General features: G+C 41.5%; 52 protein-coding genes, 1 tRNA gene and 1 riboswitch (2 of these 54 cut by a window edge). Of the genes, 22 read left to right on the top strand and 31 right to left on the bottom strand.

Features of this window, described 5'->3' with window-relative positions; all coding sequences use genetic code 11:
* Together ACJZU6_RS14555 and ACJZU6_RS14550 are read left to right on the top strand one after the other, a co-directional pair.
* Nucleotides 1–100: the final stretch of an autotransporter assembly complex family protein gene (locus ACJZU6_RS14555; RefSeq protein ID WP_080158619.1), read on the top strand. Its footprint begins 1,625 nt before the window's first position; only the last 100 of its 1,725 coding nucleotides appear in the window; the start codon falls outside the window, past its left edge; it ends in the stop codon at nucleotides 98–100.
* Nucleotides 97–3,855, top strand: a complete 3,759-nt coding sequence (locus ACJZU6_RS14550; protein ID WP_408900489.1) for a translocation/assembly module TamB domain-containing protein — start codon at nucleotides 97–99, stop codon at nucleotides 3,853–3,855. Before ACJZU6_RS14555 ends, ACJZU6_RS14550 begins: the two co-directional genes overlap by 4 nt.
* 81 nt (nucleotides 3,856–3,936) lie before the next feature.
* Here ACJZU6_RS14550 and ACJZU6_RS14545 read toward each other — a convergent pair whose 3' ends face one another.
* A complete protein-coding gene (locus tag ACJZU6_RS14545) occupies nucleotides 3,937–4,311 on the bottom strand; it encodes a rhodanese-like domain-containing protein (protein ID WP_408900488.1) in 375 nt (124 codons plus the stop codon).
* An 11-nt stretch (nucleotides 4,312–4,322) separates the two neighbouring features.
* Nucleotides 4,323–4,850 (bottom strand): inorganic diphosphatase, encoded by a 528-nt coding sequence (gene ppa, locus ACJZU6_RS14540; protein ID WP_080158616.1) that lies wholly within the window; start codon nucleotides 4,848–4,850, stop codon nucleotides 4,323–4,325.
* A gap of 48 nt (nucleotides 4,851–4,898) precedes the next feature.
* Here ppa and ACJZU6_RS14535 point away from each other — a divergent pair, with 48 nt between their 5' ends.
* Complete coding sequence (locus tag ACJZU6_RS14535; RefSeq protein WP_255418384.1) at nucleotides 4,899–5,033, top strand: hypothetical protein; 135 nt, start codon at nucleotides 4,899–4,901, stop codon at nucleotides 5,031–5,033.
* Here ACJZU6_RS14535 and fbp read toward each other — a convergent pair.
* Nucleotides 5,012–6,025 carry a class 1 fructose-bisphosphatase gene (gene fbp / locus ACJZU6_RS14530; protein ID WP_080158615.1) on the bottom strand — a complete coding sequence of 338 codons (1,014 nt, stop codon included), beginning with the start codon at nucleotides 6,023–6,025 and terminating at the stop codon, nucleotides 5,012–5,014. The two genes, ACJZU6_RS14535 and fbp, sit on opposite strands and share 22 nt — an antisense overlap.
* A gap of 196 nt (nucleotides 6,026–6,221) precedes the next feature.
* Here fbp and mpl point away from each other — a divergent pair, with 196 nt between their 5' ends.
* Both mpl and ACJZU6_RS14520 read left to right on the top strand, forming a co-directional pair.
* Nucleotides 6,222–7,577: a UDP-N-acetylmuramate:L-alanyl-gamma-D-glutamyl-meso-diaminopimelate ligase gene (gene mpl / locus ACJZU6_RS14525; RefSeq protein ID WP_408900487.1), complete on the top strand. Its 1,356-nt coding sequence runs from the start codon at nucleotides 6,222–6,224 to the stop codon at nucleotides 7,575–7,577.
* Nucleotides 7,578–7,588: 11 nt separating this feature from the next.
* On the top strand, nucleotides 7,589–8,203 hold the full coding sequence (locus tag ACJZU6_RS14520; protein ID WP_107276406.1) for a flavin prenyltransferase UbiX: 615 nt from the start codon (nucleotides 7,589–7,591) through the stop codon (nucleotides 8,201–8,203).
* Between the two features lie 115 nt (nucleotides 8,204–8,318).
* Here the strand turns inward: ACJZU6_RS14520 and argR are convergent, their stop codons facing one another.
* Complete coding sequence (argR, locus tag ACJZU6_RS14515) at nucleotides 8,319–8,789, bottom strand: transcriptional regulator ArgR (protein ID WP_080158612.1); 471 nt, start codon at nucleotides 8,787–8,789, stop codon at nucleotides 8,319–8,321.
* A gap of 394 nt (nucleotides 8,790–9,183) precedes the next feature.
* On the opposite strand from argR, the gene mdh reads away from it, so the two are divergent.
* Nucleotides 9,184–10,122: a malate dehydrogenase gene (gene mdh / locus ACJZU6_RS14510; RefSeq protein ID WP_408900486.1), complete on the top strand. Its 939-nt coding sequence runs from the start codon at nucleotides 9,184–9,186 to the stop codon at nucleotides 10,120–10,122.
* Between the two features lie 89 nt (nucleotides 10,123–10,211).
* Here the strand turns inward: mdh and ACJZU6_RS14505 are convergent, their stop codons facing one another.
* Together ACJZU6_RS14505 and ispB are read right to left on the bottom strand one after the other, a co-directional pair.
* Nucleotides 10,212–10,403, bottom strand: coding sequence for a hypothetical protein (locus ACJZU6_RS14505; RefSeq protein ID WP_045038638.1), 192 nt, complete (start codon nucleotides 10,401–10,403; stop codon nucleotides 10,212–10,214).
* A gap of 142 nt (nucleotides 10,404–10,545) precedes the next feature.
* Nucleotides 10,546–11,517: an octaprenyl diphosphate synthase gene (ispB, locus tag ACJZU6_RS14500; RefSeq protein ID WP_080158610.1), complete on the bottom strand. Its 972-nt coding sequence runs from the start codon at nucleotides 11,515–11,517 to the stop codon at nucleotides 10,546–10,548.
* Nucleotides 11,518–11,795: 278 nt separating this feature from the next.
* On the opposite strand from ispB, the gene rplU reads away from it, so the two are divergent.
* The 7 genes from rplU (at nucleotide 11,796) to folA (ending at nucleotide 16,575) form a co-directional block, all read left to right on the top strand.
* The gene (gene rplU, locus ACJZU6_RS14495; RefSeq protein WP_005369904.1) at nucleotides 11,796–12,107 is read left to right on the top strand and encodes a 50S ribosomal protein L21; all 312 of its coding nucleotides are present in this window, start codon (nucleotides 11,796–11,798) and stop codon (nucleotides 12,105–12,107) included.
* Between the two features lie 18 nt (nucleotides 12,108–12,125).
* Entirely contained in the window at nucleotides 12,126–12,383 is a 258-nt protein-coding gene (rpmA, locus tag ACJZU6_RS14490; protein ID WP_036796188.1) for a 50S ribosomal protein L27, read from the top strand.
* 67 nt (nucleotides 12,384–12,450) lie between these two features.
* Nucleotides 12,451–13,377 carry a DMT family transporter gene (locus ACJZU6_RS14485; RefSeq protein WP_080158609.1) on the top strand — a complete coding sequence of 309 codons (927 nt, stop codon included), beginning with the start codon at nucleotides 12,451–12,453 and terminating at the stop codon, nucleotides 13,375–13,377.
* A gap of 87 nt (nucleotides 13,378–13,464) precedes the next feature.
* The gene (gene cgtA, locus ACJZU6_RS14480; RefSeq protein WP_080158608.1) at nucleotides 13,465–14,637 is read left to right on the top strand and encodes an Obg family GTPase CgtA; all 1,173 of its coding nucleotides are present in this window, start codon (nucleotides 13,465–13,467) and stop codon (nucleotides 14,635–14,637) included.
* A 148-nt stretch (nucleotides 14,638–14,785) separates the two neighbouring features.
* On the top strand, nucleotides 14,786–15,577 hold the full coding sequence (locus ACJZU6_RS14475; RefSeq protein ID WP_080158628.1) for a threonine/serine exporter ThrE family protein: 792 nt from the start codon (nucleotides 14,786–14,788) through the stop codon (nucleotides 15,575–15,577).
* Nucleotides 15,574–16,038: a threonine/serine exporter family protein gene (locus tag ACJZU6_RS14470; protein ID WP_107276407.1), complete on the top strand. Its 465-nt coding sequence runs from the start codon at nucleotides 15,574–15,576 to the stop codon at nucleotides 16,036–16,038. Before ACJZU6_RS14475 ends, ACJZU6_RS14470 begins: the two co-directional genes overlap by 4 nt.
* A 51-nt stretch (nucleotides 16,039–16,089) precedes the next feature.
* Nucleotides 16,090–16,575 (top strand): type 3 dihydrofolate reductase, encoded by a 486-nt coding sequence (gene folA / locus ACJZU6_RS14465; RefSeq protein ID WP_408900485.1) that lies wholly within the window; start codon nucleotides 16,090–16,092, stop codon nucleotides 16,573–16,575.
* Nucleotides 16,576–16,640: 65 nt separating this feature from the next.
* Here folA and ACJZU6_RS14460 read toward each other — a convergent pair whose 3' ends face one another.
* From ACJZU6_RS14460 to lptD, 6 genes are all read right to left on the bottom strand, one after another.
* Entirely contained in the window at nucleotides 16,641–17,459 is an 819-nt protein-coding gene (locus tag ACJZU6_RS14460) for a symmetrical bis(5'-nucleosyl)-tetraphosphatase (RefSeq protein WP_080158605.1), read from the bottom strand.
* Between the two features lie 50 nt (nucleotides 17,460–17,509).
* Nucleotides 17,510–17,926 carry a Co2+/Mg2+ efflux protein ApaG gene (gene apaG / locus ACJZU6_RS14455; protein ID WP_369925598.1) on the bottom strand — a complete coding sequence of 139 codons (417 nt, stop codon included), beginning with the start codon at nucleotides 17,924–17,926 and terminating at the stop codon, nucleotides 17,510–17,512.
* A 101-nt stretch (nucleotides 17,927–18,027) separates the two neighbouring features.
* Nucleotides 18,028–18,849: a 16S rRNA (adenine(1518)-N(6)/adenine(1519)-N(6))-dimethyltransferase RsmA gene (gene rsmA / locus ACJZU6_RS14450; RefSeq protein WP_080158603.1), complete on the bottom strand. Its 822-nt coding sequence runs from the start codon at nucleotides 18,847–18,849 to the stop codon at nucleotides 18,028–18,030.
* Nucleotides 18,846–19,838: a 4-hydroxythreonine-4-phosphate dehydrogenase PdxA gene (gene pdxA, locus ACJZU6_RS14445; RefSeq protein WP_080158627.1), complete on the bottom strand. Its 993-nt coding sequence runs from the start codon at nucleotides 19,836–19,838 to the stop codon at nucleotides 18,846–18,848. The genes rsmA and pdxA overlap by 4 nt, the downstream gene beginning before the upstream one ends.
* Nucleotides 19,839–19,848: 10 nt before the next feature.
* Complete coding sequence (gene surA / locus ACJZU6_RS14440) at nucleotides 19,849–21,156, bottom strand: peptidylprolyl isomerase SurA (protein WP_080158626.1); 1,308 nt, start codon at nucleotides 21,154–21,156, stop codon at nucleotides 19,849–19,851.
* A 47-nt stretch (nucleotides 21,157–21,203) separates the two neighbouring features.
* Entirely contained in the window at nucleotides 21,204–23,603 is a 2,400-nt protein-coding gene (lptD, locus tag ACJZU6_RS14435) for an LPS assembly protein LptD (RefSeq protein WP_408900484.1), read from the bottom strand.
* Nucleotides 23,604–23,773: 170 nt separating this feature from the next.
* On the opposite strand from lptD, the gene djlA reads away from it, so the two are divergent.
* Nucleotides 23,774–24,628 (top strand): co-chaperone DjlA, encoded by an 855-nt coding sequence (gene djlA / locus ACJZU6_RS14430; protein ID WP_080158601.1) that lies wholly within the window; start codon nucleotides 23,774–23,776, stop codon nucleotides 24,626–24,628.
* 87 nt (nucleotides 24,629–24,715) lie between these two features.
* On the opposite strand, the gene ACJZU6_RS14425 is transcribed toward djlA, so the two are convergent.
* The 3 genes from ACJZU6_RS14425 to rapA form a co-directional block, all read right to left on the bottom strand.
* A complete protein-coding gene (locus ACJZU6_RS14425; protein WP_107276411.1) occupies nucleotides 24,716–25,669 on the bottom strand; it encodes a D-2-hydroxyacid dehydrogenase in 954 nt (317 codons plus the stop codon).
* 66 nt (nucleotides 25,670–25,735) lie between these two features.
* Nucleotides 25,736–26,434, bottom strand: coding sequence for a bifunctional tRNA pseudouridine(32) synthase/23S rRNA pseudouridine(746) synthase RluA (rluA, locus tag ACJZU6_RS14420; protein WP_080158625.1), 699 nt, complete (start codon nucleotides 26,432–26,434; stop codon nucleotides 25,736–25,738).
* 158 nt (nucleotides 26,435–26,592) lie between these two features.
* Nucleotides 26,593–29,514 (bottom strand): RNA polymerase-associated protein RapA, encoded by a 2,922-nt coding sequence (gene rapA, locus ACJZU6_RS14415; protein ID WP_408900483.1) that lies wholly within the window; start codon nucleotides 29,512–29,514, stop codon nucleotides 26,593–26,595.
* A gap of 342 nt (nucleotides 29,515–29,856) precedes the next feature.
* Between rapA and ACJZU6_RS14410 the strand changes: the two genes are divergently transcribed.
* A complete protein-coding gene (locus ACJZU6_RS14410) occupies nucleotides 29,857–31,233 on the top strand; it encodes a PhoH family protein (RefSeq protein WP_080158598.1) in 1,377 nt (458 codons plus the stop codon).
* Nucleotides 31,234–31,311: 78 nt separating this feature from the next.
* On the opposite strand, the gene thiQ is transcribed toward ACJZU6_RS14410, so the two are convergent.
* From thiQ to leuA, 8 genes are all read right to left on the bottom strand, one after another.
* Entirely contained in the window at nucleotides 31,312–32,034 is a 723-nt protein-coding gene (gene thiQ, locus ACJZU6_RS14405; protein WP_327767720.1) for a thiamine ABC transporter ATP-binding protein, read from the bottom strand.
* On the bottom strand, nucleotides 32,027–33,634 hold the full coding sequence (gene thiP, locus ACJZU6_RS14400) for a thiamine/thiamine pyrophosphate ABC transporter permease ThiP (protein WP_080158596.1): 1,608 nt from the start codon (nucleotides 33,632–33,634) through the stop codon (nucleotides 32,027–32,029). Before thiP ends, thiQ begins: the two co-directional genes overlap by 8 nt.
* A 12-nt stretch (nucleotides 33,635–33,646) precedes the next feature.
* Nucleotides 33,647–34,645, bottom strand: coding sequence for a thiamine ABC transporter substrate binding subunit (gene thiB, locus ACJZU6_RS14395; RefSeq protein WP_107276414.1), 999 nt, complete (start codon nucleotides 34,643–34,645; stop codon nucleotides 33,647–33,649).
* Nucleotides 34,646–34,753: 108 nt separating this feature from the next.
* Nucleotides 34,754–34,870: riboswitch (TPP riboswitch) on the bottom strand.
* A 28-nt stretch (nucleotides 34,871–34,898) separates the two neighbouring features.
* A complete protein-coding gene (locus ACJZU6_RS14390; RefSeq protein WP_408900482.1) occupies nucleotides 34,899–35,681 on the bottom strand; it encodes a DUF547 domain-containing protein in 783 nt (260 codons plus the stop codon).
* A 121-nt stretch (nucleotides 35,682–35,802) separates the two neighbouring features.
* Nucleotides 35,803–36,405, bottom strand: coding sequence for a 3-isopropylmalate dehydratase small subunit (gene leuD, locus ACJZU6_RS14385; protein WP_408900481.1), 603 nt, complete (start codon nucleotides 36,403–36,405; stop codon nucleotides 35,803–35,805).
* Nucleotides 36,406–36,418: 13 nt separating this feature from the next.
* A complete protein-coding gene (gene leuC, locus ACJZU6_RS14380) occupies nucleotides 36,419–37,846 on the bottom strand; it encodes a 3-isopropylmalate dehydratase large subunit (RefSeq protein ID WP_408900954.1) in 1,428 nt (475 codons plus the stop codon).
* Nucleotides 37,847–37,872: 26 nt separating this feature from the next.
* Nucleotides 37,873–38,961 (bottom strand): 3-isopropylmalate dehydrogenase, encoded by a 1,089-nt coding sequence (leuB, locus tag ACJZU6_RS14375; RefSeq protein WP_408900480.1) that lies wholly within the window; start codon nucleotides 38,959–38,961, stop codon nucleotides 37,873–37,875.
* 58 nt (nucleotides 38,962–39,019) lie between these two features.
* Entirely contained in the window at nucleotides 39,020–40,561 is a 1,542-nt protein-coding gene (leuA, locus tag ACJZU6_RS14370) for a 2-isopropylmalate synthase (RefSeq protein ID WP_408900479.1), read from the bottom strand.
* 865 nt (nucleotides 40,562–41,426) lie between these two features.
* Here leuA and leuO point away from each other — a divergent pair.
* The 4 genes from leuO (at nucleotide 41,427) to ilvN (ending at nucleotide 47,125) form a co-directional block, all read left to right on the top strand.
* Nucleotides 41,427–42,386 carry a transcriptional regulator LeuO gene (leuO, locus tag ACJZU6_RS14365; protein WP_080158590.1) on the top strand — a complete coding sequence of 320 codons (960 nt, stop codon included), beginning with the start codon at nucleotides 41,427–41,429 and terminating at the stop codon, nucleotides 42,384–42,386.
* A 369-nt stretch (nucleotides 42,387–42,755) separates the two neighbouring features.
* Complete coding sequence (locus ACJZU6_RS14360; protein ID WP_408900478.1) at nucleotides 42,756–44,579, top strand: AMP-dependent synthetase/ligase; 1,824 nt, start codon at nucleotides 42,756–42,758, stop codon at nucleotides 44,577–44,579.
* 330 nt (nucleotides 44,580–44,909) lie between these two features.
* Nucleotides 44,910–46,628 (top strand): acetolactate synthase 3 large subunit, encoded by a 1,719-nt coding sequence (locus ACJZU6_RS14355; protein ID WP_080158588.1) that lies wholly within the window; start codon nucleotides 44,910–44,912, stop codon nucleotides 46,626–46,628.
* Entirely contained in the window at nucleotides 46,628–47,125 is a 498-nt protein-coding gene (gene ilvN, locus ACJZU6_RS14350) for an acetolactate synthase small subunit (RefSeq protein WP_080158587.1), read from the top strand. The genes ACJZU6_RS14355 and ilvN overlap by 1 nt, the downstream gene beginning before the upstream one ends.
* Before the next feature lie 74 nt (nucleotides 47,126–47,199).
* On the opposite strand, the gene ACJZU6_RS14345 is transcribed toward ilvN, so the two are convergent.
* The 7 genes from ACJZU6_RS14345 to rpsU all read right to left on the bottom strand — a co-directional run bounded on the left by ACJZU6_RS14345 (nucleotide 47,200) and on the right by rpsU (nucleotide 54,911).
* The gene (locus tag ACJZU6_RS14345; RefSeq protein ID WP_080158586.1) at nucleotides 47,200–47,823 is read right to left on the bottom strand and encodes an FCD domain-containing protein; all 624 of its coding nucleotides are present in this window, start codon (nucleotides 47,821–47,823) and stop codon (nucleotides 47,200–47,202) included.
* Nucleotides 47,824–48,201: 378 nt separating this feature from the next.
* Nucleotides 48,202–49,614, bottom strand: coding sequence for a pyruvate kinase PykF (pykF, locus tag ACJZU6_RS14340; protein ID WP_080158585.1), 1,413 nt, complete (start codon nucleotides 49,612–49,614; stop codon nucleotides 48,202–48,204).
* 510 nt (nucleotides 49,615–50,124) lie between these two features.
* Nucleotides 50,125–50,200, bottom strand: a tRNA-Ile gene (locus tag ACJZU6_RS14335).
* A gap of 181 nt (nucleotides 50,201–50,381) precedes the next feature.
* Nucleotides 50,382–52,241, bottom strand: a complete 1,860-nt coding sequence (rpoD, locus tag ACJZU6_RS14330) for an RNA polymerase sigma factor RpoD (protein ID WP_080158584.1) — start codon at nucleotides 52,239–52,241, stop codon at nucleotides 50,382–50,384.
* 92 nt (nucleotides 52,242–52,333) lie between these two features.
* Nucleotides 52,334–54,091 (bottom strand): DNA primase, encoded by a 1,758-nt coding sequence (gene dnaG / locus ACJZU6_RS14325; RefSeq protein ID WP_408900477.1) that lies wholly within the window; start codon nucleotides 54,089–54,091, stop codon nucleotides 52,334–52,336.
* Between the two features lie 129 nt (nucleotides 54,092–54,220).
* The gene (locus ACJZU6_RS14320) at nucleotides 54,221–54,664 is read right to left on the bottom strand and encodes a GatB/YqeY domain-containing protein (protein ID WP_080158582.1); all 444 of its coding nucleotides are present in this window, start codon (nucleotides 54,662–54,664) and stop codon (nucleotides 54,221–54,223) included.
* A 31-nt stretch (nucleotides 54,665–54,695) separates the two neighbouring features.
* Nucleotides 54,696–54,911, bottom strand: coding sequence for a 30S ribosomal protein S21 (gene rpsU, locus ACJZU6_RS14315; protein WP_005301411.1), 216 nt, complete (start codon nucleotides 54,909–54,911; stop codon nucleotides 54,696–54,698).
* Between the two features lie 249 nt (nucleotides 54,912–55,160).
* On the opposite strand from rpsU, the gene tsaD reads away from it, so the two are divergent.
* Complete coding sequence (gene tsaD, locus ACJZU6_RS14310; protein WP_408900476.1) at nucleotides 55,161–56,177, top strand: tRNA (adenosine(37)-N6)-threonylcarbamoyltransferase complex transferase subunit TsaD; 1,017 nt, start codon at nucleotides 55,161–55,163, stop codon at nucleotides 56,175–56,177.
* 74 nt (nucleotides 56,178–56,251) lie between these two features.
* Here the strand turns inward: tsaD and plsY are convergent, their stop codons facing one another.
* Nucleotides 56,252–56,866 carry a glycerol-3-phosphate 1-O-acyltransferase PlsY gene (gene plsY / locus ACJZU6_RS14305; protein ID WP_080158580.1) on the bottom strand — a complete coding sequence of 205 codons (615 nt, stop codon included), beginning with the start codon at nucleotides 56,864–56,866 and terminating at the stop codon, nucleotides 56,252–56,254.
* A 251-nt stretch (nucleotides 56,867–57,117) separates the two neighbouring features.
* Between plsY and folB the strand changes: the two genes are divergently transcribed.
* Complete coding sequence (gene folB, locus ACJZU6_RS14300; protein ID WP_080158579.1) at nucleotides 57,118–57,471, top strand: dihydroneopterin aldolase; 354 nt, start codon at nucleotides 57,118–57,120, stop codon at nucleotides 57,469–57,471.
* On the top strand, nucleotides 57,471–57,671 hold the beginning of the coding sequence (gene folK / locus ACJZU6_RS14295) for a 2-amino-4-hydroxy-6-hydroxymethyldihydropteridine diphosphokinase (RefSeq protein WP_408900475.1). Its footprint extends 273 nt past the window's final position; the window shows 201 of its 474 coding nt (coding positions 1–201); the start codon lies at nucleotides 57,471–57,473; its stop codon lies off the right edge, out of view. Before folB ends, folK begins: the two co-directional genes overlap by 1 nt.

Here is a 57,671-nt window from a genome sequence, read left to right as displayed (position 1 = left end):
ATCTCCAGTGGGGCCGGTTCGTATTGACTTTGCTTGGGGGCTTGATAAACCCGACAAGGACAAGTTTCAACTTCACTTTTCTTTAGGGCCTGAATTATGATCTGGGTGAAGCGCATATCCCTGACTCTTTTAGCAATTTTATTGTTTTTAGTGATCGCCATTGCGGTGATCTTATATACCCCTGCAGGGTTAAAATTTGCTAGCTGGGGAGCGCAAAAAGCGTTACCTACATTATCTATAGGTGAAACTTCAGGCTCTCTATTACGCGGCTTTCAAGTTGATAATGTACGTTATCAAGATAGCAATATGAACTTAGCTGTTAATCGGTTGAATCTAACCTTGGATGATCGCTGTTTATTGACGCCTGAAATTTGTATTTCAAATGTAGGGGTTAATGGCGTTAAGTTTTCAATGCCAACATTACCGCCAACAACTGAGCCTGAACAACCATCAAAACCGGTAACTGAAATCAGTCTGCCTATTCCTATTAAAGTTGATCACGTTACTTTAGATAATATTGATCTTGATATCTTATCGAATAAGGTGAATTGGCAACATTTTTCTACTGCCGCGACGGTTATTGGCAGCCATGTCATATTAAAGCCAACCGACTGGGATAATATTAAGTTAGCACTTGCTCCTGCGAAAAAGCCTGTAAAATCGAAAGCAAAGCCAAAAGTAAAGGTTAAGGCTAAATCTGATGCTACTGTTATCACGTTGCCTGATGTCGTATTACCAATGTCGTTTGATATTGAACGTTTTACTATTAAAAATTTCGAATTAGAAGGTAAAACACCACAAAAAGTATCTTTACTTGAGGTGATAGCATCAGGAAAAGGGAGTGAAATTAACCTTAAAAAGTTACAGCTTGATGCACCACAAGCGAATTTAAAAGCACAGGCACAAGTAACATTAGCCGGTGATTATCCTTTAACGTTAAATGCTGATGCTAATATCGCAATGAAGCCGGTTAGTGGTCAAACACTGACGTTAAAAGCGAGTGGTTCATTACAAAAGCTCGTTGTTGATGCGCAACTTAAAGGCAAATTAGACGCTATTGTTAAAGGCAAGTTATCACCATTAAAGGCGGATTTTCCATTTGATGTGGCAATCTCTAGTCAACATTTACAATGGCCAATCGATAAGTCGGCTGAGTTTACTGTTGATAAGACTAATATTGATGCGAAAGGTAGTTTAAACGGGTTTACATTTAATGCGAAAAGTAACATTGATGGTAAACCAATGCCGGCAGTGAAGTTTGCTCTTAATGGTAAAGGTGACCTAAATAAGGTCGACCTTTCATCATTAAAAATTAATACCTTAGGTGGTGTTATCACGGGCAATGCAAAAGCAAGCTGGAAAGATTTAGTCAATTGGAGTGGGCAACTACAATTTGCTGATATTCAACCGGGTTTACAGTGGCCTGCGGCACAAGGCAATGTTAGTGGTAAGCTCGCCACTTCTGGTGGTTTAACCAAACAAGGTGGTTGGTTTGTTAAATTGCCACAGTTGGCTGTTAACGGCACCATCATGAAACAAGCTTTAACATTGGTTGGTAAGTTAGATGCTTCTGATATTAATGGCAAAGGGGATCTATTACAGGTTAATACTCCTGGGTTAACTTTAAAACATGGTCCTAATGGGATGATGGTAAAAGGTCAACTTGATAAGACTTGGAACATGGTAGCTAATATTGATGCGCCAAATTTATCTAAATCATTAAAAGGCCTTCATGGTGCTGTTAATGGTGATGTTATGTTATCTGGCAGTATGGCAACTCCTGATATTAAGCTTGATTTGCAAGGGAATGATTTAGGTTGGCAACAGTTAGCAAGCTTAGCTTCGTTTAACCTTAAAGGTAATGTGACGCCTTTACCTAATATGAAAGCGAATGTCAGTTTGACTGCTGCAAAAGGTAAATATGGCACAACATCCCTTGATGATCTTAATATTCTATTTAAAGGCACTGAGCAACAGCATAGTCTAAGTGTTAATGCGAAAGGTGATCCTGTTGGTGCTAATTTATTGATCAATGGTGACTTTAATAAAAAAACTGGCTGGAAAGGTACGTTAGTTAAAGGTGATATTAGTACACCTGTTGGTAACTGGGTACTTAATCATTCGACCTTGATTAGCTATGATCTTAAAACCGCAATGGCAAATGTTGGTGCGCATTGTTGGCAACAAGGGCAAGCGGGGATTTGTTTAACTAACGATCTTAGCGCTGGAGCATCAGGCCAAGCACAGTTAGCTATTCGTAAATTTAACTTTGATTTGTTAAAACCGTTCCTACCGCCAGAATTAAAACTGACGGGTGAGCTTGGTGCAAATGTTGATGCCAAATGGGCACCCAAAGCTCCCCCTTATCTAAAAGCGAATATCATTATGCCTGCTGGCGGCATTCGTCAACAGATGAGTAGTGACGAGCAGCCGCTAACGTTGGGCTGGGATAAAGTAACCGTTAATGCGGATATGCAAGATAACGTATTAAATGCAAATTGGTTAGTTGCGATTAAGAATAATGGTGATCTAAGTGGTCGCGCAAGGATCACCAATCTGCAAGGTGATAAACAGATTAATGCCAATGTTAAGCTTGATCGTTTTACCTTAGGGTTCCTTGAGCCGATGATCAAAGATTATCATAAGTTTGATGGTCAAGTTGATACGAACTTAACAGTGACCGGACCTATCTTGCATCCTGCGGTTAATGGCTTATTACAAGTGTCTAAACTAGAGGCAACAGGACGTAAAGTACCATTAGATATTAAAAATGCAGATATCAAACTGGCCTTTAATGGTTATAACGCCACTCTAATGGGTAATATTTATACGCCAGATGGACAGTTATTGCTACGAGGTACTGGTGATTGGCAGGATATGAAAGCTTGGAAAACAAAGCTGAATATTAATGGTAAAGAGTTAAAGGTAAGTGTACCGCCAATGGTTGCATTGAAGGTATCACCAGATTTAACCATTGAAGCTTCGCCAACAATGGCTGAAATTACCGGAAAAATTGGTATTCCGTGGGGACGTATCACGGTTAATCAGTTACCTAAATCAGCGGTGAGAGTCTCAAAAGATCAAGTGATCTTAAAAGATGACATGCAGCCATTAAAAGAAAAATCAGAAGTACCATTTGATATTAAGACCAATATTTTTGTACATATTGGTGATGATGTTAAATTGTCTGCTTTTGGTTTAAAAGCCGGCCTGTTAGGTGATTTAAACGTTCGCCAAGCAGGTAAAGGGCCGATGATTTATGGTGAAGTTAATATTGCCAAGGGATCGTATTACCGTGCATTAGGACAAGAGCTATCGATTCGTAAAGGGCAAATTTTGTTTAATGGCCCAGCAGAACAGCCTTATCTTTCTATCGAGGCGATTCGAGATCCTGATAATGTTGAAGATGATGTGATTGCTGGTGTACGTGTTACTGGCCCTGCTGATAAACCTGAAGTAAATATCTTCTCTGATCCAGCAATGCCACAACAAAATGCCTTGTCATATATTCTAACCGGTAAGAATCTTGATTCTGAAAACTCGGGCGATAATAGTGCAATGACAACGGCATTGATTGGTATGGGCTTGGCACAAAGTGGCCAATTAGTCGGTGATGTTGGCGAGGCCGTGGGCGTTAAAGATCTTAGCTTATCAACATCTGGTGCGGGTGATGATTCGCAAGTGACGATCAGTGGTTATATTGCTCCAGGGTTACAAGTGAAGTACGGGGTGGGTATTTTTAACCAAGTGGATGAATTTACTTTGCGCTACCGATTATTGCGGAATTTATATGTTGAAGCAGTTTCTGGTCTTGATCAGACTGTGGATTTACTTTACCAATTTGAATTTAATTAATCACAACCTGATGCTTTAGCGTCAGTATCCTGATAATGAAAGGCCCGATTAGTAATAATCGGGCTTTTTTTTATCATGTTATTATGGGATTGGTTGTGTTGCTTTGAGATCTTGATAATTACGCCCATTATATACTGCGGTGTATCCTAGCTCTTGTAAGCTTGTTGCTGCTATTTCTGCTCGTCGACCTGATTTACAATAAAGTAAGATTGGTTGCTCTTTATCTTTATAGGTCGTCACTATGGCTGCAATATCTTGGTAAGGGACATTAATTGCTGAAGTTAGATGGCCTTGTGAAAATTCATTTGGTGTTCTAACGTCGATAATGACATGCGGTTGTTGTTGCTGTAGTTGCCAAAATTGTTGGACAGAAACATTCTGGGCATAAGTTATTGGAACGATAGCGGTAAGACTAAATATGGTTATCAACAATTTATATTGTAGAGTGTGTTTCATGGCGTTGATCGCTATTTTTGTGCACGTTCAAATGAGGTGATGATTTCTTCTTTTGCTGCCGTTACATTTTCCCAACCATCAATTTTGACCCACTTATTGGCTTCTAATTCTTTGTAATGTTCAAAAAAGTGAACTATTTGTGCTTTCAATAAGCTTGGTAGATCATCGATATTCTGAATATGATCATATTCAGAGCTGAGTTTACTATGAGGAACTGCGACAATTTTGGCATCTTCACCTGATTCATCAGTCATTTTTAATACCCCAATTGGACGACAACGAATCACTGATCCTGTCAGTAATGGATATGGTGTTGGTACTAAGACATCGACAGGATCGCCATCAAGAGAAAGAGTATGGTTAATATAGCCATAGTTACATGGATAAAACATTGGTGTTGATGTAAATCTATCAACAAAAATAGCCCCACTGGCTTTATCGACTTCGTACTTAATTGGATCGGCATTGGCGGGAATTTCAATAATCACATTGATATCGTGAGGAATATCTTGACCTGCTGTTACTTTATTTAAACTCATGACTGATCTCTTTGTTGTTAATTAAATGTTAATGGTGTTGAGGTTATCATGATTGATATTAAAAACAACCGTCGTCATGGCGCAGCTGTTGAGGTACAAACGACAGCTGAATATATTGCTGACACTATCAAGGTGGTTAAGACCACCTTGAACATTAGTGATTATGATTCATCGACTTCATGAAGGAAAGCTTCTACTTTGTTGACCATGTTGGTTGAGCCAACAAAAAAAGGTACCCGTTGATGCAATTCTGTTGGCACGAGATCTAAAATACGTTGTTGGCCATTAGTAGCCCGTCCTCCTGCTTGTTCAATTAATAATGCCATCGGATTACATTCATACAGTAACCGTAACTTTCCATTTGGGTAACTGGCAGTACTTGGGTAAAGGTAGATGCCACCTTTTAATAGATTACGATGGAAATCAGCGACTAACGACCCAATGTAACGTGATGTATAAGGACGGTTATCTTGTGGTGCATATTCTTGGCAGAATTTGATGTATTTTTTAACACCTAATGGAAAGCGAATATAGTTACCTTCATTGATGGAATAGATATTGCCATCAACAGGAATTTGCATATTTTCATGAGAGAGGCAAAATACACCGAGTGAGGGATCATAAGTAAAACCATGTACACCATTACCTGTGGTGTAAACTAGCATGGTGGATGAACCGTAGATAACATAACCGGCAGCTACTTGGCGATGCCCTGGTTGCAGAAAATCAACCTCTGTTGCGGGGGAGCCAACGGGGGATATACGGCGATAAATAGAGAAAATTGTACCGACAGAGACATTAACATCGATGTTAGATGAACCATCAAGAGGATCCATTAGTACCACATATTTAGCATCTCGGTTTAACTGTCGATTAAAGCTAACTGCTTGATCTTCTTCTTCACTGGCAATACCGCACACTTGATCGCGTGCTTCTAATGCGGCTTTAAATTTGTCATTAGCATAAAGATCAAGTTTTTGTTGTTCTTCACCTTGTATGTTTTCTGTGCCTACGGCTCCTGTTATATCAGCTAATCCGGCTTTATTGATTTCGCGATTTACGATTTTAGCCGCCAGTTTTATCGAGCCGAGCAGTGAGGATAGTTCGCCACTGGCATGAGGAAAATCACTCTGTTTCTCGACAATAAATTCACCAAGCGTTCTAATATCGGTCATAAACAATCCTTGCATTATGTTGTCATAAGAAGATGTAGGTTCAGTTGTATACTTGTTGGATCTCAACTTGTAATGAGAGCGAATGCCTCACAGTATTTTTTGTTATATAAAGAATTGTATATAAAGATCTTTTTTATGGTAACGAAGTAACGTCAAAGCGTGACATTAATAAAATTTAAGGATGGAAACAGCAGTTATGCATATTCATATTTTAGGTATTTGTGGAACATTTATGGGAGGCGCTGCCACATTAGCAACTAAGCTGGGCCATAAAGTGACTGGTTCTGATGTCAATGTATATCCGCCGATGAGTACGATGCTTGAGTCTCAAGGTATTGAAATAATTCAAGGATATGATCCAGAACAATTAAAGCCTGCGCCTGATTTAGTGGTCATTGGTAACGCCATGAGCCGTGGTAATCCATGTGTTGAATATGTGCTTAATAATAATTTACGTTATACCTCGGGCCCACAATGGCTACAGGATTATTTATTGCATGATCGCTGGGTTATGGCAGTGGCTGGCACCCATGGTAAAACCACAACCGCGAGTATGTTAGCGTGGATCTTAGATGATTGTGGTTATCAACCCGGTTTTCTTGTTGGGGGAGTGCTTGGAAACTTTGGTGTTTCTGCTCGTCTTGGCGAAAGTATGTTCTTCGTTGTTGAAGCTGATGAATATGACAGTGCTTTTTTTGATAAACGTTCGAAGTTTGTTCATTATCATCCTCGCACATTGATCATGAATAACCTTGAGTTTGATCACGCTGATATTTTTGATGACTTAAAAGCCATTCAACGCCAATTCCATCATTTAGTACGTACAGTGCCTGGTAATGGACGTATTTTAGCGCCGCATGGCGTGAAAAATATTGATGAGACATTAGCAATGGGCTGCTGGAGTGAGCTGGAATATATCGGTGATGATGGTCATTGGCGTGCAGATAAAAAGTTAGCTGATGGCAGTGTGTTTGATGTTTATCTTGATGATCAATTAGTCGGCACTGTCGATTGGGCATTAGTCGGCGACCATAATGTCAATAATGCCTTAATGGCCATTGCAGCGGCTCGACACGTTGGAGTTACCGCGAATTTAGCGTGTGATGCATTAGCTAAATTTATCAATACTAAGCGTCGATTAGAGTATAAAGGTGAGGTAAATGGTATTACGGTTTATGATGATTTTGCTCATCATCCAACGGCGATTGAATTAACATTAGGTGGATTAAGAGCTAAATTACCTCAGTCTCGTATTCTTGCTGTACTTGAACCGCGTTCAAATACCATGAAATTAGGGGTGCATAAGCATGATTTAGCGCCAGCCTTAGCTGCCGCAAATGAAGTGTTTTTATTTCAGCCTGATAACATTCCATGGTCAGTGCAGGAAATTGCCGATCAATGTCCTCAACCTGCATTTTGTAGTGATAACATTGATACGCTGGTGGCGAATATTGTTGAATCGGCACAAGTTGGTGATACGATTTTAGTGATGAGTAATGGTGGTTTTAGTGGTATTCATGACAAACTATTAGCGGCATTAACTGCAAAATAAAGTGAGAGATAATGACAAATAAACAGATAACATTAGCATGGACGGGCGCGTCTGGTGCACCTTATGGTTTGCGTTTACTTGAATGCTTGTTAGCTGCAGATTATCAGGTTTATCTGTTGATTTCATCTGCTGCTCGAGTGGTATTAGCGACCGAACATGGACTTAAATTATCGGCGGCACCAGCAACGGCACAGCAACAGTTAGTGGCACATTTACAGTGTCCTGCTGAACAGCTGGTGGTGTGTGGTAAAGAAGATTGGTTTTCACCGGTAGCATCGGGATCGGCGGCGCCAAAACAAATGGTAATTTGTCCGTGTTCAGCATCAACATTGGCATCCGTGGCTTATGGAATGTCTAATAACTTGCTTGAGCGGGCTGCGGATGTGGTTATTAAGGAGCGTGGTCAGTTACTGCTGGTGATTCGAGAAACGCCATTTTCAAGTATTCATTTAGAAAATATGCTTAAGTTATCGCAACTGGGGGTGACGATTATGCCTGCGGCTCCGGGGTTTTATCATCAACCGCAAACCATTGATGATTTGGTTGATTTTATGGTGGCTCGAATATTAGATCATTTAAATATTGAGCAGGGTTTGGTGCCGCGTTGGGGATATGATCAACGTTAACCGTGAGCATGTCGCGATTAACATGAGTTAAGCACGATAAAAACGAAGGGTCTATATTTCTTGAGCAATTATGCTGATGCCATATAAAGTTAGATAGACCCTAATCGTCGGTCAATCAGTTGCTGTAATCAAACAGCTCACACACTGATTCATAAAGCTCATCAGTGGTGATGTTATTGGTCGGTGTGATAAAGATAGTATCATCACCCGCAACAACACCAAGGATCCCTTCTGCTCTACCTAAAGAATCTAATAGACGCGCAATGACTTGTGCAGCACCAGGACCGGTGTGGATCACAACTAATGCGCTGTTAAAGCCAACTTCCATTACTAGTTCTTTTAATGGGCTTGTAATTGTTGGTACGCCAAGTTCAATCGGTAAACAATACACCATTTCCATTTTGGCATTGCGAGTACGTACTGCACCAAATTTTGTTAGCATGCGAGAGACTTTTGATTGGTTAATATTATCAAAACCCTGTGCTTTTAATGCATCAACAATCTCACCTTGAGAACTGAACTTTTCTTCTTTTAAAATTAATTTAAACGCTTTAACTAAACGTTCTTGCTTATCTGAATTTCGCATAAGTAAATATTATCTACAGGGACGAGGTGAGCCATTTTTGCATAACCTGTGACTCACTGGCAAACAAAGTGCATCAAAATAAATATGTGAAATCGCATTTTTAGCGTATATAAAATTTTTTATTGTGACTCTTGTCATTGTTTTATCATGACTAATTAGATGAAACCCACGAAAGGCGAGTCACGATTAAATTTATAATTTATTTGTCTGATAAAAGCGTTTGAGTGCATTTTTATGGGATTCTGCGTTACTTCGCAAAGCGAGTCGGAGATGATTGTATTTTTTTTTTGCTTAATATAACGTCCATAGATTGTTATTCAGTTACTACGATTATTAACTGGATCAGATTGTACCCACGTCAATAAATATACTTCTATCGTAAAGGAGAACGAATATGAAAGTTGCTGTAATTGGTGCGGCTGGTGGTATTGGTCAAGCATTAGCGTTGCTATTGAAAAACCGTTTACCTGCAGGCTCAGATCTTGCTTTATATGATATAGCTCCAGTAACACCCGGTGTTGCGGCTGATTTAAGTCATATCCCAACACCTGTAGCAATTAAAGGGTATTGTGGGGACGATCCAACACCAGCATTGGAAGGGGCTGATGTTGTGCTTATTTCTGCGGGTGTGGCACGTAAACCTGGAATGGATCGTGCCGATTTGTTCAATGTTAATGCTGGTATTGTTAAATCATTGGCTGAAAAAATTGCGGTAGTATGTCCAACAGCTTGTGTTGGTATTATTACAAATCCGGTCAATACCACAGTTGCAATTGCTGCTGATGTACTCAAAAAAGCGGGTGTATACGATAAGCGTAAGTTATTTGGTATCACAACATTAGATGTGATTCGTTCTGAAACATTTGTAGCAGAGCTTAAAGGTATTTCTCCGTGTGATATTCGTGTTCCTGTTATTGGCGGCCACTCGGGTGTGACAATTTTACCATTGCTATCACAAGTTGAAGGTATAAGCTTTACTGAAGACGAAGTTAAAGCATTAACCCCACGTATTCAAAACGCAGGTACGGAAGTTGTGGAAGCTAAAGCGGGTGGTGGCTCTGCAACGTTATCTATGGGTCAAGCGGCATGTCGCTTTGGCTTAGCCATGGTACGTGCGCTACAAGGCGAGCAAGGTGTGGTTGAATGCGCTTACGTTGAAGGCGATGGTCAGCATACACGTTTCTTCGCTCAACCTGTGTTATTGGGTAAAGAAGGTATTGAGGAAGTAATGGATTACGGCAACTTAAGTGCGTTTGAACAAAATGCCTTAGAAAGCATGCTTGAAACATTACGTGCAGATATCGCGCTTGGTGAAGAGTTTGCGGCTAAATAAGTCACAGTTCTACTAAGCTTAAAAAAGTAAACATAAAAAAAGCGGCTTAATTAAAAAGCCGCTTTTTTGTGTTCTAAAGAGTGTGAATGTTAATAATAGCGTTCACAGCCATTATGTAATTGAGGCTGTTCGATAAGATCGGCGACGTCAATCGACTGTAATTGATGATCCTGACCGTGTTCAATGATCGCTGAATGATATTGATGATCGATGCCGATCACTTTTCCTACCCCGTGATGAGATTCTACCCACATACCCGTTGTTAAATGATTAATATCCATGATCGCCTTCTTGGTCTACAGCTCATAAAATGATGTGATAGCTATAGTATAGATCATGATTGATCGTGACCTTGGTATTGAACGCGAGGTATAAAAAAACCTGCCTTTAAAAAGACAGGTTTGATAATATAGGGGGAATAGATTATTTTTTACGTTGCACAGCCATATGAGCAAGCGTAATCAGTGCTTGTTTATAATCTGACTCAGCAATAGGGGCTAGTGCGGCAATGGCTTTCTGGGCTTCTTGTTCTGCACGTTGTTGGGTATACTCCAACGAGCCGTGTTGACGCATACAAGCCAGAATTGCATCAAGCTTATCCATACCATTAGCATGCACAATAGCGTCTCTAATCATTGCTGATTGCGCTTGATCGCCATGATGCATAGCATGCAATAATGGCAATGTGGGTTTACCTTCTGCAAGATCATCGCCAACGTTCTTACCCATTTCTTTGCCATCGGCAACATAGTCAAGAACATCATCAATTAATTGGAAAGCCGTCCCTAAATAACGACCATACTCTTGCAATGCGATTTCAACTTCCGCAGATGCATCAGCGATGATCGCTGCAATTTGAGTTGATGCTTCAAATAAACGTGCTGTTTTTGAGTAGATCACCTGCATGTAGCTTGTTTCTGTGGTGTCGGGATCATTACAGTTCATTAACTGTAGCACTTCACCTTCGGCGATCACATTAGTTGCTTCACTCATGATGTCAAGGATCCTTAATGATCTTAGGCTTGTCATCATTTGAAAAGAGCGCGTATAGATGTAATCACCAACTAACACACTGGCCGCATTTCCGAAAGCTGCGTTGGCGGTTTCTTTACCACGACGCATATCTGATTCATCAACCACATCATCATGAAGCAATGTGGCAGTGTGAATAAATTCAACAAAAGCAGCGGCTGTGGTGTGTTTATCACCGTCATAGCCAAGTGCGCGGGCTGTTAATACAGCCAGCATAGGGCGAATACGTTTTCCACCACTGTTTACAATGTAGAATCCGAGTTGATTAATCAGGGCTACATCTGAGTTCAGTTGCGCCTGTATCTTCGCGTCGACTTCCGCCATATCGTTGGCGGTGAGCGCTTGGATAGCTTTAAAATCCATTATACGTCCAGCAAGATTGTTAGCCGCGTAGGGCGGAAAATATTTCGAATTGATACGTGAATCTTACACTAAAATAACCATATCGTCATAACCTCAAATACAGCTATTTCAAACAGTTTTTGTGCTGGGTAGCTTTTCACCAATTTTCTTTCGAGAATGGCTTGCCACAAAGTCTCTTTTCGCGTAACATTCGCGCCCTATTGATGACAAGATTAAGCGCATACCCATTGCCCATTTTAGACGTGGCAAATGGCCTATGCGGAGAAGCGGAGTAAGACATGTACGCTGTTTTCCAAAGTGGTGGTAAACAACACCGTGTAAGCGAAGGCCAAACCTTACGCTTAGAAAAACTAGACGCTGAAACTGGCGCTAGCATTGAATTTGACTCAGTACTTTTAGTAGCTAATGGCGAAGAAGTATCTGTAGGCGCACCTTTTGTAGCTGGCGGTAAAGTAACTGCTGAAGTTGTTACTCACGGTCGTGGCGATAAAGTAAAAATCGTTAAGTTCCGTCGTCGTAAGCACTCTCGTAAGCAAATGGGCCACCGTCAGTGGTTCACTGAAGTCAAAATTACTGGCATCAGCGCTTAATAACAGGAGAATTTAAAGATGGCACATAAAAAAGCTGGCGGTTCTACTAATAACGGCCGTGATTCAGAAAGCAAACGCCTAGGTGTTAAGCGTTTTGGTGGCGAGTCTGTATTAGCAGGCAACATCATCGTTCGTCAACGTGGTACTAAGTTCCACGCTGGCACAAACGTTGGCCTAGGTAAAGACCACACTCTATTCGCTCTATCTGACGGTAAAGTGAAGTTTGAAGTTAAAGGTCCTAAAAACCGTAAATTCGTATCTATCGACGCTGAATAATTTTCAGAATCGACACGAATATTAAAGCCCTGCCTTTTTGGCGGGGCTTTTTATATCTGGAGGGTTTATGATTAATAGCAACCCCATGATTGGTTTTTTTCTCGCAATGACAACCGCCGTTTTTTGGGGCGCATTACCCATTGCAATGAAACAAGCCGTAGAAGTGATGGATCCTTTTACGATCGTTTGGTATCGCTTTCTTGTTGCAGCATTTGGCCTTGGCCTTTTTTTAATGTGGCGCAAGCAACTACCGATTATATCAAATCTTGGGAGAATGAGTTGTGTGGTGCTTGCCATCGGCAGCTTGGGTCTTGCAGGGAACTTTGTGCTGTATAACAGCTCATTGAAATATTTAAACCCTCACGTTGTACAAGTTATTATCCAATTAGCGCCGGTGATGCTATTAGTATCAAGTGCTTGGGTGTTTAAAGAGAAATTAGGTCGGCATCAAGTTGTGGGAGTCATTGCTCTCATTGGTGGTTTGATCCTATTCTTTAATGAACGGCTTATTGAGCTGTTTACCAGTTTTTCTGGCTATACTGTAGGTGTTAGCCTTGCTGTTACCGCAGCGTTAGTATGGGTTGTTTATGGCCTAGCTCAGAAGTGGCTATTACGGCAATTTTCATCAGCACAAATATTACTGATGATTTATATCATATGTGCTGTAATACTGACCCCAATGGCACAACCACAACAAATTTTCGCAATGGATAACCGCCAATTAGGGATGTTGTTATTCTGTTGTATTAATACGCTTGTTGGCTATGGTGCATTTGCAGAAGCAATGTCACGTTGGCAAGCATCACAAGTGAGTGCGGTGATTACACTGACTCCCTTGTTTACGATATTATTTGTCGATCTTGCGAGTTTGGCTTGGCCACAATATGTTGCGACGGTCTCTTTAAATATATGGGGCTATCTCGGTGCTATAGTTGTGGTAGGTGGCGCTGTTTGTTGTGCTATAGGCCATAAGTTTATTAGCCCAAGCAAATAGCCAAGGTCCATGAAATAATTACTACGCGGTGATATGTGCTAAATGCCTTCATCGCAGTATGTTAAACGCCACAGTGCGGAGAAAAAAATGAAGTTTATAGATGAAGCGGTTATTCGCGCCGATGCCGGTGATGGCGGTAATGGTGTAGTAAGTTTTCGTACTGAAAAGTACATTCCTCGTGGCGGCCCTGACGGCGGTGACGGCGGCGATGGTGGTGATGTTTACCTATACGCTGATGAAAACTTCAATACACTGATTGATTACCGTTTTGAACGTTTCCATGCCGCTGAGCGTGGTGAAAACGGCCGTGGCGGTAACTGTACTGGTAAACGCGGTGCGGATGAAGTATTAACAGTACCTGTAGGTACACGTGCTATCGATGAAGATACGGGCGAAGTGATTGCCGATCTTACTGAGCATGGTATGAAAGTGATGGTTGCTAAAGGCGGTTTCCACGGCCTAGGTAACACCCGCTTTAAATCATCTGTAAACCGTGCACCACGTCAAAAGAGTATGGGCAGTAAAGGTGAAATTCGTCACTTACGCCTAGAACTGCTACTTTTAGCTGATGTGGGTATGCTAGGTTTGCCTAATGCGGGTAAATCTACCTTTATTCGCGCTGTATCATCTGCTAAGCCAAAAGTAGCTGATTACCCGTTCACTACCCTTGTTCCAAGCTTGGGTGTGGTACGTGTCGATGCAGAGCGTAGTTTTGTTGTTGCCGATATTCCTGGTCTAATCGAAGGTGCTGCTGACGGTGCTGGCTTGGGTATTCGCTTCTTGAAGCACCTTGAGCGTTGTCGTGTGTTATTACACATGGTTGATCTGCTTCCTGCCGACGGTTCTGATCCAGTAGAGAATGCCTTTACTATCATCAATGAACTTGAGCAATACAGCGATAAACTTGGTAATAAGCCTCGTTGGATCGTATTTAACAAAGCAGATCTTCTTGATGAAGAACAAGCACAAGAAAAGATCACTGAAGTGCTTGAAGCATTAGCATGGGAAGGCAAACACTATAGTATCTCAGCGTTAAACCGCATTGGTACTAAAGAGCTGACTTATGATCTGATGGCTGCTATCGAGGCTCTACCTCGTGTTAAGTATGAAATTGAAGAGCAGAAAGAAGATAAAGTCGACTTTAAGTGGGATGATTACCACGCTGAACAAATTAAGAAAGTTCAGGATGAAGACGACGATGATGATTGGGATGACTGGAATGAAGATGATTACGATGTAGAAATCATCTATAAGCCATAAGCCATAAGCCATTATCGGCGACATGCATAAGAAGCCATACCGTTGAGGTGTGGCTTTTTTTTGTGCTTAATCAACACGCGTGGTAGTGGGTTAGGTATGCTAGTTATTCTGAAATGATTTTTATAATGGATTGTAAATGGATATCAACATGGAGAGGGTCTTGCTACCGTTGAGCGAAACCCAGCAACGGAAAGTGACTCGGTTGGCAATAGAGGCGGGACAGCGGTTATTACAGCATGGCGCTGAGAGTACCGTAATTATGGATGTTACCCGTCGATTGGGATTAGCGCTTGGTGTCGAGCATGTTGAGGTGTCATTATCGGCCAGTTCGATGGTGATCAGTACTCGCCATTTAGGTTGTTGTATTACCACTACTCGACGTTGCCAAGACGGCGGGATTAACATGCAAATAGTGACCGATATTCAACGAATTTGTATTCTTGTTGAGCGGGGTTTATTGGATGACAATGACGTTCAACATCGTTTAGAAAACCTCAAAACTCAACGTTACAATCGCTGGTTAGTGGTGGTTATGATAGGTCTATCTTGCGCCGCATTTAGCCGTTTAGCAGGTGGTGATTGGCCAGTATTTTTACTGACTTTTTGTGCCTCTTCTGTCGGAATGTATGTTCGCCAACAAATCGCCAGTTACCATTTTAATCCACTGCTTAATTTTGGGGTGACAGCGTTTGTAACCACGCTCATTTCAGGCCTTGGTGAAGTGTATAATATTGGTGCTCAACCGTTTTTAGCTATGGCTTCATCGGTATTGATGTTAGTGCCTGGTTTTCCATTAATTAATGCTGTGGCTGATATGGTAAAAGGCTTTCCAAGTATGGGGTTAGCCCGTTGGACCATGGCAAGTTTATTAACCTTATCGACCTGCATGGGCATCATCGCTGCGATGAATGTCTTGGGAGTATGGGGGTGGTTACTATGACATTAATGGTGGCATTACTGAATGATATGTTACTGGCGATGATTCCTGCTTTGGGATTTGCATTGGTGTTTAATGTACCTCAAAAAGCGTTAAAATATTGCGCTATTGGTGGCGCAATTGGCCATGGAACACGGTTTCTATTAATGCATTGGGGGCTTTCGATTGAATGGTCGACGCTTGCGGCGGCAACCTTAGTTGGCATGATTGGTGTGCATTGGTCGCACCGCTTTTTAGCCCACCCTAAAGTGTTTACGGTGGCGGCATTGATCCCTATGGTGCCTGGAGTGTTTGCCTTTAAAGCGATGATTGCTATCGTTGAAATTAACCATCGGGGTTTTTCGTTAGCCTTATGGGGATTGATGATCGATAACGTGCTAAAAGCGGTATTTATTGTTGCTGCACTAGCGATTGGGTTAGCTATGCCAGGGTTATTATTTTATCGTCGCCGTCCTGTGGTATAACTACGACAGAATGACAAGATGAATACTGGCAACGTAAATGGAGATGCAAAAATGAAGATCAGTATGATCGCTGCAATGGCTCACCAACGGATCATTGGTAAAGAGAATAGCATACCATGGCATTTACCCGCTGATTTTGCATGGTTTAAGCATTGCACGCTAGGTAAACCGATAGTGATGGGACGTAAAACCTTTGAATCAATTGGACGACCATTACCGGGACGATTAAACATTGTTATTAGCCGTAATCCTGATTTTTATGCAGAAGGGATCACTGTCGTTAGTGATATGGCGGCTGCAAAATTAGCCGCAGGTGATGCACCTGAGCTAATGATCATTGGTGGCGGCAGTATTTATCAAGCGTGTTTACCGATAGCGGATAGATTATATTTAACCTTTATTGATGCTGATATTGATGGCGGTGATACCCAATTTCCTGAGTGGGGTGATCATTGGCATCGCGTTGAAAGTCAGCATTATGATGCCGATGATAAAAATGCTTATGCGATGGAGTTTGTGATCTTAGAGCGATCATAACCAAAGTTGCAGACGTTAATATCAAGAATGCCGACAATAACTGTCGGCATTTTTATGTGTCTCGATCATGCGTAAAGCGGGCACTCTGTAACGAATCGCTGCCCATCTTCCCAACGCAGCATAGTTAAGCTATTGCCCCATACACAGCCAGTATCTAATCCAATACAGTGTTCATCTTGATGACCCATTAAGGCAGCCCAATGACCAAAGATAATCGTCTTTGCTAATGGTTGTGTGCGCTTAACATCAAACCAAGGGATCAAGTTACCAGCACTTGGATCATTGGGTTGTACTTTACAGTGCATATCCAATCGTCCTTGAGGATCGCAAAATCGCATTCGCGTAAAACTGTTGATCGTAAATCGTAACCGTTCTATTTGAGAAAGATCGTCTTGCCACCAATCAGGGCCATCACCATACATGTTTTTTAATAACCACAAGTAATCATCAGACTGAAGCAGAGCCTCGACTTCTCGTGCATGTTGACGCGCCTGTTCAAGCGTCCATTGTGGCGTAATACCCGCATGTACCATAACCAATGGGTAATGAGGATGTTCCGCTAATAATGGTTGGTGGCGTAACCAATTAAGGAGTTCTGGGCCATCTTCAGCGGTAAAAATTTGATGGATATTATCGCTTTTTTTAGCGCGCGCCAGTTGATGAGATACCGCTAATAAATGCAGATCATGATTGCCTAAAATGACCGTAGCATGATCGCCCAATGCTTTTACAAAGCGTAATGTTTCTAACGATTCTGGGCCGCGAGCAACCAGATCGCCAGCAAGCCATAAATGATCATGATGAGGATCGAAATTTGCTTGGGCCAGTAATTTTTTTAAGTCGGGTAAACAGCCTTGAATATCACCGACAAGATAAGTCGCCATGGTGCTCCCATTATCAATGCGTTAATTAACATGAAATTAATCGCATTAGGTTAATGAAGAATGTTCGGCATTGCTAGTCGAAATGGTGTCACTTCAACTTTAAAGCGATTACCTGCTTCATCTTCCATGGTGTATTGACCTTGCATAACACCGACAGGGGTTTCAATGATAGTGCCGCTGGTATAAGTGAATTCATCAGCAGCGTTGATATGCGGTTGTTGTCCGACGACGCCTTCACCTTCAATAACCAATTTTTTGCCATTAGCATCAGTAATTAACCAATAGCGTGTTAGTAAGTGAGCGCTACCGCGGCCTAGATTTTTAATGGTGATAGTGTATGAAAATACATAACGTTGCTGATCAGGTTGCGATTGTTCTGCTAGATAATGACTGACAACATGGCATTTGATCGTTGGAGGAGATGAGATACTCACAGGCAATATCCTTTGCTGATGATTTATTCTCATTTTAGTATTGTTGGCTGATAAATAAAGAAAACCCTGCATAACACGTGATACGTTACACAGGGTTATTATGTTATAGGCGCAGTTGTTAATGCGCTATACCATTATTGCTCTTCTTTTTGGAAATTAACGTCAAGCCAATTAGCCATAGCAACAAATTGTTCTACCGTAATGTTTTCTGGGCGGTGACCTGGGTTAATACCAAGCGCTTCTAGTTGTTCTGGTGTCAACAAGCCTTTGTAACAGTTACGGATTGTTTTACGACGTTGGTTGAAGCCTTCACGACACACACGATCTAGCCATTTAAGGTTAGTACATGGGAATGGTAGCACTTCATACGGCGTTAAACGTACTACTGCTGAATCTACTTTTGGTGCAGGTACAAAAGATTCTGGCGGTACTTCTAGTACTGGCATCACTTTACAGTAGTATTGCGCCATTACCGTTAGACGGCCATACGCTTTACTACCAGGGCCTGCAGCAAGACGATTAACCACTTCTTTTTGAAGCATAAAGTGCATATCTAGTACGTCTTTATGAAATTCAAAAATGTGGAACATCAACGGGGTTGAGATGTTGTAAGGCAAGTTGCCGAAGATACGTAACTTATTATTTTCTTTAATAAGTTGCGTAAAGTCGAAACGCATTGCATCGCCTTCGTGGATGGTAAGTTTTGACGCTAGATCAGGGTGATTACGTAAACGCTCAGCCAAATCTCGGTCAAGTTCGATAACTGTAAATTTATCAACTAACTTACCAACATATTCAGTGATCGCACCAAGGCCGGGGCCAATTTCTACCAGATTTTGGCCTGGTAAAGGGTTAATCGCTGACACAATGCCATCAATAATATATGGGTCTTTTAAAAAGTTTTGGCCAAAGCGCTTACGCGCGCGGTGACCTAAGTGGACTTGATCGCTGCTCATGCTTGTTTTTCTACCAATTCGAGGGCGTGGGATAGCGCTGTCCGAAGGCTACCTATGTCTGCTTGCCCAGTACCTGCGAGTTCCAGTGCGGTACCATGATCTACTGAAGTTCTGATAAAGGGAAGTCCCAACGTAATGTTGACTGACTTACCGAAGCCTTTGTATTTCAGCACCGGTAACCCTTGATCGTGATACATGGCTAACACCGTATCGGCATCAGCTAAATATTTTTCTTGAAAGATGGTATCAGCCGGTAACGGTCCGATAAGATCCATGCCTTCTTGTTGACGTAGTTGTTCTAATGTTGGAGCAATGGTATCAATTTCTTCCATGCCCAAACAGCCATCTTCACCGGCATGAGGATTGAGCCCACAAACATAAATTTTGGGAGACGCAATACCAAATTTAGTCACTAGATCAGCATGCAAGATACGAATAACTTGCTTTAGCCGAGGTTCTGTAATGGCTTTTGCGACACAGTTTAACGGAATATGGGTTGTCACTAAAGCAACCCGTAATCCTTCTGTTGCAAGCATCATAACAACTTGCGCGGTATCTGACTGCTGTGCAAAAAACTCAGTGTGGCCACTAAAAGAAACCCCAGCGCGGTTAATAACCCCTTTATGAACAGGGCCGGTTATAACCGCAGCAAATTCACCACTCATACAGCCTGCAGCTGCACGCTCTAGTGTTGCTAATACATAGAGACCATTTTGCTCGTTAAGCTGTCCGCAGACAACCTCAGTGGTACTATTAATCTGTATAACAGTCATGGTTCCCGCTTGATGCGGTTGTGCTGCTAACTCAGGTTGATAAGGCAAAATGGTTAAAGGTAAACCTAATTGAGCCGCACGTTCTACCATAACCTGCGCATCAGCACAAATGACAAGTTGGTGCGGCCAAGGTTGTTGGCACAAGGCTATGACTAAATCAGGGCCAATCCCGGCCGGTTCACCTGGGGTGATAACAATCCGTTGTGTGTTAGTCATATGCTTGTTATTAGCCATTATTTACCTTATTCATTTGTTCGATATATGCGCCAGCACGAAGGTCTTGTAACCATGTTTGTGCTTCTTCATTAAACTTACGGTTAAATAGGATTTGAGCTGCACGATTTTTTAATGCAGCTTCGGTGCGATCGACATTACGACGGCCTTCAACTTCAACAATGTGCCAGCCAAATTGAGATTTAAACGGTTGGCTAATTTGATCGACAGGTAATGTTTCTACTTCTTTTTCAAAAGCAGGCGCATAGATTGATGGTACCTGCCAACCTAGCTGACCACCGTTAGCCGCAGAACCGGGATCTGCACTGTATTGTTTTGCAGCGGCAGCAAAGGTTTCTTTACCACTGATGATCTTTTGGCGAATTTGTTGTAATTCTTTTTTAGCGGCGGCATCACTTAAAATAACAGATGTTTTAATTAAAATATGACGAGCTTTCACTTCAACCACTGAAACGGTTGGCATGCCTTTAACATCATTAATTTTTAAAATATGGTAACCAACGCCACTACGGAAAGGACCGATGACACTGTCTTTGCTGCTGGTTTTGATTTGGTCAGCAAAAATTGTCGGCATTTCTTCTTTGCTCATCCAACCCCATTCGCCACCTTTTAGAGCTTTAGGGCCTTTTGAGTAACGGTAAGCCAATTCGGCAAAATTAGCGCCTTGTTTAATCTCAGCATAAATTTTGTCTGCTTCTTGCTTGGCTTTTTCTCGGGTCGCTTTATCAGCGTCGTCATTAACGGCAATTTGAATTTGGCTGATATTGTATTGCACGTTTTGTTGGGTTTGTTTTGCTAATTGTGCTGCAAGGTTATCCACTTCTTGAGGAAGAATGTTAACGCGTTTACGCACAATAATGGTGCGTGCTTCAGAGGCTAGCATGTCGTTACGTAATTGCTCACGGAACATTGGGTAGCTAATACCTGCGCTTGCTAAATCTTGACGCAGTTGAGTCACCGTCATCTTGCGCTGTTTAGCGACATCGGCAACGGCTTGATCTAACTGGCTATCATCAATGCGTAAACCCAGCTGCTTGGCTTGTTGAATCTGCAAATTCTCCATGATCAATTTATCCATCACTTGCTGACGTAAAATATTGTTCGGAGGCAGTTGCTGACCTTCTGCTGCAGCATTGAGATGAACCGTTTTCAACATTGCATTGACGTCACTTTGTAAAATCACGCCGTCATTTACTGTGGTGACAATTTGATTTAATTCTTGTAGTTGAGGTGCTGCAACCGCTGTTGCTGTCATACCCATGAGCATTACGCTTAGCGCCGAATACTTCCACTTTTTCATTGATAGTCCGTCATGTTGAGTGGCGATATTAATTACCGCCACGATCATTAATTTTTAAGTGTAAATGGGTCTGCATAACCCAGAATATTGCCGCCATCATCTGATGTTTGACCAAATGGTCGTGCACCTTGAAGACCAAGTAGACTAAACGAGAAACTAACATTGCTGTCGTATTCGGTAAAATCTTGGTTCAATGGATCTTTTGCATAGCGATTATAGCTTAAACCTATCATCCAACATGCCGAGCGGTAAACTAAACCTACGCGACTCTCTAACATTTTATTGACGTTCATATCTTGGAAATAATCCGCAGTAACATCAATGTTGTCATTAATAGGGAAACCTGCCGATAAACCTAATTGTGAAATACCATCGCGTTTGCCATTAATTTCAATATTAGGGTTATCAACATATTTGGTTAAGTAACTACTGGATACATAGCGATAACTTGGTTGCACAAACACACGTCCATTACGGTATTCAACCGCGGTACTGCCTTGCTGAACTTCATTTTCACTTGAATCATATTGCATTGCACTCTTGAAGAATAAATTATCATCAAGGTTGAATTCAGTCTCTAATGCGGTTGCAGAATAGCTCTTTGCATCTGTGCCATCAGCGACGGGTTTATCAATATAGAAAATTTGACCCAATGAAAGGGTAAAACGTTCCTTAAAGTTTGCATCATAATAACGCGTGGTTGCACCAACCGTAAATTGGTTGGCCGGTGCGATATAATCATGACCACTATAAGTTCTATCGCTAAATAGGCCGTAATAGTCTTGTTGTAGGCGCGTTGAATCATAGCCGCCACCGTTATAATTAACGGGGTTATAGATGCCACTTTGATCAACATCCTTAACGTATAAATATTGCAGTTGTGGCTCTAAACTTTGGGTGTAATGCTCACCCATGATCGAGGTATCACGTTCAAAATAGAGGCTACTGTTAACTCTAAATTCGGGCACCGTACGATCTGCAGTTTTGTCGAGAGTGTTGAGTTCGGGGTTTGCCTGAACATCAAACTGCTGATTGTAATGGGCATACATTAATTTAGCTTGGGTGGTAACAGACCACCAAGGGGTCGCATACGGCAAGGTTAATGTAGGTTCTACTGTGACTCGATCTGCTGTTGGTTTGGATCTGTCATCGGTATCAAATTTACTGATACTCATCGGTAAACTAAAATCTAACCCGTAAGGCAGATCAGATTTATAGTAGGTGCTCGATAGTTGGGGCATTAAACGATACTGGGTGCCTTCGCCACTTTCAGTCAGTGGTTGGAAGTCACGTACCATTAAGCTGGTGTCCCAATTATCATTACGATAAGCCAACGATGCCGTTTGAAGAAGGTTATTATCTTCACGTTGACCAATAATTGAGTCGACGTCATCAAAATATTGCGCATCACTGACTTTGCTGTAATCGATGTTCAGCAACCAGTTTTTATCGATAATGCCGCTATGCGTCCATTGGAAGCCCCAACGTTTATCATAGTCACGGTATTTTTTATCGTGGCCTAAATATTCACCGATTACTTTACCTTGACCAAAATCAGACAAGTAACGGAATTCAGAGGTTAACTGTAATCCTCTGTGGTTCATATACTTAGGGGTGAAGGTTAAATCGTAATTGGGAGCTATGTTCCAGTAAAAAGGTGTTTCTAGCTCCATACCGTTTTTCGAACCGTAGCTAATTGACGGGTATAAAAAACCAGTAAGACGTTGATCAGTAACAGGAACACGTAACCATGGTAGATAAAAAACTGGTACATCAAGGACTTCAAAACGGGCGTTGTACAAATCGGCAAATGGTGAATCACCATCACGATCTAGACTACCTGCTGCAAAGCGCCAGCTTTTATCGTTCTCAGGACAGGTGGTATAAGTACCATCTGTCATCTTGTAAAATTGAGTGCCATCCACATTGCGACGTTCAATTAATTTAGCGTCACCGCGGCCAGCCTGACAGGTCATTTGATAGACCGCATCATTCATTTGCGCATCTTTAGTATTAAGATCACTGGTTAAGCTTTTGGCATCAATGTCCATGCCACCATCTTGATAGAAAACATTGCCGTTAGCGGTCACAATGTTGGTAGGTTGTTGTAAGGTCGCTTTATCAGCAACAATCGTCCGCGTGCCTTGTTTTACTACCACATCGCCAGAATACACTGCTGCTGTATTTTGTTGTGCTTCCACACGGTTAGCACTGATATGGATAGGTTCGTTATTGGTATCTTGTTTGCGATCTTTTTCCGGGATGCAGACACCACGTACCATCGCAATTGGATTTTTGTTACCATTAATTGCATTATTAGCAGGATCGGCAATGTTTTTTTGGTTGTGACTATCACCGCTTGTAGGGGTAATGTCAGCAGCCATTGCTGGGCCATATAGGGCTAAGCTAATCATTGTGGCTAGTAAACTGTGAGAGGTAAGTGACATCTAATTCAACATTCCTGTATCAATTTGGTGCAAGGCGAATTGTTGCGCTTTTTACAAGCATTCCCGACAAATGACAGCTATCATAATGCAAATTTAACGCGACGGCATCTTTTCAGCGCATGCTGTTGGGTAAACAGTGAAAAAATTAACGAACTACCAGAGAGTATAGAATGCAGAGAACGGGTATATGGGGAAAAATTTTCGGTGCTCTACTGGGAATATTGCTTGGCCCTAAATATATAGGTCTTCTAATTGGCTTATTTATTGGTCATCAATTTGATAAAGCGTATGCCCGCCAAAGAAACGGTGGTTTTGGCGGTTTTGGTGGTAAAAATGCCACTAATGCAGAGCGCCAAGCTGAGTTCTTTAATGCTTGCTTTGCCACCATGGGACACATGGCGAAGGCCAAAGGTCGTGTCACTGAAAATGAAATTCGTGTTGCCAGTACGATCATGGATCGAATGGGGCTACAGGGTGAATCTCGCCGCCAAGCGCAAAATGCATTTCGTGAAGGTAAAGAAGATAACTTCCCTCTGGAAGAAACCCTTAATCGCGTTCGTAATAGCGCCGGTCGTGCTGACTTATTACAGTTTTTCTTAGAGCTTCAAATTCAAGCGGCGTTTGCGGATGGACAATTACACCCAAAAGAACGTCAACTCTTGCATGTTATTGCACGTTACCTTGGTTTCTCTGAAGCTCAGTTAGAACAACGCTTACAGATGCAAGAAGCAGCGTTTCGTTTTCAACAAGGTGGCTTTCATCAGCAATACCAACAACAAGGGGGTGGTTTTCAAGCGCCGCCGACTCGTGATCAATTAGCGGATGCCTTTAAAGTGCTAGGTGTTAATGAAGACGCGTCAGCACAAGAAGTGAAACGAGCTTACCGTAAACAAATGAATGAACACCACCCTGATAAATTAGCGGCAAAAGGTTTACCACCAGAAATGATGGAAATTGCTAAGCAAAAGACCCAAGAACTGCAAGCAGCTTATGATCTGATCCGTAAAGAAAAAGGCTTTAAATAGTCAGTTAACGGCATCGATAGTTGAACCGCAATTAGCAATAAAAAGAAGCGAGCGCCATGCTCGCTTTTTTGTGGCTAAAAATCGAGATTAGAGCTGATTTTTATGGGTACCTTGATGGAAGCTATTAATATTGTCTATCAATTGATTAACCAATGTTTGAATGGCGGAATCAGATCCCCATGCTACATGTGGCGTTAGAATCAGATTGGACAACTGACTATGAACAATTAATGGATTTGACGGCAATGCTGGCTCAGTTGTAAAAACATCGATTCCTGCTCCTGCTATTTGGTGAGAGAGGAGTGCATCAACTAATGCTTGTTCGTTAATTAAACCGCCGCGGCTAGTATTAATTATTATTGCGCTTGATTTCATCAGAGCCAATTGTGATTCGGCAATCATATTATGGGTGGTTGGTGTCAGTGGGCAGTGTAAGCTAATGATATCAGCTTCGCGCAGCACTTGCTCAAAGGGGTGATAGCCATCACGGCATTGAGTTGCCCCTGCATGTTCGGCAAATAACACCTCAATACCAATAGCGCGTGCCAGTGTGGCGACAGCCTGACCTAAGCCACCGTTACCAATAATACCCAAAGTTGATCCTGCAACATCAGTAATTGGGTGGGTGAAAAAACAAAATTGCTGCTGACGTTGCCATTCACCGTTAGCGATGTCTTGTTGATAGCCCGCAAGATTGCGTTTAAGGGCAAAAATCATCGCAATAACATGTTCTGGCACTGAGCGAGTAGCATAACCTTGAATGTTAGCGACCTTGATATTGTGAGTGCGACAATAATCGAGATCAACGTTGTTAGTCCCTGTTGCAGCAATGGCGATAAATTTGAGGAGAGGTAATTGAGCCAGTACCTGACTATTTAGTACAACTTTATTGGTGATTGCTATCGTGGCGTGTTGTAGGCGTTCAACCACTTGTGATGCAGTTGTTGCGTCGTATTGATGCCATTGGTGACAAAAATCAGGGCGAGGAAGACTAATGTGTGCCGGAATAGTGCCATGATCAAGAAAAACGATAGTTTCCATGGGTCATCTCAATAAACAATGAATGCAAGCTGTACGCTAGCATTCATTGTAAAAGATGCCTACCGTTTACGGGTAAATTGTTTGCGTTAGTGCTTGTGGGTAAAATTCACACGGCGCAAACAGGTGCATTGGCTCATCAGTCCCTGGATGGGTAAAGGTCAGTTCTGCTGCATGCAATAATAGTCGTGGTGATGCCGCAATCGCTTCGTCATTGGCATAGAATTTATCACCTAAAATAGGGTGCCCTAGCGCTTGCATATGTACGCGTAGCTGATGTGAGCGACCTGTAATCGGTAATAAGCGAACTAGAGTGCTATTTTCATCGCGACTTAATACTTCATAGTGGGTCACTGACGGCTTTCCGTCATCAAAACATACTTTTTGACGAGGGCGGTTAGGCCAATCACAAATTAGTGGCAAATCAACCGTACCTGTATCATGCTCCATTTGTCCCCAGACTCGTGCGTAATACACTTTTTTGGTTTCACGCTCACGAAATTGTGCTTTGAAGTGGCGTTCAGCAGCTTTATTTAATGCCAATACAATCAAGCCAGAGGTACCCATATCTAACCGATGTACAATTTGTGATTGAGGATATTGAGCTAATACGCGCGCAAATACACTGTCATGATGCTCAGGTTGACGACCTGGATTTGATAACAGACCCGCTGGTTTATTGATCGCTATAATATCGCTATCAATAAAAAGAGTATCCAGCCAAGGATCCGTGGGGGGATTATAGTTTAGCACTGGCAATGGTTTCATGATGCGCTCGCAAATTGAGAGTGAAAAATTGGTCAGCATACTAATATGAATGCCTTACAATTGGTATGTCTATAGTATGTTAGCTATAAAAAAACCGCCGATAAGATGCTGTAAACATACTCTCGACGGTTAAATTTTCATACCGATAATGTCAGTAATTAGTTATGGCTAACAACAATTAAACGCAGTGAATCCAGTTGAATTTGAGCCTTAGCAATGTAGTCTGTTAAATCCAAAATTTGAGATTCAATCAATTCTAACTCGTCATCACGAATGTTAGGGTTAACTGCTTTTAGTGCCAGTAAACGTTGATGCTCAGCACGTAATGTTGCTTCCATCTCGGCTTGTGCTTGGCTACGTACGGTAACTAACTCTTTGTCAATTTCACGTTCAGCATGAGCAATAAGAGTATGGATTTCTTTTTGTACTGAGTTGACTAACTTGCTGCCTAAATGACGGTTAATTGGGCTTAACTGACGGTTAAAGCTTTCAAACTCAACATTGGCAGACAGATTATTACCTTTGCTATCAAGTAGAATGCGAATAGGTGTTTTAGGTAAGAAACGACCAATACCCGATTGTTTTGGTGCTTGCGCATCAACCACGTAAATCAGTTCTAATAATAAAGTACCGACAGGCAGTGCTTTGTTTTTCAGTAATGAAACTGCCGTTGTTCCGACACCTTCACTCAATAGCAATTCAATGCCACCTTGAATCATTGGGTGTTCCCAGCTGATAAAATGCAGATCTTCGCGTGATAGCGCAGTATTACGATCAAAGGTGATGGTACAACCGTCGTAAGGTAAGCCAGGGTAGCTTGCAACCATCATGTGCTCTGACGGTGTTACCACAATTGCGTTTTCACCCTTGTCGTCTTGGTTAAGACCAATGGTATCAAATAAGCCCAGTGCAAAAGAGACCAAGTTGGTATCACCATCTTTGCTGCTAATTTGTTCCACTAACTGTTGTGCGGCTTCGCCACCATTGGAGTGGATTTCAAGTAAGCGGTCACGGCCTTGTTCAAGTTTACCTTTAAGTTCGTTATGTAGTGCCGCACTTTGAGTGATCACCGCTTCCAGTGCGTCACTGTCTTGCTTATCACTAGCAAGTAGTGTGATTAAATCTTCACATACCGCTTCATAGACAGGACGACCCGTTGGGCAGGTTTCTTCAAACGCGTTTAAGCCCTCATTAAACCAACGTGCTAATAAGGCTTGTGAGGTGCCTTCAAGGTGCGGTACGTGGATTTCAATTTCACGTTGCTGACCGATACGATCTAAACGACCAATACGTTGCTCTAACAAGTCAGGGTTACTTGGTAAATCGAACATTACTAATTGATTAGCAAATTGGAAGTTACGACCTTCTGAACCAATCTCTGAACAGATTAATACCTGAGCGCCACTCTCTTCTTGCGCAAAATACGCCGCCGCTTTATCACGTTCAATGATCGACATGCCTTCGTGGAACACGGTCGCACGAATACCCTCACGCTCACGTAGGGCTTGCTCTAACGTTAATGCGGTTTGAGCACGAGAACAGATCACCAGTACTTTCTCATTACGGTTGGCTTTTAGCATATCTAACAACCAGTTAATGCGAGGGTCAAAGTTCCACCATGTCGCTGATTCACCTTCAAACTCTTGATAGATATCTTCAGGATAAAGCAGTTTAATCGCTTTTTCGTTAATGCTTAGTTTACCTGCCATCATGCCAGCTACACGCATCGCGGTGCTGTACTGATTTGGCATTGGTAATGGGTACATATTGAGGTGACGCTTAGGGAAACCTTTGATTGCTGAACGGGTGTTACGGAATAATACGCGGCCAGTACCGTGACGATCCATGAGATTACGGATTAATTCGTGACGTGCTTCAAGCGCTTTTGCATCATCTGCTGTGGTTGCATTTTCAATCGCCGTGATCATTGGCTCAACGTTTTGGCCTGCAAGTAAATCAACTAGAGTCTGCTTAGCGTTGCTATCAAGTTTTTCACCAGCAAGTAACTTTGATACGGCGTCAGCAACTGGTTCATATTGACGTTCTTCTTCGACGAAGGCTTCGTAATCGTAAAAACGATCAGGGTCTAATAAGCGTAGGCGGGCAAAGTGACTTTCACGGCCTAATTGTTCAGGGGTTGCCGTTAGCAGTAATACGCCAGGTGTTTTTTCAGCAATAGCTTCAACCACTTGGTATTGACGGCTTGGACGCTCTTCACTCCATTCAAGGTGATGCGCTTCATCAACAATTAATAGATCCCAATCGGCATCTAATGCTTGTTCAAATCGACGGCGGCTTTTGCGTAGGAAATCAAGTGAACACAGTACGTATTGTGCGGTATCAAATGGGTTAGCCGCATCCGCTAAAGACTCAACACAACGCTCTTCATCAAAAATAGAAAAATGAAGGTTAAAGCGACGCATCATTTCTACAAGCCATTGGTGCTGTAGCGTTTCGGGTACCAAAATCAGAATACGTTCAGCACGGCCAGATAGCACTTGTTGGTGAATGATCATGCCCGCTTCAATGGTTTTACCTAAACCTACTTCATCGGCTAAAAGTACGCGTGGTGCATAACGACGACCGACTTCATGAGCGATATAAAGCTGGTGCGGAATCAAACCTGCACGCATGCCACATAAACCACGCAATGGGCTTTTTAGTTGTTCATATTGATTTTTTAGCGCGCGGTAACGTAATGCAAATCGATCCATACGATCAATTTGACCTGCAAATAATTTATCTTGCGGTTTATTAAAACGAATTTGATGGCTTAAAAATATTTCACGTAACGCGACATCGCTTTCTTCGGTATCTATACGGGTACCGATATAAGTGATAATTCCTTTATCTTCTTCGATCGCTTCAACTTTGAGCGACCAGCCTTCGTGGCTTTCAATCACATCGCCAACATTAAACATTACACGGGTAACTGGTGCATCATGTCGAGCGTATAAACGGTTTTCATCTGATGCTGGAAACATCAAGCTAACAGTGCGAGGCTCAATCGCGACGACTGTTCCCAAACCTAAATCACTTTCTGTATCACTGATCCAACGTTGACCCAAAGCAAATGGCATAGTGCTAGAAACCTTCTAATTATTTGATATAAAGGAAAATATTATAATTCGCGTTGTCTATTTATCGTCTATAATAAAACTAAATGCATAGATGAATAATATGGCATACGCATAACTCAAAAATGGGGGAGTTATGTTACTGCATGATGTGATTAAGGTCACGGTGAAAGTGTGCAAAAGAAGCGTGAGTCTTAATGTCATTTTAGTTTAATCAATAGATGCTTTAATTGTTATGCCTGCTAATCGTTATAAATGCTGTAATTAACACAAACGTTAATTTTGACGTAAGCTAAAAGAGTGATAGCCAAGTTTATTGTTGTTCGCCCTACCAAGGAGGTGCTTATGGACAATGCCGAACGGAAACTGTTTGTACTTGATACAAATATTCTGCTTCATGAACCTCTCGCTATCTTTTCTTTCCAGGAACACGATGTCGTGATTCCGATGACAGTCCTGGAAGAATTAGATCGTATTAAAGACAGTAAGCGTGATGTTTCACGTGATGCGCGGGTTGCTATTCGCGCACTAGAAAATATCTTTCACGATGCGACCCCTGAGCAAATTTCAGCGGGAATTCCTTTTAATGATCAGATTCCACATAACGGCACTATTGCTATTTTTGCTGATTATGAAGTCAAACAAACGGTGCATGCTTTTAGTGATAAAGCAGGTGATAACCGTATTCTTAATAGTGTTCTTTTTCTACAACAAAAACATACTCCTAGAAGCGTAGTCTTAGTGACGAAAGATATCAATATGCGTTTACGAGCCAAAGGGGCTGGGGTGCTGAATGTTGATGATTATCGCTCCGATCAATTGATTGATGATATCGCTTTACTCAGTAAAGGTTTTCACCGTTATCAAGGTAATTTTTGGAGTAATGTCGCTGAATGCCATTCTGAAAATCGCGGTAGTTCAACCTTACATATTTTGCCTCGATCGTTATTTGATAATCCGTACATGAATCAATATTTACTGGATGACAGTGAAGAATTTGCCGCGCGAATCAAAGCGATTGATGGTGAAGAGGTTACGATTAAAGACATCAGTTATGAGCGCTTAATGCATCGCCAAGCATGGGGGGTTCATCCTAAAAACATTTATCAAGGTATGGCATTGGACGCCATGCTCGATCCCAGTATTGATTTAGTGATATTAACTGGTCCTGCTGGGTGTGGTAAAACCATTTTAGCGATGGCAGCAGCGTTAGAGCAGGTGATAGAAAAAGGCATGTATGACAAGATAATTGTTACGCGTAATACACCTGAAATTGCTGAATCTATTGGTTTTCTACCCGGTACTGAAGAAGAAAAAATGTTGCCGTGGTTAGCGGCGGTTACCGACACCATGGAAGCATTACATAAGCATGATGTCTGCACTGATGGTTCAATGAAATATATTTTTGATAAAGCCAATATTCAATTTAAATCGATTAACTTTATGCGTGGACGTTCAATTCAAAATGCCTTTGTGCTGCTTGATGAGTGTCAAAATTTAACTGCATCACAGATAAAAACCATTATTACCCGTTGTGGTGAGGGGACTAAGTTGGTGTGCTCGGGTAACTTGGCGCAAATTGATTCCAATTATCTATCACCAGTAACATCAGGATTAACTTACATTGTTGAACGGTTTAAACATTTTGAGGGTAGCGCCAATATTTATATTAATGGTGTGGTGCGAAGTCGTTTAGCTGAATTTGCGGAAGAAAATCTTTAAGTTCATCGTTGTTGTTTTAATAATATAAGCCGAGCTCTAGGGATAACATACTGAGCTCGGCTTTGTTTATGGCCGTTATTACGCTAAGCCTAAGTAATGACGTAAGTCTGGTTGTTGGGGGTGGTTTAATAGCGCATCAGTCTCCCCAAATGCTTTCACTTCTCCGTTATCAATAAAGATGCATTTATTGGCGATTTTTTTAGCATCATCAGGGCTATGAGTGATCATTAATACGGTGATGGCTTGCTGCTGAGCCAGTTGCTGTACCAGCTGTAGCATGTCGTTACGCAACGTAGGATCAAGTGCCGAAAACGGTTCATCAAGCAATAATAAAGGCCGTTGTCGAATTAAGCAGCGCGCTAATGCCACCCGCTGCCGCTGTCCGCCAGATAGTTGCTCGGGTAGGCGGGGTAAATACGCTGTTAATCCCACTTTTTCTGCTGCATCATGTACCTGTTGGCGTTGCTGGGTACTCAATTTAAGACGAGGATCAACGCCAAGAGCAATGTTTTCATAGACCGTTAAATGCGGAAATAAATTATGCTCTTGAAACAGCATTGATAATGGCCGTTGAGCAGGATCAAGCGTAATAATTGATTGCTGGTGGATGGTTATATCACCATGTTGTGGCTGTAAAAACCCCGCAATAAGCGCCAATAAGGTACTTTTCCCTGCACCACTTGGACCGATTAACGCCGCAATATCACCTTGTTGAAGGCTAAAGTTAAAGCTTAACTGCATAGGATGTTCATGTTGGCGTTGAGGTTGATAGGTATAACATAATTGGTTTATATCAAGCATGGTGTTTGCCTTTGGTACGCCGAGGCTGGAAACAATATTCAATCGCGCTGAATAAACCTAAGCTGAGTAATAACAATAATAATGCCGCCACAGCAGCACCATCCATGCGATAGCTACCCATTAATTGGAATAAATACAGTGGTAGCGTTTGAAAATCTTGGCTACCAAATAAAGCAATTGCCCCAAGATCACCCAGTGACAATACTAAGCTGATAGCCAATGACTGTGCAATCGGTTTACGCAGTGCTCGCCACTCTACAAGTCGTAATCGAGACCAACCACGCATGCCTAAACTATGACATAACGTATTGTATTGTTGAGCAATATGTAGCATAGGTTGGCTAAGGGTTTTGATCACATAAGGCAGTGCCATTAAAGCATTAACCCCCACTACAACCCAAAAAGCAGCGCCATAGGCATCGGTATATTGGCGCAGTAATAAGAAAATACCGGTACTTAATACTAGCCCTGGAGTAACTAAAATAATGGTGCCGATCATTTCAATACTATCGGCACTCAAACGTTGTTTATTTAAGCGTAATTGTCGACTCGCGAGTAAGATCATCATGCCAAAAACAAACGCTAAGCTACATGCCATGACCGCAATTTCAAGTGAATTAGCGACTGCATGCCACAGTGCCGGTTGTTGTAATAACTGCGGCAGTTGACGGTTTAATCCAGCAACAAAAACTGCAATAATTGGTGGGATAACCAGCAATATTGCAGCCACGATCCAACTCCAATCCCACCATTTTGCACGCCAATTATCTTGATAATTAACCACATTTTTACCCACAGAGGCACTAAAGGTTGCTAGTGGTTTGGCAAAGCGATGGCTAAGTAACACTAATCCTCCACAAAGTAACATTTGCCACAGCGCTAAAATAGCACCAGTAGCAAGATCGAAGTCATAGCGAATCGCTTGGTAAATTGCCAGTTCAATGGTGGTTGATTTAGGACCGCCCCCCAGTGACATGATCACCGCAAAACTGGTAAAACACAGCATGAAAATAAGCCCCGCCACATGGGGCAATTGTTGACGTAACCGAGGCCAAGCGACAAGTTTGAATTTATACCAGCCACGAAGATCTAAATGGGCGGCTAATTGATGTTGTTCATAGGGAATTGATTCTAGACTTTGGAGTAAAAAGCGTACCGCTAATGGTAAGTTGAGAAACACATGTGCCAGTAAAATGCCACTTAAACCATAAATGTTTAGTCGGGGTAATCCGAGCCAGCTTAACCCATGGCTAATGATACCGCTTTTGCCGTAGATCGCTAATAAGCCAAACACCGCCACTAATACAGGCATCACTAGCGTCATCGCAAACAAACGTAATAACAGTTGTTTACCTATAAAATTGCGTCGTGATAGTGCGTAAGCAATCGCAATTGCAGGCACAATACTGAGTAAAGTAGACAGCAAGGCTTGGTAAAAACTAAATCGCGTCACATGACGTAGATAAGGATCATGCCATAAGCTACTCAGTTGCCATTGCCCAGCATGAAGTATAAGGCTGGTGATCGCGGCGATCACCAGTAATAAAATAAGCCCGACACTTAATAGTCCGGGCAGAAGTTGAGTTACACGTTTATTCACAACGGTATGCCATTATTGGGTCAGCGCTTGCTGCCATTCTCGAATCCATTCTTTACGCTTGTGAGCCACTTCATCAGCACTAAATTCTAATGCTTTATCTGGCACGCTTAATTGATTAAATGCGGCGGGCAGTGGTTGTTTAGTAACAGGATACATCCAGTTGTGGGTCGCAATTTGAGATTGAAACCCATCACTGACAATGAACTGCATAAATTGATCTGCTAGTTTAGGATGTGGGCTATTTTTCATTTTGGCGGCAACTTCAACCTGCATGTAATGACCTTCTTTAAAGTTGGCCGCTTTATACTGATTTTTATGCTCTTCCATAATGTGATAAGCCGGTGAGGTGGTGTAAGACAATACCATATCAGCTTCACCATCAAGGAACATGCTGTAAGCTTCTGACCAGCCTTTTGTTACCGTTACTGTGTGTTTAGCAAGTTGTTGCCATGCGGCAGTCGCTTTATCGCCGTACACTGATTTTATCCATAACATCAGCCCTTGACCTGGGGTTGAGGTGCGCGGATCTTGGTAGATGACACTGATGTTTTGATCGTTAACCAGCGCTTTTAAACTGGTGGGTGGATGGGGTAATTTGGTGCTGTCATAAACAAACGCAAAATAGCCATAATCAAAAGGAATAAAGGTATCGTCATGCCAACCTTTAGGTAAGGTTAATTTACTTAGATCAACATGTTGTTTTGCCAGTAGTCCCGTTTGTTTAGCTTCAGTCATCAGGTTGTTATCAAGCCCCAATAGAATATCCGCTTGGCTACGGCTGCCTTCTAAACGAACTCGATTAAGAATTGATACGCCATCTTCTAAAGAGACAAAGTTAACTTTGCAACCATCGCATTGGGCTTCAAAGGCTTTTTTGATAATAGGTCCAGGCCCCCACTCGGATGAAAACGAGCTGTAGGTATAAACATTAAGGGTATTATCGGCCGCCAAGACGTTATTTGAGAGTAACGCTATCGATATTAGCGGTAAAAGTGTGTAACTGATTTTCACTATGCGCTCCTGATGTCAGCATCCTGCGAACAAAATAAAAAGAGAGAGCGGCACAGGCTTGAGAGGTAGTAGCAGCATGCTGTAATAGCAGCTAGACAGGGGTAAAATACCCATGCGTTTCTCAATTCCTACGCCAGCATTACCTGGTTCAGGTTCAATGGGTTCTGCTATATCAATCAAGATAATAACAACAATCTCAGCCTAATGGCTCCCCAATGAGAACACGAGCATTGTACCTGTAACTTGTACTAAGTTATAGCTTCTGATTTAACTGCCAGTTGTAATCAAATTTAATGTTATCGCCATTGATTTTTTTATGCACTCGATAATGGTTTATATGCTGCAATAAGGCCTGTCGATTACCAAAATCAACGCTATACCAATCATAAATTGACGATAAAGTTGTTTGTTTTAAGTTGGTACGTACCCCTTTATTACTATTAATAAAACGGCTGGCAGCATTGTTGAGTTGTCGATCAAGGTGATGACTATCAAATACTTGAGGCAGTAAGTCAGGACAACCTAAGCTGGCACAATTAACCGCATAATGAATGCGAGGATCGCGCCAAATCGGACGTAATATACGATGTTCAATGTCATTTAAACTTAAGGTTTTATTTGTGATGGTGACGATAGGTTGATCCCAAGGTCCAAAACTGAAAAAACCACCGAGTTTAGTAATTGATGTGATTGGGTAATTATCAATGATCAATTGTACTGTCAGCGCATTATAAAGATTCACCCAATAAGCAAACTGAACATTACGATTATATTGGCGTGGATCAAGTTTAGCTAACTGATTAATATAATTCTGTAATTGCTGTTTATCGGCGGGAGTCACTGCGCTGTAACGAAACAGTGTTTGTTGTGGGCTAACAACTAAGTATTTAGTTAATAATTGTTGCCATGGGTGATGATTGATATCGCGTTGATTGCTGGCCACCTGATCTTGCCAATAAGGTAATAGATCCGCTTTCGGGGCGGCACATAGAGACCAAGAAGCGAAAATCAACAATAAGCTAAACACAATACGCATATTGAACCTGTTATAAAAAGAGATATCAACAGAAGACCGTAATGATATCTGATTTATTACAGCCGAGTAGGGCGATACTAATGCCTGAGATTAACAGGCATTAGTATTAAGATTAGTTAATTTAAGCGAGATAAGTAGGAATATTAGCTTCATATTCAGCAATTTTCGCTTGGTATTGCAGGGTTAAGCCTATGTTATCTAATCCGTTTAATAGACAGTGACGTCGAAATTCGTCAATTTCAAATGAATATTGGTTACCGTTCGCTGTTACTGTCATAGCCGCTAGATCTACGGTGATTTTTGCCCCTTCAGTGGTTGCTACATAATCAAATAACGCATCAATCTGTGGCGTTGTAAGACGAACAGGGATCATTTGGTTATTGATTGAATTGCCATAAAAAATATCAGCAAAACTAGGGGCGATCATTACTTTAATGCCGTAATCGGCTAACGCCCATGGTGCATGTTCACGCGATGATCCACAGCCAAAGTTTTCGCGAGCCAGTAAAATGGTTGCACCTTGGTAACGAGGGGCATTCATTATAAAATCGGGATTAGGTTGTTGACCGCCATCGTCTAAAAAACGCCAATCATGAAATAAATGTTGTCCAAATCCAGTACGGGTTACTTTTTGAAGAAACTGTTTTGGAATAATGGCATCGGTATCAATATTGGCGGTATTTAACGGTACCACTAACCCTGTATGTTGAGTAAAGCCTGTCATAGTTATGTCCTTATTATGCCGATAGTGGTTCAAGTTGACGAATATCGACAAAGTGTCCTGCACATGCCGCCGCCGCCGCCATGGCTGGGCTGACTAAGTGGGTACGACCATCTCGTCCCTGACGTCCTTCAAAATTACGGTTACTGGTGGATGCGCATCGCTCTTGAGGGCCTAAGCGATCGTTGTTCATTGCAAGGCACATTGAGCACCCAGGTAAACGCCATTCAAACCCCGCTTCAATAAAGATCTTATCTAGGCCTTCTTGCTCTGCTTGAGTTTTTACTTGTTCAGAACCCGGCACGACTAAGGCTTGGACATTAGCGGCCACTTTACGGCCTTTAGCAATAGCAGCTGCGGCGCGCATATCTTCGATACGTGAATTGGTACAAGAACCGATAAAAACTTTATCGATAGCATAATCAGATAATGATTTATGAGGTTCTAGTCCCATGTAAGCCAAGGCTTTTTTAGCGGATGTTTGATCAACTAAATCACTGAAACTTTCAGGTGCAGGGATCGGCTCATCAACAGCAATCACTTGACCGGGATTCGTGCCCCATGTCACTTGTGGTTTGATCTCGGTAGCATTTAAGGTGACAACCGCATCAAACTCTGCGTTGTCATCACTGGTGAGGGTTTGCCAATAAGTGATAGCGGCGTCTAAATCAGCACCTTGAGGTGAAAATTTACGGCCTTTAATATAATCAAAAGTAGTTTGGTCTGGGGCAATTAAGCCTGCTTTTGCACCTAACTCTATCGCCATATTACACACTGTCATGCGACCTTCCATCGACAGATCCGTGATAGCTTCGCCACAAAATTCAACCACATAACCTGTTCCGCCAGCAGCGGTAGTTTTACCGATAATCGCTAGTACGATATCTTTCGCGGTAATACCCTCTGCTACTTTTCCTGTAACTTCAATTTTCATGGTTTTAGCGCGAGATTGTTTAAGAGTTTGGGTCGCTAATACGTGCTCAACTTCTGAGGTGCCAATACCGAAAGCCAGTGCGCCAAATGCACCGTGAGTCGCGGTATGTGAATCGCCACAAACAATAGTCATTCCGGGTAAGGTAATACCTAACTCTGGTCCCATTACATGGACAATACCCTGATATTTATGGTTTAAGTCATACAAGGTAACCCCAAAATCAGCACAGTTTTTTGCTAGGGTTTCCATTTGGATTCGTGCCATTTCACCACTGGCGTTAATGTCTTTGGTTTGAGTTGAAACGTTATGATCCATGGTGGCAAAGGTTTTATTTACTTGGCGAACTTGGCGACCTTGTTCGCGCAGCCCATCAAATGCCTGTGGTGAGGTCACTTCATGCACTAAATGACGATCAATATATAAGATTGGGTTTTCGCCAGCCGCTGCTACTACCACATGGGCATCATAGACTTTTTGATAAAGCGTTCTGGCTTGGCTTGAGGGTGACATTATTGTATTCGACATCATGCTGTTCCTTATGCATGTTGAATATAGGCGGCGATTTTGTCACCCATTTCGCTGGTGGTAAGGGCGGTGTTATTACTGGCTAAATCTGCCGTTAGTTGCCCCGCTTCTAGTGCTTGTGCCACCGCTTTTTCTATTGCACGAGCCGCATTTTCTTCACCAAGGCTGTAACGCAACATTAAGGCTGCGGATAGAATCTGGGCTATGGGGTTGGCAATATTTTTACCTGCGATATCAGGTGCTGAACCGCCAGCCGGTTCATATAGACCAAATTTTTGTTGGTTTAAACTTGCAGATGGCAACATGCCCATTGAACCGGTGATCATGGCGCATTCATCGGAAATAATATCGCCAAAAATATTGGAACATAACATCACATCAAATTGTGATGGATCTTTGATAAGTTGCATAGTGGCGTTATCAATGTACATGTGAGTTAAGCTGACATCGGGGTAATCAACCGCAACTTCTTCAACCACTTGACGCCATAAAATTGAGCTTTGTAGTACATTGGCTTTATCAATTGAACAGACTTTTTTACGGCGTAAGCGCGCAGATTCAAAGGCTATTTTAGCAATGCGTTCAATTTCATAGCGATGATAAGTTTCAGTATCAAAGGCTTTTTCTTGTGCGCCTTCACCTGATCGACCTTTGGGCTCGCCAAAATAAATGCCGCCAGTGAGTTCACGTACAACGGCAATATCAAATCCACGCTCAGAGATATCAGCCCGTAGTGGAGAAAAGTGTTCTAGACCACGGTGGATTTGTGCTGGGCGTAAGTTACAAAATAATTCAAAGTGCTTACGTAGTGGTAAGAGTGCGCCACGCTCCGGTTGATCATTGGGAGCGAGGTGTTCCCATTTAGGGCCACCAACAGAGCCGAACAATACCGCATCTGCAGCTTCACAACCTTTTAGAGTGATGGACGGTAGGGGGCAGCCATGATTATCAATCGCAATACCACCAACATCGAACTGATGACAATTAAGGGTAATATCAAATTTTTGTTGGACTGCAGCTAAGACTTTGTGTGCTTGTTGCATCACTTCTGGGCCAATACCGTCACCGGGTAGTACTGCTATATTATATGAACCTGCCATGGTGGGTGCTCTCCATAATGTACTAAAAATAGATTGAATTTGTTGTTAATGAATAACGTTAGTGGCTATGTTGCTGTTTGATAGTTGCGATTTGATCGGCACGATAAATACTATTGATAACATGAATCAGCGCTTGACCTGACGCTTCTACAATATCTGTCGCAAGGCCTGTGCCGTGGTACTTGCGGCCTTTGTAATTAGCGATAATATCGGCTTGTCCTAGGCCATCTTCACCTTCGCCTTTGGCGGTAAGATCAAACTTATCAAGTACAATTTCATACCCTGTTAGGCGGTAGATGCATTGATACAAGGCATCTACCGGACCATTACCGACAGCCGCTTCACACTTTTCCTGATCGCCACATTGAAGTTTTATGCTAGTGGTTGCCATCACACTGCCAGATTGGACGCTTAAATAGTTTATTTTGAAAAAGTCATCTTCATCGCGCAGATTAGAAAAATGCATTAAGGCTTCAAGATCATAATCAAACACTTGGCCTTTTCTATCGGCTAGGCTAAGAAAATCGGTATACAGTTTATCAAGGTCATATTCATGCTCGGTATAGCCAAGAGTATCCATATGACTCTTAACCGCGGCACGACCAGAACGACTGGTAAGATTCAATGCTTGGTTTTTAAGACCAATCGAATTTGGGGTCATGATTTCGTAGGTATTTTTATTTTTCAGCATGCCGTCTTGATGAATGCCTGAAGAGTGACTAAAAGCATTACTGCCTACGATAGCTTTATTGGCTTGAATCGGCATATTACATAACTGACTAACCATTTTACTGGTGCGATGGATTTCATCATGCTTGAGGTTGGTATGCACCCCTAATAGTGATTTACGGGTTTTAATGATCATCGCTATCTCTTCAAGGGCGCAATTACCTGCGCGTTCACCTAAACCGTTAATGGTGCCTTCTACTTGGCGGGCGCCCGCTTGAATGGCTGCCATGGAGTTTGCGACTGACATACCAAGATCGTCATGACAATGCACGGAGATGATGGCTTTATCGATATTGGGTACACGATTAAACAGTTGGGTGATAATGCCACCAAACTCACTTGGTAGGGTGTAACCCACTGTATCGGGAATATTAATGGTCGTTGCTCCCGCATCAATTGCGGCTTCTACCATACGACATAAATTATCAATTGGTGTCCGTCCGGCATCTTCACAGGAAAACTCGACATCATCGGTATATTTACGCGCCCGTTTTACTGCCGCAATGCCCATCGCAATCACATCGTCATAGCTACGACGCAATTTATCTTGTACATGGACAGTAGAGGTTGAAATAAAGGTATGGATACGAAATGATTCAGCGGCTTTTAATGATTCAGCGGCAACATCAATGTCTTTTTCGACCGCACGCGACAAGGCACATATACGACTGTTTCTAATGTGCTTAGCGATGGTTTGTACTGATTCAAAATCACCAGGGGATGACACTGGAAAACCGGCCTCGATAACATCGATACCTAAGCGTTCTAGCGCATAAGCAATTTGCAATTTTTCTTTAACTGTTAGGCTGGCGGATAAAGCTTGTTCGCCATCACGCAAAGTGGTATCAAAAATAATGACCTGATCTTTCATAGTGACATCCTTTTACTTTTATATGTGAGCCTGTAATAAGACTGAGTTCCGCATTCACTTGCGCTGGTCAAAATATGAAAAAACCCGCGCTTGCTTGCGCGGGTTTTGAAATCTTTAGTGGTGTTTTCCACTCGATAGCAACCCGCGTGATTATGTCACGATAAGGAGGAGGGCTAAGAGGAGATAGAAATACGTTTTCATTTCATTAAAGACTTCAATAAATTTGGTTAACAAATGAATATCAAATAGACGGGCTATAGGTCAACCAAAAGTTGTGTTTTTTTTGTACTTTCAAGAACAGGCTATCGTTTGATAACCAAAAATAGACATCGTAATCACGCTTAATAACTGTATTAAATAATATATATTTCAATTAAGAATGATAAATATTAATAATGATTATTGAAGTGCTTTAAATAACTATTATTAAAATTAATAATTGTTATTGATTGTTATATTTATAGGTGTAATGACTTAAGGTTGTTTATATATACATAATACAAATATATAATAAGTACATAATATTCCCATTGTGAATTTATATTTGAAAATAAATGATAATCTTTGAAATTAAAACGTGATTTTATCTTATTTTATGAATGGTTATTTTATTTATATTAAATTAAAGAATATTGATTTAGCGACTAAGTGTTTGATTGTTAAGGTTTCATATTTCTGAATTATTTTTAAATAAGAGGTTGTTCATATTGTCTTATTTTCTATTATTAGTTACATCAATCTATATGGTTGATACTGGCTGTATCCCAACTAGGGCATTCAAAGCAAACACTGTAGACAAAAATTTAATGTCTAACTTATGTATAGCGTTGCGATGCACCAATAATGATTATTTTTAGAGGTATACATGAGCCGAACGACTACTTCAGTTGCTGCAGTTGATAATTTCAGTATGGAATCCACACTTCGTAGTGTTGACCTTAATCTATTGACCGTTTTTGATGCCGTTATGCAAGAGCAAAATATAACGCGAGCAGCACAAAATTTAGGTATGTCGCAACCCGCAGTAAGTAATGCGGTTGCGCGTTTAAAAGTGATGTTTAATGATGATCTTTTCATTCGTCATGGTCGTGGTATTCAACCAACGCAACGTGCTAAACAATTGTTTGGTCCATTACGTCAAGCATTGCAGTTGGTAAAAAACGAATTACCTTGCTCTATCTTTGCACCATTAACATCAAGCCGCACTTTTAAACTCGCAATTTGTAGCCCTTCAGATATGCGTTTCGCACCGACAGTATTGTCGACCATGCGCGAACAAGCACCACATATTCAACTGCAATTAGAAGCAGAAGTGGATGCCGAATTATCACAAAAAATGCGTTATCAAGAAGTTGATTTTGTGATTGACTATACTCGTTTTGATGAAGATGGTTTCTGTAGTACTGAATTATTTTGTGATGAGTTAGTGGCTATTGCAGCTAATAATCACCCTCGAATTGGTGACAGTATTTCTGCTGATGAATTCAGTAACGAAATGCATGCTGTATTAAAATCAGTATCAGATGTGAAAATGTTTGCTGATGATATCTATAATCACAGTGAAACAAATTGTCAGGATGCTTATCAAGGCGCAAGTCTGAACGACATTATGTTTGTTGTTAGCCAATCTGAATTGATTGCCGTTGCCCCGCGTTGGTTAGCTGAAGCGTCTGCTGAAAACTTACAAATTAAAGTACTGCCGTTGCCTTTTACTAATGCAAAAATCACAGGCTACCTAAGCTGGCATGAATCAACGCAGAAAGATAAAGGTAATATCTGGATGCGTGATCAGTTAATGGCTATCTGTGGTGATCTGACCAGCTAATAGTTTATAAAGCGTTATTATAAGGCCAGCTTAAACGCTGGCTTTTTTTATGGTAAAAATAAAATCATATGCTTTGATTAGCAATAGGTTAGCGTGGCGAGATTTTATAGTAATGATATTTAAAGTTTCTATTTTCACGTAGATTGTTTAGGTTCTTTTTCTGTTATGAGACCATGTTATTTATAGATTCTTACACTTTTATTGTTTGTTTAAAAAGTCATTGAAGACAATAAGTAAGCGGGTATAGAGTGATCTCGGTCATCAGAAACTATAATTTAATATTCATTATAGTTGGCTTTTCAAAGACTGAATTGTAGACTGCATCTCTCAAATCAGCTTACAAGTGTAAGCTAAAAAAATAGAGTACTTATGGCACAACATGATTTCCATATTGTTCACCGTATTCGTCAGCAAATTGCGCGCTTAGGCGACACGCCTGCTTTACGTCATCAAGTTAATGATGAATGGCAAGATATTAGCTGGAATAATTTTGGTGAAAAAATTCAACAATTGGCATTAGCACTACTAAATCAAGGTTTAGCAGTACAAGATAAAGTCGGTATTTTTGCTAATAATATGCCTCGTTGGACGGTTGCTGATTTTGCTTCGCTATATAACCGCTGTGTTACGGTGCCTATTTATCCAACCAATACACCTCAGCAATCTGCATATATCATTAATGATGCCAATGTAAAAGTCCTCTTTGTTGGTGGACAAGCACAGCTAAATATAGCGGTAGCTATTGCTGATCAGTGTCCGAATTTAGAGCGTATTGTTGCACTAACAGATGATGTTGAATTACCTCAACACCCATTAGTTTGTCATTACGTCGATTTTTTAAAAACAGCCTCTTCAGAGTATCAGTCAGAGCTTGATGCCCGTTTAGACAGCTTGGCTATGGATGATTTATTAACGCTGATCTATACCTCGGGTACCACAGGTACACCTAAAGGGGTAATGCTTGATTATGCTAATATTGCTTCACAAATTATTGCTCATGATGAACGTTTAGCATTAGATGAAGGCGATACATCATTATGTTTCTTACCGTTATCACATGTCTTTGAACGTGCTTGGACATTTTATGTCTTACACCGTGGCGTCATTAATTGTTATCTGTCAGATACCAATAAGCTCAAAGAAGCGTTAGTGACAGTAAAGCCTAATTACATGTCTGCTGTGCCTCGTGTTTATGAAAAAATATATTCAGGTGTTCATGAAAAAGTCGCTCGTGCCCCTTTTCATCGTAAGATGATTTTTACTTGGGCTGTAAATATGGGTGCAAGGATGTCGTTGGCTCGTCAAGAGTGTCGTGAACCTTCATGGTTATTACAGAAAAGCCATAACTTAGCCGATAAAATGGTGCTGTCTAAATTACGTGCAGTATTGGGTGGCAATATTAAGTGTATGCCATGTGGCGGTGCTAAATTAGATGCGGGCATTGGTCGTTTTTTCCATGCTATGGGGATTAACGTAAAGTTAGGCTATGGCATGACAGAAACCACTGCGACGGTGTCTTGTTGGGATGATCGCTGCTATAACCCTGATTCAATTGGTATGCCAATGCCAGGTGCTGAAGTTAAAATTGGTAAAGATAATGAAATTTTAGTACGCGGTCCGATGGTTATGCGTGGCTATTACAATATGCCAGAAGAGACAGCGAACAATTTTACTGATGATGGATTTCTTAAAACCGGTGATGCGGGTTATATCGATGAGCAAGGTAATTTGTTTATTACTGATCGTATCAAAGAGTTAATGAAAACATCGGGTGGTAAGTATATTGCACCACAAGTGATTGAAGGTGCGATTGGTAAAGATCATCTAATTGAACAAATTGCGGTTATTGCTGACACCCGTAAATTCGTATCAGCATTGATCGTACCTTGTTTTGAAACACTAGAAGAACATGCGCGTGAGCTCAATATTAAATATCAAGATCGCATGGAATTGGTTAAACACAGCCAAATTGTTGAATTAATTGAGAAACGTGTGATTGAGTTACAGAAAGATCTAGCACGTTTTGAGCAAGTAAAAAAATTCACCTTATTACCTAAATCATTCTCAATGGATAAAGGTGAATTAACACCAACGCAAAAATTACATCGTAAAGTGATTCAAGATCGTTACCATAAAGAGATTGAACATATGTACGAAGAAAGCCATAAAAAAGCGCAACAAAAAGACGACTAATCTATTTTTTGCTTAGATTTAAGAAAGAAGCCTTTAAGGCTTCTTTTTTTTATTTGAGTAAAGAGAGATATTCTGAATTCACATCGAATAGTAGTCGTTGGTAGTATAGAGTTTACTAAGATCTATATAAAACATTAACAATTTTAGATCCGATAGATATAAACCGTAAACTTGTCTTTTGCTCTAGCAATGAATGATGCAAAAGCGTTAAAGTTGTTACGGTTATTCGTGGTTATTATTATAACCATGATAAACATAGCATGAGTATTCATGTTTTTTATTAGGCTAAAAATAAGCCCTAACTATGTTTTATCGATCTGGAGACAAAATATGGAAATGTTGTCTGGCGCAGACATGATCGTTCGTTCAATGATCGATCAAGGCGTTAAGCATATCTTCGGTTATCCCGGAGGCTCGGTTCTTGATATTTATGATGCTTTACATGAAAAAAGCGATATTGAACATGTGCTTGTACGTCATGAGCAAGCCGCTGTGCACATGGCTGATGGCTATGCTAGAGCAACAGGAGACGTGGGTGTTGTCCTTGTTACCTCCGGCCCTGGTGCAACCAATGCGATCACCGGTATTGCTACCGCTTATATGGACTCGATCCCACTGGTTGTATTGTCCGGCCAAGTAATGAGTAACTTGATTGGTAATGATGCCTTTCAAGAGTGTGATATGGTCGGCATTTCCCGCCCTGTCGTAAAGCACAGCTTTTTGGTAACAAAACCGGAAGATATCCCCACTATTATCAAAAAAGCGTTTTATATTGCTGCCAGTGGCCGTCCAGGGCCGGTTGTGGTTGATATTCCCAAAGATATGCTTAATCCGGCAGAAACCTATCCCTACCAGTATCCTGAATCGATAGCATTACGTTCTTATAATCCCACAACTCAAGGTCATAAAGGTCAAATTAAGCGGGGTGTCAAAGCCTTATTAGCCGCCAAACAACCTGTGCTGTACGTTGGTGGTGGCGCGGTGATGTCTAACTGTAGTGAGCCATTGATAGCATTAGCTGAAAGTTTACATATTCCAGTGGTTAATACACTAATGGGGCTTGGTGCTTTTCCGGGAACACATGCGCAATGTTTGGGTATGTTGGGTATGCATGGAACCTATGAAGCTAATATGGCGATGCATAATGCAGATCTTATTTTTGGGATCGGGGTTAGATTTGATGATCGCACCACTAATAATCTTGAAAAGTACTGCCCCAATGCAACTATTATGCACATTGATATTGATCCGTCATCGATATCAAAAACGGTGGCGGTTGATATCCCTATTGTAGGTTCTGCTGATACTGTGCTGACGTGTATGCTTAAATTGGTTAATGAGCAAGACGATATTGATAATCAAGCAGCATTACAGCCATGGTGGCAACAAATATCGACATGGCGTCAGCGTCAATGTCTGCGCTATGACACCACAACAGATCGCATTAAACCGCAACAGGTAATTGAATCTTTGTATCGTCTTACTGATGGTGATGCTTATGTCTCTTCCGATGTAGGTCAGCATCAAATGTTCGCCGCATTGTATTATCCATTTGATAAACCTCGACGTTGGATCAATTCAGGCGGTCTTGGCACTATGGGATTTGGTCTGCCTGCAGCAATGGGGGTTAAATTTGCATTACCTGATGCAGAAGTGGTGTGCGTAACGGGGGATGGCAGTATTCAAATGAATATTCAAGAGCTTTCAACCGCATTGCAATACGATATTCCCGTGAAAATTATCAATCTTAATAATCGTTTTCTTGGCATGGTAAAGCAATGGCAAGATATGATTTATCAAGGTCGCCATTCTCAATCTTATATGGATTCTGTGCCTGATTTTGCCGCGATTGCTGAAGCTTATGGTCATGTTGGGGTTCGTATTTCCGATCCTAAACAGTTGGATCAGCAATTAGAACAAGCATTAGCCTTGAAAGATAAATTGGTTTTTATTGATATCAGTGTTGATGAAACTGAGCATGTGTACCCGATGTTAATTCGTGGTGGTGCGATGAGTGACATGTGGTTAAGTAAAACGGAGCGTACATAATGCGTAGAATTATTTCAGTATTACTTGAAAACCAGCCAGGGGCTTTGTCACGGGTGGTGGGCTTATTTTCCCAACGTGGTTATAACATCGAGTCATTAACTGTTGCTCCAACGGATGATCCTACCTTATCACGGTTAAATATTACTACCCACGTTGAAGATGAAGCCGCGTATGAACAAATTGAAAAACAGCTGCACAAACTCATCGATATTTTAAAGGTCAGTAATGTCACGGCATCTGATCATATTGAACGAGAATTAATGTTGGTAAAAGTCAAAGCCAGTGGTTTTGCGCGAGCAGAGGTAAAACGTACCGCTGATATTTTTAGAGGCTTAATTGTTGATGTAACCAGTCAGATTTATACCATCCAATTGGTGGGAACCGGCGGTAAGCTAGATGCATTTTTAGCTGCAGTGGGTGAGGCGACAGAGATCATTGAAGTGGCTCGTAGTGGTATTGTTGGTTTAGCTCGTGGTGAGCGTGCTTTAAAAGCATAGTCTTAGAGGATAACAAAAAAACCCATGGCATTAATGTGGCATGGGTTTTTTGCTGTTTAATTATTGGAGTAAATCTAGAGATATGGGCTCACTGAACTGACGGCATTTTTTGAGTGGTCATGCATGATTGTTCGTGCTAGTTCAACATCACGATCTAAAACTGCTTTCATTAACGCTTCATGTTCTCCACCATCATGATAACGGTTTTCGCTATCACGAGATTGACTTAGCCAAATATGACGATAACGCTTAAGTTGCTCATAAATATCAAGGTAAAGATCAAGTAATACCGGAGAATTACTGCCCGATAAAATAGCAATATGAAAATCACCATGACGCTGTTCCCACTCAGAAAGATCAGCGTTATCAGAGGTTGGATTAAGGCGGCTTAATTTATGGTAACTGGTGAGAATATTAAGTTCCCAAGCCTCATCACCTTGTAAAATGGCTTTTTTTAATAATTCATGTGAAATTAATTGGTGAGCATTAAAAAGATCTGTTAGTTCTTCCACAGAAACAGGCGCTACCCAGCAACCTTTTTGTGGGGCAAATTTAACATACTTTTTCCACGATAATTGGACTAAGGCTTCACGAATAGGTGATGCACCGACTTGATAGTGTTCTTTCAAATCAGCAACAACAAGTTTTTGTCCTGGCGTCAATTTGCCAAGCAAAATATCTTGTCGTATGACCTCCATAATTTTATTCGTTTGCGTAGGACTGGACACGGTTTCCCTCTTTGTTGTTATATTTATTCGACAGCATCCAAACACAACTTTTGTTGAAAGTTATTAATGCATGAATGTCTATTGATTAGAAGTATAACTGGCTTTGTTTGTTGCTTAAACATTAAAGAGGGTGATAAACAATGATTAAAATGGATTGATGGCGAGAATATTACTATTGTTAGGTATTGATTTATAAAATAACAATATGAACTATGTTTTATGGTTGTTATTTTATAAATAATAACGGTGTTACAAAGAATATCGGAATATGAAGGACGCTACAATTACAATGACCGATGAATAAAAAGGGAGCCGAAGCTCCCTTTTTTAGTGTCTATTTACGAACAATTATAGTACGTGAACAGATGCAGTGTTGGTTGTGCCTGAAGCAACTAGTGCGCCAGAAACCATAACAACGATATCGCCTTTAGCACCTAGGCCAGTTTCAAGAGCTAACTCTTTACCGCGTAGGTAGAATGCATCAGTACTGTCGATTGCATCAACAATAACAGGTGTAACACCTTTAGAAAGACATAGTTGAGCCGCTGTCTTAGTATTTGTTGTTACAGCAAGGATACGTGCTGTTGGGAAGTACTTACGGATTGAACGAGCAGATTTACCTGCTTCAGTTGCAACGATGATTAGCGGAGCATTTAGTTTCTCTGCTGTGTCAACTGCACCTTTACATACCGCTTCAGTAATACGTAGACGTGGGCTATCTAGACGTGAACCTAGCTCAGCTTTAAGTACTTTATCTGTACGTGCACAGATTTGCGCCATGATAGTTACAGCTTCGATTGGGTATTTACCCTTAGCTGATTCACCAGAAAGCATTACTGCATCAGTACCATCCATGATTGCGTTAGCAACGTCACCCGCTTCTGCGCGTGTTGGACGTGGGTTCTTGATCATTGAATCAAGCATTTGTGTTGCAGTGATAACTACTTTACGAGCGCGGTTACACTTCTCGATCATCATCTTTTGAGCAAAGATAACTTCTTCAACTGGAATCTCAACACCAAGGTCACCACGAGCAACCATGATACCGTCAGATGCTTCAAGAATAGCGTCAAAGTTATCAACACCTTCTTGGTTTTCGATCTTAGAGATGATTTGAATGTCAGCGCCGCCATTTGCTTCTAGTAGCGCGCGGATTTCTAGTACGTCTTCAGCCTTACGGATAAAAGATGCAGCAACAAAATCAACGCCTTGCTCACAACCAAATTTAAGGTCAGCTTTATCTTTTTCAGCAAGAGCTGGAAGTTTTACAGAAACGCCAGGAAGGTTAACACCTTTGTTTTCGCCTAGGTCACCGCTGTTAAGTACTTTACACTTAACTTCAGTTTCTGTTGTTTCCAACACTTCCATTTCAATTAGACCATCGTCTACTAGGATAATGTTGCCTTTTGCTAGATCTTTAGCAAAACCAGGGTAAGTCACTGCCACACGGTCTTGATTACCGACTACAGATGTATCTGTTGTGAAAGTGAAATCTTGACCAGCTACTAGAGTGAAGTCATTGCCACCTTCTAGTTTGATAGTACGAATTTCAGGACCTTTAGTATCTAGCAAAATTGCTAGTTCTTTGCCTGTGTTAGCCATAACTTCACGTAGGTTAGTGATACGCTGACCGTGTTCTTCGAAGTCACCGTGTGAGAAGTTAAGACGCATTACGTTCATACCAGCGTTAGCTAGTTTAGTAAGCATTTCTACAGATTCAGTTTTTGGTCCAATCGTACATACGATCTTGGTCTTTTTCATTGAGGATACTCTCCGGACGAACTTTTTACCCAAGGGAAAATTAACATTAATCATGATCAGATCATCAACATGTTGTTAAGAGCTGATAGTGAGTAATGAATAAATAAAAAACGCTTTAAATATTACTTTAAAAAAGCGTTAGTGCGCTTTTGTAAAGTTCATCTCTAGGTGATCTTAAGCGGCATCAAATATATTGTTGTTATTATTGAACAAGTAGATAAATGCCTTTGCAACATTGATTGTAACCCTAATATTCAAGCGCAGGATTATAGCAGATATTCCACCATTTGGCACCCTGAGATATAGCTGTTCATTGTCAATGTCATGTGTGACATAAAAATGATGATTATGTGGAAAAATAAAAACAAAGCTTTGCTATTTATCAAGTGTCGGTGTGTTTTATGAATTTTTTGTGGTGTTGTTACTGAGAAAAATAGGAAGAGGGCTGAAACTTTCATGAAGCCCAAACGAAAAAAAGCTGAAGTAAAAATACTTCAGCTTTTTCGAATTTGGTGGCCCCTCCCAGACTTGAACTGGGGACCAAGCGATTATGAGTCGCCTGCTCTAACCACTGAGCTAAGGGGCCATATGCGGCAAATTATAGGGGATGGTGTCGCACTTGTCTAGTGATTAACGCCGAAAATTTGTTTGTTTTTTCAACAGTTAGATAAGTTTTATGGACTTGTTCACAGTTCAATGTTGCTATTGCCGATAATAAAAAAGCGAGCTCAAGGCTCGCTTTTTTTCGATAATGCTATCGGGTTTACTTATTCATCAAGGAAACTACGAAGCACATCTGAACGGCTTGGGTGACGTAATTTACGTAGTGCCTTTGCTTCAATCTGACGAATACGCTCACGAGTAACATCAAATTGCTTACCCACTTCTTCTAGCGTGTGGTCGGTATTCATATCGATACCAAAACGCATACGAAGTACTTTTGCTTCACGAGGCGTTAGCCCAGCAAGTACGTCGTTAGTTGCGGCACGCAAGTTAGTTGCTGTTGCTGCATCCATTGGAAGTTGAAGTGTTGTATCTTCAATGAAATCACCTAGGTGTGAATCTTCATCATCACCGATAGGGGTTTCCATTGAGATTGGCTCTTTCGCAATTTTCAGTACCTTGCGGATTTTGTCTTCCGGCATTTGCATGCGTTCAGCCAATTCTTCAGGTAATGGCTCACGGCCCATCTCTTGTAGCATCTGACGTGAGATGCGATTCAATTTGTTGATGGTTTCAATCATGTGCACAGGGATACGAATAGTACGTGCCTGGTCTGCGATTGAACGTGTGATTGCCTGACGGATCCACCATGTTGCGTAAGTTGAGAATTTGTAACCACGACGGTATTCAAATTTATCAACCGCTTTCATTAGACCAATGTTACCTTCTTGGATTAGATCCAAGAACTGCAAACCACGGTTGGTGTACTTCTTCGCGATAGAAATAACCAGACGTAAGTTAGCTTCAACCATCTCTTTTTTCGCACGGCGCGCTTTTGCTTCACCGATAGACATACGACGGCTGATGTCTTTAATACGTTCGATTGAAAGACCTGTTTCTTGCTCAAGAATGCGTAGCTTTAACGTTGAACGACGAAGATCTTCTTCATAATTCTTTAAACGTTCAGCGTAAGGCTTACCTGAGTTAAGTGCAGTGTCGATCCAATCACTGTTTGATTCATTGCCTGCAAATAAGCTAATGAACGTTTTCTTTGGCATTTTGCTGTTATCAACACACATACGCATGATAAGACGCTCATTAGTGCGTACTTTATCCATTGAGTCACGTAGTGAGCTAACTAGACGATCAAATTGCTTTGGAATCAGACGGAATTGCTTGAAGATTTCTGACAATTCTTCAACGGCAACTTCAGTTGTCGCGTGCTGACGACCATTAGTGTTAATGGCTAAAGCCATTTTTTCATAAGATTGGCGAAGTTCTAAGAACTTTTCACGCGCCAATTCTGGGTCGATGCTGCCATCGTCTTCTTCTTCTTCAGCGCCATCTTCGTCATCGTCATCGTCACCGTCTTCAAGATCTTTATCTTCATCTGCAAGATCGGTTTCGCTTAATTCTGAGCCAATGTGTGTTGCTGTTGGCGCTGCAGTAGCTTCTTCGTTTGGATCAACAAAGCCTGAAATGATATCAGTTAGACGAAGTTCATCGGCTTCAACTTTGTCAAACTGCTCAAGTAAATGAGCGATTGCTGAAGGGTATTCAGCAACAGAGCATTGAACTTGGTTAATACCATCTTCAATGCGTTTTGCGATATCAATTTCGCCTTCGCGAGTAAGTAGTTCAACCGTGCCCATTTCACGCATGTACATGCGTACTGGGTCTGTTGTGCGACCGATCTCGCTTTCTACGCTTGATAATGCTTGCGCCGCTGCTTCAATGGCGTCTTCGTCGGCATTATCTTCAGTCATCATGAGTTCATCGGCATCAGGGGCAGTTTCAACTACCTTGATACCCATGTCATTAATCATTTGAATAATGTCTTCAACCTGATCAGAATCAACAATATCTTCTGGTAGGTGGTCATTTACTTCGGCGTAGGTCAGATAGCCTTGTTCCTTGCCTTTAGCAACAAGTAACTTTAGCTGTGACTGCGGATTTTGCTCCATAGACGGTATCCAACTTCGGGTCTGAGTGATAATTTAGTATGCAGAGTTGCAAACCAGTCATTATAACAAATTTCTTAATTGTTGACTACTTATTAGGCAGGACGATCCAATAATAAGGATTGTAATTCCTGCTTTTCTTCGACTGATAAGCCGACAGTTCTTGATTTAGTCTGCAACTGTTCAATTTGTTGATTAACACATTGAATAATAATTTTATCCATTGCGTCTAAAAATACATCGAGGCTGTTGTCTTCATCATTTGACAACGGTAGCTCCCACGCGGCAAGCCGTGCCATCATGGCTTCATTTTTGGTGCCACGCCAATATTCTAAAAGCTGTCCAGTGCTAATATTGGGATTGTTTCGGCATTTATCAACTATAGATAGCAATAAATTTAATCCGGCGAGCTCAATAACAGCAAATGCGTCCATATCAAATTCAAGCTGTTGCACAAAGTGTGGGTGTTGAATCAATAATGCGATAACTTCTCGCATTGGTGTACGCTTAATTTGTACTTGGCCTACCGGTTTAGTGATTTGACCATGCTTTGAGAGTAGTTGCTGTAATTGTGCTTCATCAGGTAAGCCGAGTTTTTTACCCAGTAACTCTCTCAAGTATAGTCGCAGAGTGCCACCTGGTACTTTATCAATTAAGGGAACAGCGAGTGTGGTGAGTTTCGCTTTACCTTCACGGCTACTGGTATCAATTTGAAGCATTAAGCTATTAAACAAAAATTCTGATAGCGATGTCGCTGCATCAATGCGTTGTTCAAATTGAGTTTTACCTTCGGCGCGAATACATGAATCTGGATCTTCGCCATCAGGTAAGAACATGAACTTTAGCTGACGACCATCGGTTAGGTAAGGCAATGCTTGTTCCATTGCTCGCCATGCAGCTTCTCGTCCTGCACGGTCACCATCATAACAACATACAACAGTGCTGGTTTGACGGAACAGGCTTTGAATATGATCACCGGTGGTTGAGGTGCCTAACGATGCAACCGCATAATCGACACCAAATTGGGCCAACGCGACGACATCCATATAACCTTCAACTACCATGATCTTTTCAGGTTCACGATGGGTTTGTAGTACTTCATATAATCCATAAAGCTCTCGGCCTTTATGAAAAATATCAGTTTCAGGGGAGTTAAGGTATTTTGGCGTACCATCACCTAATACTCGCCCCCCAAAACCAATCACGCGTCCTCGGCGATCATGGATCGGAAACATCACTCGTCCACGGAAGCGGTCATAACGACGACCTTGATCATTTTCGATCAGCATTCCAGTGTTAACAAGTGCTTTTTGCGATTCATTATCACGCCCAAAGCGAGTGCGAACTATGTCCCATTGATCGGGAATAAAACCGATATTGAATTTTTTTACAATATCGCCTGATAAACCACGTCCCTTGAGATAATCAACCGCAACCTGAGCATCTTGCGCCCGTAGTTGTGATTGATAAAACTGTGACACTTGGCCCATGAGTTCATAGTAATTACGTTTATCTGCCGCTTTAGGGCCACGAGGTGCATTGGTACCATCGTTTTCTCGTGGTACTTCTAAACCTAGTTGTGAGGCGAGCTCTTCAATAGCATCGACAAACTCTAACCGATCATACTCCATCACGAAATCAAGTACGTTGCCATGAACACCGCACCCAAAACAATGATAGAACTGTTTTTCTTGGCTTACCGAAAAAGAGGGTGTTTTTTCGTTATGGAAAGGACAACAGGCACCAAAGTTCTTACCTTGTTTTTTGAGTTTTACGCGCGCGTCAATGACATCGACAATATCGTGTCGAGAGATTAAATCATCAATAAATGAACGCGGTATTTTTCCTGCCATAACAAAGCAAACAACCTAGAGTAAACAAAAAGAGTAACGGTTGAACCGTTAAAAGTGGGGATTGTCAGATACAAACAAGCCGCGCATTCCGAAAGAATAGCACGGCTTGTTGCAGAATAAGAGGAGTGATTAGCCTAGCTTGATTTTCACCAGCTTGCTAACAATCCCCATATCGGCACGACCCTGAATTTGCGGTTTCAGTACGCCCATAACCTTGCCCATATCTTGCATGTTGACAGCACCTGTCGCAGCAATAGCTTCATCCATCAAAGCAGAGATTTCATCTTCACTTAATGGTTGAGGCATAAATTCTGCTAAGACGCTGATTTCAGCATGTTCAATATCAGCAAGATCTTGACGGCCTGCAGCTTCATACTGCGCTACAGAGTCACGACGTTGCTTCACCATTTTGGTCAAAACTACCAATACGTCATCATCGGAAAGAGTGATCTTTTCGTCAACTTCGCGTTGTTTAATTGCAGCAAGAACCAAACGGATAGCACCAAGACGAGGTTTATCCTTCGCCTTCATCGCCGCTATTTGTTCGCCTTTAAGACGTTCAATAAGAGTCATTACGCGATCCTTCTGTTTAATAATCTAACGATTAGTACAGACGAACGCGACGCGCGTTTTCGCGAGCCAATTTCTTCAGGTGACGCTTAACTGCCGCTGCTTTAGCACGCTTACGTACAGTTGTTGGCTTTTCGAAGTGCTCACGACGACGAACTTCAGAAAGGATACCTGCTTTTTCGCAAGAGCGCTTGAAACGACGTAGTGCTACGTCAAACGGTTCGTTTTCACGTACTTTGATTACTGGCATGTAATACTCACCTCAGAGTGATTCGGTTTAATACTGACGTTCAAAGTGTCAGATGATTAAAATGGTGCGAAATTCTAATCTGATTTGGGGGTATTTGTAAAGCATTCTACGCCTATGAACTGGTTAATTTGTGTTAACAGCGGTAACATGGCATCCAATTACTCCCTTATAAACCTGTATGAATTATCGGTTGTTGTTGAAACTAGGCTGATTTTTTAGATTAGGTCCCAGAATAGTATAGAGGCTGTTATGCGTATATTGGGCATTGAGACCTCCTGTGATGAAACAGGTATCGCAATTTTTGATGATGAAAAAGGTTTATTGGCACATGAACTTTACAGTCAAGTAAAGTTACATGCTGATTACGGTGGTGTTGTTCCTGAGTTAGCGTCACGTGATCATGTTAAAAAAACCATTCCCTTAATTACGGCAACCTTGGCTGCTGCGGGCTTAACGCCAGACGATCTTGACGGTGTTGCGTACACTGCTGGTCCTGGTCTTGTTGGCGCGCTACTAGTGGGCGCAACAATTGGTCGTAGTTTAGCTTATGCATGGGATTTACCTGCGGTTGCCGTACACCATATGGAAGGTCATCTACTCGCACCAATGTTAGAAGATAATCCACCTGAATTTCCTTTTGTGGCATTGCTGGTTTCTGGCGGACATACCATGATGGTAGATGTGCGTGGTATTGGTGATTATAAAATTCTTGGTGAGTCAGTGGATGACGCCGCGGGTGAAGCTTTTGATAAAACAGCGAAGATGATGGGGCTTGATTACCCTGGTGGTCCGTTACTGTCTAAAATGGCTGAACAAGGTACGCCGGGACGATTTAAGTTCCCACGTCCAATGACAGATCGCCCAGGTCTTGATTTTAGTTTTTCAGGATTAAAAACATTTGCGGCGAATACGATTCGGGGCAATGATGATGATCCACAAACACGTGCTGATATTGCGTATGCGTTCCAAGACGCTGTTGTTGATACGTTAGCGATAAAATGTAAGCGTGCATTAAAGCAAACGGGCTATAAGCGCCTAGTGATTGCTGGCGGCGTAAGTGCAAATAAAGCATTACGTCAACAGCTTGAAACCTTGATGAAAGGCATGCATGGCCAAGTGTTTTATCCACGTACTGAATTTTGTACCGATAATGGTGCGATGATTGCTTATGCTGGTATGCAACGTCTAAAGAATAATGAATTGATGGATCTTGGTGTTAAGGTTTATCCACGTTGGCCTATCGATCAACTGAAGCCTGTTGCTTAGTAATAAATATGCATTAATTCAAACAAAAAGCGAGAACATATGTTCTCGCTTTTTTTGTGTTTTTTTCTGTGTATTTATTGCTTTTCGTTACTTTTTCGGGCAAATTTCTGCCATATTTTTGTTTCGTCACCGTCGAGTAAACGACGAATATTATCTTGATGACGAAAGATAATTAAGCAAGACAGCATCGCGACGGGCATGGTGTATTCAGGTTTGACCATCCATGTCATCAGTGGTGCAACAAGGGCGGTAATTAACGATGCGAGAGATGAATAGCCGGTTAATGTCAGTGCTGATATCCAAATAATAATTAAACCACCACTGAGATCCCAGCCGATAGGGGCTAATGCACCAAGTGCGGTAGCGACCCCTTTACCACCTTGAAAATGGAAGAAGATAGGGTAGATATGACCAAGGCAAGCTGCGATGCCTATGATGCCTAATAGGAAAGGATTTAAGCCTAAAAAGTAGCTTAACCAAACAGGAATCATGCCTTTTAAAATATCAGCAACTAAGACTAATATTGCGGCCGTTTTACCTCCGAGGCGAAGGACATTGGTTGCGCCCGGATTGAGTGAGCCATGGGTACGAGGATCTGGAAAGTGGTACAGTTTTGAAATTAATACTGCACTGGAAATAGATCCTAATAGATAAGCCGCAATGATCATCAGTAACGCTAATGGTGTCATGCAATATCCCGGTTATTTGAAAGATAAGTGGCATTCTTTATTGCCGCTAAATGTTAGCTGGATCTTATCTTGATCAATATTGGTACTGATAAATATCAGCGTGTTTATGGCTGTGATATAGTCATAATTATGGTCAGCATTCAATGTGTTGTTGACCAGTTAGCAGGTGTTTTCGCTAACTTATATAGCCTGATAATACGCGTTTTTGTGTGTATTAGGTATCCGACCTCTATCAAAATTAGCGATTAAATATGGACACGGTATTTATAGAACAACTTGAAGTTATCGCCACTATTGGAGTGTATGACTGGGAACAAAAAATTAAGCAAAAATTAGTATTAGATTTAGAGATGGCTCACGATAATCGTCCTGCAGCCATAGCGGATGATGTTAATTTAGCGTTAGATTACTCAATGGTTAGTACTGCGGTTACTGAACATATTACTCAAGGGCGTTTTTTGTTAGTTGAACGCGTTGCAGAAGATATTGCTACTTTGATCATGACGCGCTTTGCAGTGCCATGGATTAAAGTGCGCGTGACCAAACCGAGCGCCATTGCTAATGCCGCTGGCGTTGGGGTTCAGATCGAACGAGGCATTAAGTAGTGATCACCGCTTATATCAGCATTGGCAGCAATATTGATCGCGAACATTACTTACCCGCTGGCGTCAAGGCGGTGGCGCAGTTAGCGAGTTCATGGCGTATGTCACGTATTTTTGAAGCAGAACCTGTTGGTTTTAACGGTGATAATTTCTTTAATAGTGTCATTGAAATAAAAACGTCATTGTCATTAGCGACTCTGCAG

It is taken from the genome of Photobacterium piscicola, from assembly GCF_046058925.1.
In the GTDB taxonomy this organism is placed as follows: Bacteria; Pseudomonadota; Gammaproteobacteria; order Enterobacterales; family Vibrionaceae; genus Photobacterium; species Photobacterium piscicola.
This window is presented reverse-complemented; position numbering and strand designations above follow the sequence as displayed.

What these genes read in the sequence shown, in the direction of transcription:
- ACJZU6_RS14485 (WP_080158609.1), top strand. Translation starts at nt 12,451, where the DNA reads ATGATTAATAGCAACCCCATGATTGGTTTTTTTCTCGCAATGACAACC.
- ppa (WP_080158616.1), bottom strand. Translation starts at nt 4,850, where the DNA reads ATGAGTTTAAATAAAGTAACAGCAGGTCAAGATATTCCTCACGATATC.
- ACJZU6_RS14390 (WP_408900482.1), bottom strand. Translation starts at nt 35,681, where the DNA reads ATGCGTATTGTGTTTAGCTTATTGTTGATTTTCGCTTCTTGGTCTCTA.
- rplU (WP_005369904.1), top strand. Translation starts at nt 11,796, where the DNA reads ATGTACGCTGTTTTCCAAAGTGGTGGTAAACAACACCGTGTAAGCGAA.
- ACJZU6_RS14545 (WP_408900488.1), bottom strand. Translation starts at nt 4,311, where the DNA reads ATGAAACACACTCTACAATATAAATTGTTGATAACCATATTTAGTCTT.
- ACJZU6_RS14550 (WP_408900489.1), top strand. Translation starts at nt 97, where the DNA reads ATGATCTGGGTGAAGCGCATATCCCTGACTCTTTTAGCAATTTTATTG.
- leuD (WP_408900481.1), bottom strand. Translation starts at nt 36,405, where the DNA reads ATGACAGGCTTTACTCAACATACAGGGTTAGTGGTACCGTTAAATACC.
- apaG (WP_369925598.1), bottom strand. Translation starts at nt 17,926, where the DNA reads ATGAGAATAAATCATCAGCAAAGGATATTGCCTGTGAGTATCTCATCT.
- ispB (WP_080158610.1), bottom strand. Translation starts at nt 11,517, where the DNA reads ATGGATTTTAAAGCTATCCAAGCGCTCACCGCCAACGATATGGCGGAA.
- thiQ (WP_327767720.1), bottom strand. Translation starts at nt 32,034, where the DNA reads ATGCTTGATATAAACCAATTATGTTATACCTATCAACCTCAACGCCAA.
- plsY (WP_080158580.1), bottom strand. Translation starts at nt 56,866, where the DNA reads ATGACACCATTAGCGTTACTGATGATCATTGCGGCTTATCTATTAGGA.
- pykF (WP_080158585.1), bottom strand. Translation starts at nt 49,614, where the DNA reads ATGAAAAAGACCAAGATCGTATGTACGATTGGACCAAAAACTGAATCT.
- ACJZU6_RS14470 (WP_107276407.1), top strand. Translation starts at nt 15,574, where the DNA reads ATGACATTAATGGTGGCATTACTGAATGATATGTTACTGGCGATGATT.
- dnaG (WP_408900477.1), bottom strand. Translation starts at nt 54,091, where the DNA reads ATGGCAGGAAAAATACCGCGTTCATTTATTGATGATTTAATCTCTCGA.
- folB (WP_080158579.1), top strand. Translation starts at nt 57,118, where the DNA reads ATGGACACGGTATTTATAGAACAACTTGAAGTTATCGCCACTATTGGA.
- ACJZU6_RS14475 (WP_080158628.1), top strand. Translation starts at nt 14,786, where the DNA reads ATGGAGAGGGTCTTGCTACCGTTGAGCGAAACCCAGCAACGGAAAGTG.
- rpsU (WP_005301411.1), bottom strand. Translation starts at nt 54,911, where the DNA reads ATGCCAGTAATCAAAGTACGTGAAAACGAACCGTTTGACGTAGCACTA.
- pdxA (WP_080158627.1), bottom strand. Translation starts at nt 19,838, where the DNA reads ATGACTAACACACAACGGATTGTTATCACCCCAGGTGAACCGGCCGGG.
- leuB (WP_408900480.1), bottom strand. Translation starts at nt 38,961, where the DNA reads ATGGCAGGTTCATATAATATAGCAGTACTACCCGGTGACGGTATTGGC.
- ACJZU6_RS14425 (WP_107276411.1), bottom strand. Translation starts at nt 25,669, where the DNA reads ATGGAAACTATCGTTTTTCTTGATCATGGCACTATTCCGGCACACATT.
- rluA (WP_080158625.1), bottom strand. Translation starts at nt 26,434, where the DNA reads ATGAAACCATTGCCAGTGCTAAACTATAATCCCCCCACGGATCCTTGG.
- argR (WP_080158612.1), bottom strand. Translation starts at nt 8,789, where the DNA reads ATGCGAAATTCAGATAAGCAAGAACGTTTAGTTAAAGCGTTTAAATTA.
- rsmA (WP_080158603.1), bottom strand. Translation starts at nt 18,849, where the DNA reads ATGAGCAGCGATCAAGTCCACTTAGGTCACCGCGCGCGTAAGCGCTTT.
- leuC (WP_408900954.1), bottom strand. Translation starts at nt 37,846, where the DNA reads ATGTCACCCTCAAGCCAAGCCAGAACGCTTTATCAAAAAGTCTATGAT.
- ACJZU6_RS14320 (WP_080158582.1), bottom strand. Translation starts at nt 54,664, where the DNA reads ATGACTCTTATTGAACGTCTTAAAGGCGAACAAATAGCGGCGATGAAG.
- leuA (WP_408900479.1), bottom strand. Translation starts at nt 40,561, where the DNA reads ATGAAAGATCAGGTCATTATTTTTGATACCACTTTGCGTGATGGCGAA.
- rpoD (WP_080158584.1), bottom strand. Translation starts at nt 52,241, where the DNA reads ATGGAGCAAAATCCGCAGTCACAGCTAAAGTTACTTGTTGCTAAAGGC.
- djlA (WP_080158601.1), top strand. Translation starts at nt 23,774, where the DNA reads ATGCAGAGAACGGGTATATGGGGAAAAATTTTCGGTGCTCTACTGGGA.
- fbp (WP_080158615.1), bottom strand. Translation starts at nt 6,025, where the DNA reads ATGACCGATATTAGAACGCTTGGTGAATTTATTGTCGAGAAACAGAGT.
- ACJZU6_RS14460 (WP_080158605.1), bottom strand. Translation starts at nt 17,459, where the DNA reads ATGGCGACTTATCTTGTCGGTGATATTCAAGGCTGTTTACCCGACTTA.
- ACJZU6_RS14505 (WP_045038638.1), bottom strand. Translation starts at nt 10,403, where the DNA reads ATGGATATTAATCATTTAACAACGGGTATGTGGGTAGAATCTCATCAC.
- mpl (WP_408900487.1), top strand. Translation starts at nt 6,222, where the DNA reads ATGCATATTCATATTTTAGGTATTTGTGGAACATTTATGGGAGGCGCT.
- ACJZU6_RS14345 (WP_080158586.1), bottom strand. Translation starts at nt 47,823, where the DNA reads ATGGAGGTCATACGACAAGATATTTTGCTTGGCAAATTGACGCCAGGA.
- leuO (WP_080158590.1), top strand. Translation starts at nt 41,427, where the DNA reads ATGAGCCGAACGACTACTTCAGTTGCTGCAGTTGATAATTTCAGTATG.
- ACJZU6_RS14410 (WP_080158598.1), top strand. Translation starts at nt 29,857, where the DNA reads ATGGACAATGCCGAACGGAAACTGTTTGTACTTGATACAAATATTCTG.
- mdh (WP_408900486.1), top strand. Translation starts at nt 9,184, where the DNA reads ATGAAAGTTGCTGTAATTGGTGCGGCTGGTGGTATTGGTCAAGCATTA.
- surA (WP_080158626.1), bottom strand. Translation starts at nt 21,156, where the DNA reads ATGAAAAAGTGGAAGTATTCGGCGCTAAGCGTAATGCTCATGGGTATG.
- lptD (WP_408900484.1), bottom strand. Translation starts at nt 23,603, where the DNA reads ATGTCACTTACCTCTCACAGTTTACTAGCCACAATGATTAGCTTAGCC.
- rapA (WP_408900483.1), bottom strand. Translation starts at nt 29,514, where the DNA reads ATGCCATTTGCTTTGGGTCAACGTTGGATCAGTGATACAGAAAGTGAT.
- ilvN (WP_080158587.1), top strand. Translation starts at nt 46,628, where the DNA reads ATGCGTAGAATTATTTCAGTATTACTTGAAAACCAGCCAGGGGCTTTG.
- ACJZU6_RS14520 (WP_107276406.1), top strand. Translation starts at nt 7,589, where the DNA reads ATGACAAATAAACAGATAACATTAGCATGGACGGGCGCGTCTGGTGCA.
- folA (WP_408900485.1), top strand. Translation starts at nt 16,090, where the DNA reads ATGAAGATCAGTATGATCGCTGCAATGGCTCACCAACGGATCATTGGT.
- ACJZU6_RS14360 (WP_408900478.1), top strand. Translation starts at nt 42,756, where the DNA reads ATGGCACAACATGATTTCCATATTGTTCACCGTATTCGTCAGCAAATT.
- rpmA (WP_036796188.1), top strand. Translation starts at nt 12,126, where the DNA reads ATGGCACATAAAAAAGCTGGCGGTTCTACTAATAACGGCCGTGATTCA.
- tsaD (WP_408900476.1), top strand. Translation starts at nt 55,161, where the DNA reads ATGCGTATATTGGGCATTGAGACCTCCTGTGATGAAACAGGTATCGCA.
- ACJZU6_RS14535 (WP_255418384.1), top strand. Translation starts at nt 4,899, where the DNA reads ATGATTGATATTAAAAACAACCGTCGTCATGGCGCAGCTGTTGAGGTA.
- cgtA (WP_080158608.1), top strand. Translation starts at nt 13,465, where the DNA reads ATGAAGTTTATAGATGAAGCGGTTATTCGCGCCGATGCCGGTGATGGC.
- ACJZU6_RS14355 (WP_080158588.1), top strand. Translation starts at nt 44,910, where the DNA reads ATGGAAATGTTGTCTGGCGCAGACATGATCGTTCGTTCAATGATCGAT.